Genomic DNA, 40,780 nt, shown 5'->3' with positions numbered 1-40,780 from the left:
ATTGTTGATACACTGATGCCACCACTGTCTGCGGCAGAGATGGTGTTGGGGTATGTGGCTGGTGCGATCGTGCGCGGGCTGATCGTAGCGGTTTGCATTGCCATTGTAGGTCTTGGGTATTTTGGTGTTTGGCCTGCGCATCCGCTTTGGGCTTTGATGTTCGTTGTGCTGGGCGGTGCTTTGATGGGCGGTCTTGGCATTATCGCCGGTACCTTCGCCAACAAATTTGATCAAATGGCAGCAATCACTAATTTCATTGTGACGCCGTTGGCGTTTCTTTCAGGTACATTTTACCCGGTTAGTGAGCTGCCGCGTGTGATGTATGTGGTGAGCCACGCAAACCCATTCTTCTACTTGATCGATGGTGTCCGATACGGTGTGTTGGGTATTTCTGATAGCTCACCTTGGCTTGGTCTGGGCGTGTGTTTGGCAACGACTGCCCTTATTTTAGGTGTCTGTTGGTGGTGGTTTCGTACAGGCTATCGGATCAAAGCTTAGCACGCCCCTCGCGCCATGCTAAAAGAAGTGCGCCAGTAAGAATAGTGATGGCCCCAAGGATAGAGATTGCGTCCGGCATGACGTCGAAAATCACTAAATCGTAAATGGTCGCAAAAACCAGTGTGCTGTAGCTGAAGACAACAATAAAGCTGGCCTCGGCGCGCTTCATTGCGTTCACAAAACATGTCTGGGCGCAGGCCATAAGTGCGCCAAGGGCTGCAAGTGCAATCAATTGCTGGACTGTTGGAGGCTGCCAAAACGCGATGACTGCAACTGATGCTACGATGCACCCGATAAAATTATTGGTCAGTAGAATTTGAAACATCGGCTCGCGTCCCGACAACCGTTTAATGAAAATCAATTCAACACCCAGAAAAAACGCGGCCCCAAGCGCCAAAAGTGCAGCTGGCTGGAAACTATCTGGTCCCGGACGCAACAAGATGAACGCGCCGGTAAGGGCGATTGCTGCCGCACTCCAACGCCATGGCCCAACTTTTTCACCCAGCAATAACGCAGCCAAAGCCATACCAAATACTGGATTGAGGAAGCTAATCGCTGTCGCGTCCGAGAGTGGGATATAGGCGACAGCAGCAAACATCAGGCACACCCCAGTGCCACCAAGGCTTGTGCGGCCAATGTGAAGTCCGATGCTTGGCTTTGTGTTCAAGTGCCGCCAAAACACTGGCAACGTCGTACAAAGTGCCAAGAAAGCAAAAACAAAACGACCGTGGGTAATTTGTACCGGGTGCAGCGGCGTCCCAAGAGAAGTTGCTCCAAGCGCTTTAGCCAGCACGGTAGTTGCTGCTATAAACATTGTGGCCGTTATCATCAAAACAACAGCCAACAAGTTTGAGCCATTCACCTCAGGGAGGCGGGGAGGGATAACCTGATTTGCGCTTGGGGATGTGTTTGATGTCATGCCATGGGGCTTGTCGCTTTTTGCCAGACCTGTCCACAATTTTGTTAGGCCGTCTCGGATTGTTTGCACAGGGCGTCGCAATAGAGAAATCCACAGTGCCTTTTTCCGCGCGTACGTTGGATACAGGCTGGTCTGCGGAGCGGGGCAGTTCACGTGGGTCTGGATCATAAGGGGCGCTTTGATGCAGGGCCGCGCGCATCATGCTGCAGCGGCGCACCCACAAGGCGAAACAAATTCCAACAAAGGTCGCGATGAAATACGTCATGCGTTCCGATAACATGTCATTGATTAAGAAATCGTTTGCCTAAGTCTTACTCAAGTCAGCACAGAGCGGCCTGCATTAATTATGTCTAACTTGACAGGTTCGCGGGCTTAGCCCATCCCTTGGCACTCGCATAATTCAAAAGGACACTATGCTATGATCCCGTCTATCCTTCCCACCTATAATCGTGCCCCTTTGACGTTTGTCAAAGGTGAAGGCTCTTGGTTAGTGGAAGCTGACGGCCGACGCTTTTTGGATATGGCGGCGGGTATTGCGGTGATGTCTTTGGGACACGGCCACCCAGCCGTTGTTTCAGCACTTTGTAATCAGGCTGAAAACCTGTGGCACACATCAAACTTGTATCAGATCGAAGGGCAGCAGACCCTCGCTGATAAGCTTGTTGCGCATACATTCGCGGACACTGTTTTTTTCACGAACTCAGGTACCGAAAGCTGTGAGCTGGCTGTCAAAATGGCTCGTAAGTATTTTCACGCCCGCGGTGAGGATCGGACAGAAATCATTGCGTTCAACGGCTCGTTCCATGGCCGTTCAAGCGCTGGCATCGCGGCAGCGGGGTCTGCGAAAATGACCGAAGGCTTCGGCCCTCTTTTGCCTGGATTTACCCATTTGGACATCGGCGATCACGACGGCTTACGCGAGGCGATCACAGATAAGACATGTGCCGTAATCATTGAGCCTGTTTTGGGTGAGGGCGGAATTATTCCTGTTCCTGAACAATGTCTTAAGGGTCTGCGCGACCTGTGCGATGCCACTGGTACTTTGCTTATCTTGGATGAAGTCCAATGCGGTGTCGGTCGTACAGGTAAGCTTTTTGCGCATGAATGGGCTGGTATTTCACCTGATATCATGATGGTCGCAAAAGGTATCGGTTCCGGATTTCCGCTGGGCTGTGTACTGGCGACGGAAAACGCAGCAAGCGGCATGAGTGCGGGAACCCACGGCAGCACGTACGGTGGCAACCCGCTAGGGTGTGCGGTCGGCAATGCTGTGATGGATATTATTGAGCAAAGCGATTTTCTTGATGAGGTAGAGCGCAAAGGTACCCTTCTGAAAACCTTGCTTGATGATCTTGTGGCAAAACACAGCGCTGTTTTTGAACTAGCGCGCGGGGCAGGCCTTATGGCGGGTCTTAAGTGTCGATTGCCTGTTGGTGATGTGCTTAGCGCCAGCTACGCCCAAGAGCTTTTGGTGGTGCCAGCAGGCGACAACACATTGCGACTTCTTCCGGCGTTAACCGTAAATGACACAGAGCTTAAGGATGCCGTCGAACGCCTTGATCGCGCAGCGGCCAGTTTGTTGGCCTAACTTCTTTTGTTTTCAAATATCCCAGTGGACTGGGGGCAGCGCCCCCGCTTCGCCACTTACAAGGGGAAAACCCATGAACCACTTTCTTGATATCCACAAAACATCCGCTGAAGATCTGCGTGCGATGATTGACAGCGCAAAATCGGTGAAATCGGCGCGCGCTGGGCTGCCCCAAGCCGCACCTGATCAGGATTTGCCCCTCAAGGATCGAATGGTGGCGTTGATTTTTGAAAAGCCATCAACACGGACCCGTGTCAGCTTTGACGTAGGCGTGCGCCAAATGGGTGGTCAAACAATGGTGCTGTCAGGGACGGATATGCAGCTTGGTCACGGTGAAAGCATCGCGGATACCGCGCGTGTTTTGTCCCGTTACGTTGATATGATTATGATCCGCACGTTTGAGGAAACAACCCTTTTGGAGTTGGCCGAGCACGCCAGTGTTCCCGTGATAAATGGGCTGACAAACCGAACACACCCCTGCCAGATCATGGCAGATATCCAAACATTTGAAGAGCATCGCGGCTCCATCAAAGGTAAGAAAGTCGTCTGGTGCGGCGACGGAAATAATGTTTGCGCATCGTTCTTGCACGCGGCGGGGCAATTCGGATTTGACCTTACTTTTACGGGTCCCGAGCCGCTTGATCCTGAGTCTGAGTTTGTTGACCTCGCACGCGCCAAGGGCAGCACTGTTGAGATTATCCGCGACCCGATTGAGGCGGTTCAAGGCGCCGATCTGGTTGTGGCAGACACATGGGTTTCGATGCACGACAGCCAAACCACAAAAGAACGCCGCCACAATCAATTGCGCGGGTATCAGGTTAATGATGCGTTGATGGCACATGCCAAAGACGATGCATTGTTCATGCACTGCTTGCCTGCCCACCGCGAGGAAGAAGCGACATCTTCGGTGATGGACGGAAAGAACTCGGTCATTTTTGACGAGGCTGAAAACCGGCTCCATGCGCAAAAAGCGGTCATGCGCTGGTGCATGCAAGGGTAAGCGGCGTCGCTTACCGTTTACGAGGCTTTGCGCGCAGGGTTGGCTCCGCTTGGGTTGGGTCTTCGGGCCATGGATGTTTGGGATATCTTGCGCGCATGTCTTTGCGGACATCCGCGTAAGAGCCGGCCCAAAACCCCGGAATATCCATTGTGGTTTGCAAAGGTTTTCGCGCAGGTGACAGTACAGTCACTTTTAAAGGCTTGCCGCCAACAGTTGGGTGTTTGGTGACACCGAACAGCTCTTGTAGCCTGACTTCAATTTCTGGATCAGCCTGCGAATAATCGATAGGCTGTCGGTCACCAAGTGGCGTTGTGAAATGCGATGGCACCAGCTGGTCAAGCGCTTGGGTTTGCTCCCAATTCAAACAATTCCGCAACGCTTCAAGCGGGTCAAAGGCCTTCCAATCCGAACTTGTGCGCACGCTTCCAAGGTAAGGCGCAAGCCAGTCATCAAGGGTGCTGAGCAAGGCGCTATCACTCAGGTCTGGAAAAGCGCTCTTGTTGCTTTCGCATGCCAAAATCACGCGGGCTTGAAACCGCTTCGCAGCTGCGGGCAGGTTCAGACCGATCATTCGAATGCCGTCGCACATCGCGCGGTTCATCTGTGCCACATCCGCGTTTTTCCAAGCGCGATCCTCAAGGATACAGGCCCCAAGTCTCAGCTGCTCGCGCGCCATCACGCGGCTTTTTCTGCGGGACCACTCACACACAGTATGCCACACAAATTGCTCGGGCATGATTGCGCGCAGTTCGCTTTCACTGATCGCAATGGCTTGGCGGGTCTTTGCATCACGCGGATTACCATCGGTATCCGTCACCACGATCAGCCGCTGTGTACCGATGGGATCACTGTCAGAAACAACAGCGCCCTTGCCACCAGACAAAACAAACCTGTGGGCTTGTCCCGCGCGCCGCAGGCCGATGCGGTCTGGATAGGCGAGTGCGGCCATTTGCGCCGCTGACAGCCCTTGGTCCGGACCCGCAAGCCGTGCAAGGCGTTTGGCCTCAAGCCGTGCCGTGGCCAGCGCGCTTTGGTTGACAGCGCGGGCGTCTGATCTTTTCGGGCCGCTCAATGCGCGAATGCGTATGGTAAGGTCAGCACCCGCACCATTAAAGCCGTTCATCAATATATCGCGCCCCGACAGCAGTGCAGCAATAGGGGCTGCACCTTTGCCTGCGCGCGCCACCATGTGAGCCAGCCGTGGGTGCACCGGTAAACGCAAGAGCGCGCGGCCATGATCCGTGATCCGTTCGTTTTTCAGGGCGCCAAGCGATGTCAAAAGAGCCTGTGCTTCGGCAAGTGCACCCTGAGGGGGCGACGTGAGAAAAGCCATATCTTCTGGAGATGACCCCCACGCGGCCAACTCAAGAGCAAGGCCAGCAAGATCGGTGGCTTCAATTTCAGCGGGCGGAAACGCAGCAAGCGCGCCGTGCTCCCCTTTGGTCCAAAGTTTGTAGGCCACCCCTTTGGCGACGCGTCCCGCACGGCCGGCTCGTTGGGTGGCTTCGGCCCGGGTCACGCGCTCGGTCACCAATCGCGACATGCCAGACGCGGGATCAAAACGCGCGCGCCTTGAGCGGCCTGCATCAACAACCGTGCGCACATCTTCGATGGTCAGCGACGTTTCTGCAATGGAAGTTGCCAGCACAATCTTGCGCCCTGTTTCGGCGGGCATGATTGCGGCGCGCTGCGCTTTGAAATCCATTGCCCCGTAAAGTTTGTGCACCGCACAGCTTTTGCCCAACCGGCCTTCAAGGGCGCGGGCGACGCGCGTGATCTCTCCCTGACCGGGCAAAAACACCAGCACACCGCCATCAGGTTGCTCGGTCACCGCCTGCACGATTAGATCAGCACAAGCCAGTTCAAGCTTTCTGTCTTTCTTTAGGGGGGTATCAAGCCAACGATCTTCCACGTCAAAAGCGCGCCCTTGCGAGGTGACGATTGGTGCGTCCAGCATTTTTGCAACGGGCTCCGCATCAAGTGTGGCAGACATTACGACCAGTTTCAGGTCTGGCCGTAGTGCAGTGCGGCTTTCGTGCGCAAGGGCCAAGCCAAGGTCCGCGTTGAGAGACCGCTCGTGGAATTCATCGAAGATCAGCGCGCCAACGCCCTCAAGGCCGGGGTCCGTTTGGATCATCCGGGTTAGAATGCCCTCTGTCACCACTTCGATACGGGTGTTCGGGCCTGCTTTCGCCTCGCCGCGCATCCTGTAGCCGACCTGCTCGCCCACAGGTGCGCCAAGGGTGTCTGCCATACGCTCTGCCGCGGCGCGGGCGGCAAGGCGGCGGGGTTCAAGCATGATGAGCTTTCCCTCAAACGCACCGCCTTGCAACAGGGCCAATGGAACCCGCGTGGTCTTACCCGCTCCGGGGGGCGCCTGCAAAACAAGCTGGCCATGCTGTGCGATGGCGGCGATCACATCGCTGATGACGTCTTCGATGGGTAATCTCATGTAGACTGGTTTACGGGGCAGGGCGGTGTGGCCACAACCTCAAACTCGCGTGGGCCGCCGTGTTGGCAGGTGCTAGACATAGGCGGCGCGTCGGGCCATGAACGGCGTATGGATTTGATAGCTGAACTTCCCAAAGGCAATCGGCGCGCGTTGGCGCGGGCGATTACGCTGGTTGAAAGCACACGGGCGCAGGACCGCGATGCGGCTTCGGAGTTGATGGCGCAGCTGCCGCATGACCGCCAAGCGCTGCGCATTGGTTTGTCTGGCACGCCTGGTGTCGGCAAGTCGACCTTCATCGAAAGCTTTGGCTTGCATTTAACAGCGCAGGGTTTGCGTGTGGCGGTGCTTGCGGTGGATCCCAGTTCGGCGCGTTCAGGCGGTTCGATCCTTGGCGACAAGACCCGCATGGAACAATTGTCCCGCGATCCGAACGCCTTTATCCGCCCTTCGCCGAGCCAAACCCAACTGGGTGGTGTTGCGCGGCGCACTCGCGAGGTTGTGCGATTATGCGAGGCTGCGGGCTTTGATGTGGTGTTGATCGAGACAGTGGGCGTCGGGCAATCCGAGACGATGGTCGCGGATATCTCGGATGTTTTTGCGCTTTTGATGGCACCTGCGGGGGGCGATGAATTGCAGGGCGTAAAGCGCGGCATCATGGAAATTGCTGATCTGGTGATTGTGAATAAAGCCGACGGTGATTTGAAGGCGGCAGCAAAGCGCACGTGCGCAGATTATGCCGGCGCGCTTCGGCTGTTGCGCAAGCGAAGTGGCGACCCGGTTGGATTTCCCAAAGCTTCAATGGTTTCAGCACTAACTGCCCATGGATTGGATGAGGTCTGGGCCGATATCAAAGCCCTGCGTGATTTCAGACAGCAGTCGGGATTTTGGCAAACGCGGCGTCAGGACCAAGATCAGCGGTGGTTCGACCAAGAACTGCATTTTGGCCTGCTTGAACTTTTACACTCTGACCCGAAATCTGCCCAAATTGTTGAAGAGGCGCGTGAAGCGATTCACCAAGGAACCAGCACACCGGTGCGGGCCGCTGCACAGATTCTGGCCAGCTTTCGCAAAACCTAGCGTAGCTTGGGTGAAATAAGCCACCACATTCGGGGTGAAGGGTGGATTCAAGTCTTGACGCTTGGGTCGCAGGCTTTTATTGCAAGCCAATCGAATTTGATGGCCCGCTGCCACGCGCGGGTCTTATCCGTTTAAGAAGGGGATATCCCATGTCTCGCGTTTGCGAATTCACAGCTAAAGGCCCGATGACTGGCAACAACGTCAGCCACGCCAAAAACCGTACGCGCCGTCGGTTCCTGCCAAACCTTCAAGACGTGACACTGCGTTCTGAAACACTTGGTCGCGACTTTAAATTCCGGGTCAGCGCCGCTGCCCTGCGCACTGTTGATCACCGCGGTGGTCTGGATGCGTTCATGGCAAAAGCAAAAGATGCTGAGCTTTCTGCAAGCGCGTTGAAGCTCAAAAAAGAAATCATGAAAGCCACAGCAGCAGCCTAAGCTTTTTGATTTTGACGAATTTAGCCTCGCATGGGTTCCATGAGGGGCTTTTCCTTGAGCCATTACTCGAACATGCACGATCTCGATTGTAGTGCCACTGCTCGCGATGCGCGCTTTTGCCCCTTTTGAGGGCTGTCCAACATTGCTATTCACCACCGCATGAAACATATTTCCGCCCTTTTGTTGAGCCTGCTGCTGCTGGTCACTGCCCAAGGTAGCGCGTTTGCCCATGGTCGGATGATTGTCGCGGATCAATTCGTCATTTGCTCGGGTCAGACACTGCGCGTTGCAAATGTGGATGTGCACGGTAATGAAGTAAGCGTTCGCGAAGTATGTCCTGATTGCGTCCAGCTAAGTGCGGCTAGCATACCGGATGCGCCGGAGGTGGGTTTTGACGCTGAAGTTTGGCACGTCAAAGTACTCTCCGTGCGGCCACCATCGGTGTCAAAAGCGGCCCCTAAACGGAACAGAACCCGTGGTCCGCCTTTTGCGGTGTGAATTTTCTAGCAAATTTACATCTATAAGGACGACTGAAATGAAAAAGACACTTTTGACCACAGCTCTGCTGTCTGTGATGACGACCGCCTCGTACGCGCATATGATGATTGAGGATGCCTACGCTCTGGCGGCTTCACCAAATGCCAAGGCGGGCGCTGCGTTCATGGAAATCACGAACCACAGCGAAACAGCGGACCGGTTGGTAGCAGCCAGCAGCGACGTGGCAGCCCGCGTGGAGTTGCACACTCACATCGAAAAAGATGGGGTGATGCGCATGACCGAATTGGAAGACGGCATCCCGTTTGAAGCGGATGAAACGGTCTTGCTAAAACGCGGCGGAATGCACGTGATGTTCATGGGGCTGAACCGCTCGCTGAACGACGGGGACTTGGTTGAGGTCACGCTATCGTTCGAAAATACTGGTGATGTGACAATCGAAGTTCCGGTAGATCTGAACCGTAAACCGGATCCAGATGCCCATGGTGCGGGTCATTCGGGTCATAACCATTAAGCTCATCGCTGTACAATTACTGACCAAATGAAAAAGGCGGGCCTATGCGGTCCGCCTTTTGTCATTATATCAGAGAAGTGCTTTATGAGCAGTACGCCTCAGCCGTTTCGCCAAAGCGCTTGTATTTTTGCCAAAAGCTTTCGTGTATGCCGCGGTCCGATTGGCGTACGTCTTGGGCGCGTTGCGGGTCATCAAAGAACTTGGCCGCCTGCCGTTGGTCGCGCCGTGTCAGCGTGATGTCAGCCGCACTTTGGATGCAGCCACACAGTTGATAGGACACAGCCTCACGGGCTGATTGAAGACATGCGCTCTGGATGGGTTTTGCTATAACCGGTGCGGCCATACTAACAGGCAACGTCGCCGTCAGAGCGCTGATCAGCAATTGGTGTTTCATCTGTCTGCCTCGATCCAAACCGAGCGCCGTGATGTTTCACTATCCGCCCGCCAGGTTAATTTGTAACGTTCAAGTGCCACGTTTTGCACTAATTTTCAAATCACGATTGCACCGCCCCCTGCGGCACGTGGTCAAGGCACATCAATTGCCATTGACCCACATGGCATTCCGGCACATATCCTTTTGCCATGAACACAGATTTGTCACACATCCGCAACTTCTCGATCGTGGCCCACATCGACCACGGTAAATCAACTTTGGCCGACCGTTTGATCCAAGAGACGGGCACGGTACAAGATCGCGATATGAAAGCGCAGCTACTCGACTCAATGGATATTGAGCGCGAGCGCGGCATCACGATCAAGGCCAACACAGTGCGGATTGAGTACAAAGCCAACGATGGTGAAAGTTACGTGCTCAACCTAATCGACACTCCCGGTCACGTTGATTTCGCCTATGAGGTTTCCCGTTCCATGCGCGCCGTTGAAGGCTCGCTTCTTGTTGTGGACAGCACCCAAGGCGTGGAAGCGCAAACCTTGGCCAACGTGTATCACGCGATTGATGCGGACCACGAGTTGGTGCCTGTGTTGAACAAGATTGATCTGCCTGCGTCTGATCTGGACCGCGTTGCAGAACAAATTGAAGACGTGATTGGCATTGATGCCTCTGGCGCCATCGCTGTGTCCGCCAAGACCGGACAGGGCATCCGTGAGACGCTTGAGGCCATTGTGACCCGCCTGCCGTCTCCGAAGGGTAATCCTGATGGCACACTGAAGGCGATGCTGGTGGATTCGTGGTATGATGCATATCTGGGCGTGATCGTGTTGGTTCGCGTCATCGATGGCCGCCTGAAAAAAGGCGACCGTATTAAGTTCCTCTCAAACGGCACCACCCACCACGTCGACCGTGTTGGCGTTTTCCGCCCTGAAATGGAGCCCTTTGACAGCCTCGGTCCGGGCGAGATTGGCTTTTTGACAGCCTCAATCAAGCAAGTCCGCGACACGCGCGTGGGTGATACCATCACCCATGACAAGAAAGAAGTTGAGGCGTTGCCAGGCTTTAAACCTGCACAGCCTGTGGTTTTCTGTGGGCTGTTCCCGGTTGATAACGCGGAATTTGAAGACCTGCGCGATGCGATTGAAAAGCTTGCGCTGAACGATGCCTCTTTCTCGTTTGAGATGGAAACATCTGCCGCGTTGGGCTTTGGTTTCCGCTGTGGGTTCCTTGGCCTGCTGCACCTTGAGGTTATCCGCGACCGCATTGAGCGCGAATATGACATTGAGCTGATCACCACCGCACCGTCGGTTATTTATCATGTGTACGGGCGTGATGGCTCAATGATTGAACTGCATAACCCCGCTGACATGCCCGATCCTGCCACAATCGATCACATCGAAGAGCCGCGTATCAAGGCGACCATTTTGGTGCCGGACGAGTATCTGGGCGATGTGCTGAAGCTGTGCCAAGATCGCCGCGGTGTTCAGCAAGACCTGACCTATGCGGGCTCGCGCGCGATGGTGGTGTACGACTTACCTCTTAACGAAGTGGTGTTTGATTTCTACGATCGCCTTAAGTCAGTGACCAAAGGCTATGCCTCGTTCGATTATCAGATGATCGGGTACCAAACGGACCGTTTGGTGAAAATGTCGGTGCTGGTAAACGACGAACCTGTAGATGCGCTTTCAACCATGGTGCACACGGACCGCGCAGAACAGCGTGGGCGCGCCATGTGCGAAAAGCTCAAGGATCTGATCCCGCGCCATATGTTTAAAATCCCGATCCAAGCAGCGATTGGTGGCCGTGTGATTGCGCGCGAAACCCTGTCTGCGATGCGCAAAGACGTGACTGCCAAATGTTATGGTGGTGACGCAACGCGTAAGAAAAAGCTGCTTGAAAAGCAGAAAGCGGGTAAGAAAAAGATGCGTCAGTTCGGCAAAGTCGACATCCCGCAAGAGGCGTTTATTTCCGCTCTCAAAATGGACAACTAGACGCTGGTGCGGTTTTGCCATGCGGGTAGCACGTCGCCCGCTGCAGGCTTTGCCTCATAAACGGCTCTGGCAATTGCGCGGCTTAAACACAGCGCCGCGGCTTGCCCGATTTCAAAAAGCGCCATGCCATCAAGACTGGCGCTTTTTTCGTGTCCGGTTGAGACACCAAACACCAAGTCCCCATCAAACGGGCTATGCGAGGGCACAATCGCGCGCGCGATCCCATCATGGGCCGCGACAGCCATGCGGTGACATTGTGCTTTGCTTAGTGGTGCATCCGTCGCAACGATGGCGATCGTTGTGTTGGCGCGCGCGTCGGGTGGGCTGAGCTTGTGACTTTGGAAAAGCCCGTGGCCTTGCGTATCGGGTCCCATGCCCAAGCCGCCAAACTCGCTGTCGATCTCGAATAGTGCGGCCCAGAAATGTGGTCCTTCTGGGATGGTAACGGAGCCAACGGGATTTGCTGCGACCAACGCGCCAACGGTGAAGGGCCCACTTGCCCCTTCGATCATCATACTGGCTGAGCCAAGCCCGCCTTTTTCGCGTCCCGTCAGGGCGCCCGTGCCGGCACCAACGCTGCCTAATGCGAAGGAAGTTGATGCATTTGCATAGGCTTCTTTGCCCAATGATCGGTAGGGGTTGTCAGCCCAGTTTTTGTCACCGCCGTTGAGTAAATCAAACAGGATCGCCCCCGGCACGAGAGGGACGCGCGCGTCCCCGACTGCGTATCCGCGACCGTCCGCATAGAGTGCGTCCATCGCTCCCGAACACGCATCCAAACCAAAAGCGGACCCGCCAGACAAAACCAGCGCATCGACCGCAGCCACAGTTTTGTCAGGTGCAAGAAGGTCCGTTTCACGCGTACCAGGTGCACCGCCCATCACATGCACAGATGCGGTGAATGGTGCATCCGCGTAAAGAACTGTGCTTCCTGATTTAAGAATATCATCTTGCGCGTTGCCGACCTTTAGGCCAGCCACATCGGTGATCAGGTTAAGGGGACCGGTCTGCATGTTTCGCCTCATTTGATGTGCGGGACGGAAGGGTGGGCGCGGCGGCAAGTAGCGCGCGGGTATAGGGGTGTTTGGGGGACGTATAGACGTCTTCTGTCATGCCTTGCTCTACAATTTTGCCGTCTTTCATCACCATCACACGGTCCGTAATTGTCCGAACAACCGATAGACCGTGGCTGATGAAAAGATAGGCCAAATCGCGCGTGCGGCATAGATTGGCCAATAGATCGAGCACCTGCGCGCGGACGGACACATCCAGCGCCGAGACGGCCTCATCGAAAATAATCAATTCCGGCTCAATAATTAGCGCACGTGCGATGGCCAAACGCTGTCGTTGCCCGCCTGAAAATTCGTGGATGTATTTCTGCGCATCGTCGGGGACCAGATCCACATCGACGAGGGCTTTGGTAACTGCCGTCTTGCGGGCTTGTCCGGTCGGAGGGTGATCCAGCAGGTGAAACGGCTCGGTGATCAAGCGCTCCACTTTGTGGCGCGGATTAAAGCTGCCGTAGGGGTCTTGAAAGACCACCTGCATTTTCTGCCGGACCTTATGGTTCGGAGACTTGCCCGCAAAAACAGGTTCTCCGTCCAGGGTGATCCGTCCTGACTGCACATCCTCCAAGCCCAATATGGCGCGGGTCAGGGTGGACTTGCCGCACCCGCTTTCGCCAACCAACCCAACTCTTTCGCCGCGGTTCAATTGAAAACTTACATCGCTTACAGCGCGGTGCTTGCCGCGCTTTCCGAACAGTCCTGTGCGGGCGGTAGGATAGTCGCGAACAACGCCTTCGACGGACAAAAGCGGTTGTGTTTTCTGCAAAGCAGGCAGGTTAACCTGGTGGGTAGAAGCTGCAAAAAGTGCTTTGGTGTAGGGGTGCTGCATAAGTTGGAAAATGCGTTGCGTTTCACCCGCCTCAACAACCCGCCCGTCTTGCATGACAACGATCTGGTCAGCCATGTTCGAGACCAAGGCCAGATCATGGGTGATCATCATCAGCCCCATGCCAAACTCATCCACTAAGCCTTTGAGCAGATCTAGAATAGTCGCCTGAGTGGTTACATCAAGCGCGGTGGTAGGCTCGTCCGCGATCAGCAGTTTGGGCCGCAGGGCGATGGCCATAGCGATGACAACACGCTGGCGCTGCCCGCCGGATAGCTCATGCGGGTAGCGTGTCAGCGGAAATTGGTCATTAGGCATGCCGACGCGTTCAAGGGTTTGCGCGGCGCGTCGGTAAGCTTCGTGGCGTGTGGTTTTTTCGTGAATACGGATGGTTTCGCTGACTTGTGCACCGATGGTTTGAACCGGATTAAGGGCCGTCATCGGTTCTTGAAAAACCATGCCAATCTCGTTGCCACGTAGGGTGCAAAGTTCAGTCTCAGACGTCTGTAAAAGGTCACGGTCCCCAAACTTAATCTGACCAGTTGTGTAAGCGCCCTGAGGCAACAGTCCCATGATGGCGAGGCTTGTAAGGGACTTGCCAGAACCACTTTCACCGGTAAGGGCAAGAATTTCACCGGCCTCAATGTCTAAGGCGACGTTGTCCAAGATCGGGGTACCGTTGATCGATAGGTTTAGGCTCTCAATTGCAAGCAGGCTCATGACCGCGCGACCCGAATACGTGGATCGAGCAGGTCGCGCAGGCCGTCCCCCATCAGGTTTAGCCCCAAGACAGTCAGCACAATTGCCCCGCCAGGGATCAGTGCGGTGTGTGGTGCGATGCTGACGAGAGTTTGCGCATCAGCTAACATTCGACCCCAAGAGGCGGTGGGCGGCTGTGCGCCCAGACCGATATAGGACAGGGCTGCTTCAGCAAGAATTCCGAGGCTGAATTGAATGGTGCCTTGTACGATCAGCAAGTTCGCCAAGTTGGGCAGAATATGCTCAACCGAGATATGCGCGGCGGATTTACCACTGATGCGGGCCGTCAGAATGAAGTCACGCTCCCACAGGCTAAGCGCGCCACCGCGGGTGAGGCGGGCAAAAACAGGTATGTTGAAAATACCGATGGCGATGATTGCGTTGACCGCTGATGCGCCAAACACCGCCGTAATCAAAATGGCGATGACAAGGGATGGAAACGCGAAAATTAGGTCGTTTCCGCGCATCATAAACTCATCGATGAAATGACCACGCCGCGCGGCGGCCCACAATCCGAGGGGGATGCCTAAAACCATGCCGATTCCCACTGCCACAAGCGCCACAGCGATGGATGTTCGCGCGCCCATCATGATCATCGATAGGATGTCACGCCCGAAGTGATCCGTGCCGAGCCAGTTTGCCGCGTTTGGGGTTTTGAGTTTGTTGCCCACATCGAGGGCCAGAATATCGTAGGGTGTCCACAGGAACGACAGTGCTGCCGCAACCACAAAAATACCGCTGAGAACGACGCCAATGATTAGCCCCTTCATGATCGCTGCCTTAGGCGCGGATCAACGGCGGCATAGGTCAAATCCACTAAGAAATTTACGATGATAACCGAAAACACCAGCAGCATCACAACGCCTTCCACCACGATCAAATCCCGCGCAGATATGGCTTGGAAAATCAGCCGGCCCAAGCCAGGCAAGAAGAACACTTGTTCGATCACGATGCCACCTGCCAACAAGAAGGAAAACTGAAGCCCCAAGATCGTCAGCACAGGAATTAAGGCGTTGCGAACTGCGTGGCGCCACAGTGCTTGGCGTTTGCTAAGGCCCTTGGCGCGGGCCGTCCGAATGAAATCTTCGCCTAACATATCGAGTAATGACGAGCGCATCACGCGCGCAAGGATCGCTGCTTGGGGTAGGGCCAGTGCGATTGCTGGCAAGGTTAAGGACTTCAGTCCAAGCCAAAACCCCTTGTCCCACCCCACAAAACCGCCTGCGGAAAACCACCGCAAATTGATTGCAAAGATCAAGACGAGGATCATCGCAAACCAGAAATTGGGAATGGCGACGCCAAGTTGTGTTGCACCCATGATTGCCGTGTCGCCTGCACCGCCGCGGCGTGAGGCTGCAAAGATGCCTGCGGGAAATGCGATGAGTGTCGACAGAACCAGCGCGTAAACAGCGAGTGGCAGCGACACCCAAATGCGATCCGCGATCAAATCAGATACGGGTGCGCGGTAGGTGTATGAGGTGCCAAAGTCACCCTGCAACATCCCGCTGACCCACGTTAAATAGCGTTCTGGGGCAGATGCGTTTAGCCCCAACTCGGTGCGCAGTGCCTCCACAGCCTCGGGTTGTGCGTTGAGGCCCAGCATGAATGCAGCAGGGTCGCCGGGCACGATCTCGATGGTCAGAAAGATAACCATGCTGGCCACGATCAAGCTGATCACGAGAGAGGCACAACGGGAGAGGGCATAGCGAAGCATGGTGTAGGCGGGGCCTCAATTCAGGCAGAGAAAGCGGGGCCGCACAGATGTACGCGGCCCCGTTTGAAGTTTAGTTGGCCCAGCTAAGACCTGTCAGGTCAACCGCAGCGGTTGGTTGATTTTCCCACATGCCTTGCAAACCTGCTTTTGCAATCGTCGGATAGGCCAACTCAAAGAGGTAGCCGTTCACATAGTCCTCAGCAATGATGGTCTGTGCCTGCGCCATTAAGGCGGCGCGCTCACCGGGGTCTGTTGCTTTGTTCAGATCATCCATCAACGCTTGGAACGCAGGATTGTCATACTGGAAGTAGTAGTCTGGGTTGGCATAAATACCAATGTCCATCGGCTCGGTATGGCTCACGATTGATAGGCCAAAGTCTTTGCCGCGGAACACTTCTTCAAGCCACTGCGCCCATTCAAGATTGCTGATTTGCGCATCAATACCAACCTCGCGCAATTGTGCCGCGATGATCTCACCGCCGCGCCGCGCGTATGAGGGGGGGGGCAGTTTGAGGGTTGTGGTAAAGCCATCGGCAAAACCTGCTTCAGCCAGCAGTTTCTTGGACAGCTCAGGATCGTATTGCGAGTTGCCAGTCAGATCGACGTAGTTAGGGTTGTGCGGTGCGAAGTGCGTGCCGATTGGCGTACCTAGCCCAAACATTGCCCCGTCAATAATGGCTTGGCGGTCAATCGCGTGCGCAACTGCCTTGCGGACCAGCTTATTGTCAAAGGGCGGCATTTTGTTGTTGGTCGACAAAATTGTCTCGCCTTCGGTGTTGCCCTTTAGGACCTGAAAGCGTGGGTCTGCTTCAAATTGTGGGATGTTTTCGGGCGCGGGGAAACCTGCAAAAGCGTCGACATCTTCTGCCATCACGGCGGCGAATGCGGCGGTTGGGTCAGAAATGAAACGGAACGTTGCGTTTTGAATGGCAGGTGCGTCGCCCCAATAATCAGCGTTGCGGGTCAGCTCAAGGCGGTCACCCTGCACCCAGTCCACAAAGCGGTATGCTCCGGTGCCTACGGGTGCGGTCGCGTTTGTCTCTGCGCTTTCGGGCGCCACGATTACGGCATCACCCCACGCCATGTTGAACAGGAAATTTCCTGTCGGCTGGCTAAGTGTGACTTTGACGGTTGTAGCATCAATCACGTCAACCGCAGCGATATTGGCAAACAGCCCTTTTTGGGCGTTGGTGCTGTCCTCGGCACGGGCGCGGTCAAGGCTGAATTTGACGTCCTCTGCATCCATCGTCGTGCCGTCGTGAAATGTCACACCCGTTTGTAGGTTGAACGTATAGCTGAGCCCGTCTGTGGAAATGTCCCACGATTTGGCAAGGCCGGGTACAACTTCCCCATCTGACATGAACCGTGTCAGCCCTTCAAAAACGTTGGAATACATGACGCTATCAATGGCTTGAGCAGCGGCACCCGTCGGGTCGAGGTTCGGTGGCTCAAGCTGGATCGCTATGGTCACGTTGTCTTGCGCATTGGCCAAACTCACCATCAGCGCAAATGCGCTAACGGTAATCAAGCCCTTATTAAAGATGGTCATGTGTCTCTCCCCATGTTGGTTAATTTGCCCTTTGACGGGGCATAGTCATCTTTTGGCAACAACAGCGCGGCCAAGCTGCGCGCCATCACCTTAATACTATCGATCATATCATCAACGCCCACGTATTCGTCCGGCTTGTGCGCCAGATCCAGAATGCCGGGGCCGTATGCAACACAGTTTTTCAGTTTGCCGATCCGGTCGATGTGCTTCTGGTCGTATGTGCCGGGCGAGGCGACAAACTCGGCGGGTTTACCCATCACATGCGCAATTTCAGCGGCTATTGTCGCCGCTACGGGCGCATCACGGTCTGTCATTGAGGGCAGAACATGGTTCAACTCGCGCATAGCGTAGTCAAAATCTGGCCGGTCGCGGCGCAGCTCTTCCAGCAGTTCTTTCACTTCACCGCGCACCTGATCCAGAGGCTCTTCGACCAAAAAACGGCGGTCAATGACAATACGGCAACTGTCGGGCACGCAGTGGCTGGGCAGGGCGGTGCTATCTTTCAGTGTCTCGGCCTGGCCGCCGTGAATGGAGTTGATGTTCATCGTCGATGATCGGGCACCTTCGGGCACCACGGGCATATCGGTGCGGCGCGCAGCCATGGCGGGAAACAGATTGCTTTCAAATTTGTCGAGCACAGCCCCCATGTGGCGCACCGCACAATCGCCTAAGAACGGCATCGCGCCATGGGCAATCTCGCCAAACGTCTCGATCTCGGCCCACCAGCCGCCGCGATGCCCCAGACATACGCGGTCTTTGTTGAGCGGTTCTGGGATGATGACGTGCTGCACCCGATCGGGGGTGAAGTACCCTTTTTCGGCCAGATATGCGACGCCGCCATAGCCGCCTGATTCCTCGTCGGCAGTGCCAGAGATTTCAATCGCTCCGTGAAAATCTGGAAATACTTCGATGAAAGCTTCCGCCGCGATGATGGAAGCGGCTAGTCCACCTTTCATGTCACACGCGCCTCGTCCGTAGATTTTGCCGTCGATATGCGCGCCGCCAAAGGGGTCTTGCGTCCATCCTTTTCCGACCTCAACCACGTCTGTGTGCGAGTTGAAATGAACGCAGTCGCCTGTGTGCTTTCCATCCCGTCGGGCAATTACATTCCAGCGCGGATAAGCCTCACAATCGCCGGGGGTGTCGTAGGCGCGGGTCAGCTCAACATCAAAACCCGAAGCGCGTAAACGGGTTGCTAAAAACTCACAAATATCGCGGTAGTTTTCACCAGGTGGATTCAGCGTTGGGATGCGGATAAGATTGCCTGTCAGCTGGATCAGATCGTCACGCTTGCCCTCGATAACTTCGGTAAGTTGGGATAGTGATTTGCTTTGCTGATCCATTCTTTGAGTATGACAGCAAAAAACACGGTATCAATACCGTATAAATGCGGGTAGCTAAAAAACATGCAGAGCGCTGACATTCAAATTGCTTTTGACGCGGCTCCCATCGGGCTGGTGCTATCCGAGGGGCGTGTCATTCGTGCCTGCAATGAAGCATTTGCAACACTTGTAGGGTATTCCAAAAATAGCTTGGTGGGCCAGTCTTTTCGTATGTTTTACGGCTCAGACGCTGAGTTTGAGGCGATCCGTGATATTGGTCTTCCTGCGCTGCAAACAAGCGGTACCTACAGCGATGAACGGCTCGTGCTCCATAAAGATGGTCACACGGTTTGGAGCCGTTTTCGCGCCCGCAGCCTGACGCCGGATGATCCGCTTGCGCGGCTGGTGCTGAGTTATGCTGCCATAAGTGAGCGTTCTGATTTGGTTCAACTCACCCCGCGTGAGCGACAGGTTTTGGGTTTCATGGGGCAGGGGATGACGAGCAAGGAGATTGCAAAGACCCTAGGGCTATCGCCGCGCACCATCGAGGATATCCGCGCGCGAATGATCAAACGCCACGGGGTTAAACGTGCCTCTGAATTGGTCGCCCGCATGATGATGCGCGGTAAATAGGGCTGTAATTTTGGGCCTTCTCAAAACACATTTTCGCTAATGTGAAATGAGCCGCTGCAGGGAAGGTTTTGCTTGCGCTTGTGCTGAAACATAACGCCCTATAGCGTCAAATTACGTATTCCCTAAATGCTGAAGGACCCGACAAAAATGGCGCGCGACTATTTGAAAAAAGCCGATAAAACCGCGGAAACTGGGGCGTCTGACGTACGCGATACGGTTCAGGAAATCCTGTCGAATATTGAGGCCGGTGGTGATGCGGCGGCTTTGGAATATGCGGCCAAATTTGACAATTATGATGGCCCGGTTTTGCTTAGCGACGAAGATATTGCGGCAGCCTCCGCGAAGGTTTCTCAAAAGCTGAAAGGTGACATTGCGTTTGCTTATGAGAACGTGCGCCGTTTTGCTGAAACACAGAAAAACACAATGAAAGACGTCGAACTTGAGGTGCGCCCTGGCTTAATCGCGGGTCAAAAGGCTATTCCGGTCAATACTGCTGGCTGCTACGTGCCGGGCGGGCGTTACAGTCACATTGCAAGTGCTATCATGACCGTGACGACGGCAAGCGTGGCTGGATGCAAAAACATCACTGTTTGTTCGCCGCCCCGCCCCAATGAAGGTATCGCACCTGCTATTATTTATGCGGCTCAGCTGTGCGGCGCGACGCGCATTTTGTCGATGGGTGGCGTGCAGGGTGTAGCGGCAATGACGTTTGGCCTTTTTGGTCTGCCAAAAGCTGACATTTTGGTTGGTCCCGGCAATCAGTTCGTGGCTGAAGCCAAGCGCATTTTGTTTGGTCGCGTGGGTATTGATATGATTGCTGGCCCAACAGATAGTCTGATCTTGGCTGATGAAACTGCTGATCCGTTTATCGTGGCGACAGACTTGGTGTCACAGGCCGAACACGGGTATAACTCGCCGGTTTGGTTGGTCACAGACAGTCGCGAATTAGCGCATAAAGTGATGGATTTGGTGCCGGGTCTTATTGAGGACTTACCAGAGCTAAACCGCGATAACGCCTTTGCGGCGTGGCGTGATTATGCCGAAGTGATCGTTTGTAATGATCGCGAAGAAATGGCGGCAACATCCGATGACTACGCGCCCGAACACCTGACGGTGCAGGCTGCTGACATTGATTGGTGGCTTGATCGGCTGACGTGCTACGGGTCGCTCTTTTTGGGCGAGGAGACGACTGTTTCGTTCGGTGACAAAGCATCAGGAACCAACCATGTTTTGCCAACTTCTGGCGCTGCGAAATATACAGGCGGGCTGTCCGTTCATAAGTACATGAAGATCGTCACATGGCAGCGCTCAACCCGTGAGGGAGCCAAGGATGTTGCGATTGCAACGGCACGAATTTCACGGCTTGAGGGTATGGAAGGGCATGCGCGGTCTGCGGATGTACGCCTTCAGAAGTATTTTCCCGAGCAAAACTTTGACCTATCCGCGCAGGATTGAGCGCGCTAGCGTAGCGCCAATACTGGGCATTTAATTGTTCACGACATCGGGTGATCTGGGGGCAGGGGCGATGAAAGCATTGATCTATGAAGGTGTTGAGGCAGTCGCTTTGCATCAGGTCCCCACCCCTGTTGCCACCGCCGGTGATGTCTTGATCAAAGTTGCGGCATGTGGGCTATGTGGATCGGATATGCATGCATATTTGGGCCATGATGCGCGCCGCCCCGCACCGTTGATCCTTGGGCATGAGGTGGCGGGGATCGTTGTTCGCGGTGATATGGATGGGCGTCGCGTGACGGTAAACCCGCTGGTCACATGCGGTGCCTGTGAAGCGTGCCTTAGCGGGCGGACTAATCTATGCGCTGAACGTCAGATCATTTCGATGCCGCCCCGCCAAGGTGGGTTTGCCGAGTGGTTGACGATGCCCGCGCAAAATTTGGTTACAGTACCTGATCATATCAGCCTTCCCGTGGCCTCGCTGGTAGAGCCGCTTGCGTGCGGTTGGCACGGTGTACGGCTCGCGGCCGAGACGTTAGGCCGTAATCTTGCGACAGGTTGCAAGGGGCTGCGTGCGGCTGTGTTGGGCGGCGGTGCGATTGGCGTTGGTGCTGCGCTGGCACTGCACGCGTGGGGCGTTCGCGACATTACCGTGGTTGAGCCGAATGCAATGCGCCGCAGCGTTTTGAAGGATCATTTATCCGACATGACGGTTGTGTCTTCGGCAGATGATGTGAGCGACGTGGATATTGTTCTTGATGCCGTTGGTTTCGCGGCAACGCGCGCCACGGCTTGCGCGATTGCACGGCCCGGTGGTGTCATCATTCACATCGGGTTGGGTGAAGATACCGGTGGTGTTGATGTGCGGCGTCTGACGCTTCAAGAAATCCGCTTTATCGGGACCTACACCTATACGGATGGTGATTTTGAGGCCACGGCCGATGCGCTTTTTGCGGGTCGTTTGGGTGATTGTTCATGGATTGAGACACGGGGCTTAGCCGATGGCGCCAAGGCGTTTGCTGATTTGCGTGCAGGCAAAGTTGCTGCCCCTAAAATTGTGCTTATCCCATGATGGACCGAACTGTTCATAGTTATGAAGACGCGCGCAGGATGGCGCGCAAACGTCTGCCTTGGATGGTTTTTGACTATATTGATGGCGCCGCGGGACATGGTGAGGGCGAGGCGGCTAACCGCCGTGCTATGGCAGATATCCATCTACAGTCACGTGTGCTGCGCGATGTCCGCCACCGTGATTTAAGCACCACTGTATTTGATTGCCGCGCCGAGGTCCCTTTCGGCATCGCCCCGATGGGCATGTGCAATTTATCCGCGCCTAAGGCTGATGTTTTTCTTGCCCGTCAAGCCGCCAAAAGTTGTGTTCCGGTTGGTGTTTCCACTGTTGCTTCAACGGATATGGAGGCAATGCTGGTGCTGTCAGAAGGGCACGCATGGTTTCAGCTGTACTACAGTGGCGATGGATCTGGGACTATGGCGCTGGTCGAGCGGGCGAAGGCAGCGGGATATCGAACTTTGGTGCTGACCCTTGATGTGCCCGAGGTTGGCCGCCGTCCGCGCGAGTTGCGCCGCGGTTTTAAGATGCCTTTCAAAATTGGTGCCTCCCAGTTCATTGATTTCGCGCTGCACCCGCGTTGGTCGATCGCAACGCTAATCCATGGTCGTCCCGAGATGGCTAATTTTCAACGGGACGGGTTTACATTTGATCGCACCGAAAGCCGTGCAGGCGCTGATTGGGAAACACTCAAACAAGTGCGCGACGCGTGGCCGGGTAGGCTGGTGGCCAAAGGTGTTGTCAGTGTCGAGGATGCCGTTGCTTTGAAGGCGGCAGGTGTTGATGCGGTCCAAGTTTCGTCACACGGGGGGCGTCAGTTGGACGGCGGTGTGCCACCCATTTTGGCCCTTAAAGCCATTCGGGACGCTGTGGGGCCGGCGTACCCGCTCTTTTATGATAGCGGCGTTCGATCGGGCGAAGATGTGGCCAAAGCATTGCAGCAGGGCGCTGATTTCGTCTTCTTTGGCCGTGCAATGCAATTTGCAATTGCTGCAAACGGAGAAGCAGGATTGCAACAGTTTTGGGCTGGTGTCAGTAGCGATTTATCCAGCGCAATGGCGCAGATGGGTCACTGTGACATTGCATCCCTCAAGGCCAGATAGCTTGCTTTTGGCGTACGCTCCAACGTGTCAAAATCCACATGAACAAGTCCGAAGCGCTCCGCATATCCAAAGGCCCATTCGTAGTTATCCATCAAAGACCAAAATGTGTAACCGCCAAGAGGAACACCCTCGTCCATTGCTGATTTCGCGGCTAAGACATGCCCGTTTAAGTAAGAAATACGGTCTTGGTCGTTAAGCGTGTGTTCGCCCGCCATGCCATTTTCGGTCACATAAAGCGGTAGATCTTTGGTGTAGGTATCTGCGATCCATTTGAGCAGTTTGGCCAGATGGTCGGGGTGGATTTCCCAGTTCATGTGAGTTGTGTCTGCGCCTGTGCTGACGGCCTCACAAGATGGCCACGGCCCGTCTGTTTCGCGAAATGCTTTGGCTGTGTAATAGTTTACGCCGACCCAATCGAGAGGTTGTTGAATGAGGGCCATATCGTCTTGCCAGCCTGTGGGCAGATGCGACTCAAGACCTTCCAAAACTTCTTCGGGATATGTCCCCTCAAAAATGCCCTGCAGGAAAAACCGGTTGTAAATTGCCTCATAGCGCGCAGCCGCACGGGCACTTTCAACGCTGTCGTCTGCGGGCATTGTACCTTCAAAGTTGCATACAATTCCCACGTCTTTGACGCCGTTTTGTCGTAGCACCTGTACGGATTTACCGTGTGCCTTCAGCACGTGGTGCATGGCGCGCGCGGTTGCTTTTATATCTTGCAAGCCCGGCGCGTGGTGGCCCTCAAAATGTGACAGCCAACTGACGCACCACGGCTCATTGATGGTGGCCGTCGAAAACAACCTATCGCCCATACGCTTTGCGATGACATCGGTGAACTCTGCGAACCAATCCGCGACGTCAGCGTTCTGCCAGCCGCCCAATGCGTCAAGGGCAGCAGGCATTTCCCAATGATAGAGGGTCGCCATGGGTTTGATGCCGCGCTCCAGCATGCCGTCGACCAAGCGGTCATAATAGTCCAAGCCTTCTTGGTTTACTGCACCGCGTCCCTCGGGCATGACGCGCGCCCAACTGGTGGAAAATCGATAGCTGTCAAAGCCCGCAGCTTTGATCAAATCAAGGTCTTCTTGCCAGCGGTTGTAGTGGTCACATGCAACGGCTCCGTCGGTGCCATCGAGGATTTTGCCGGGCTTTGCGGCAAAAGTGTCCCAGTGAGTTGGGCCAGAGCCGCCAAAGCTGTGACCTTCAATTTGATAGGATGAGGTTGCAGTTCCGAAGATGAAATCTTGCGGAAAGTCAGACCGTTTGAATTTCATCATTTTTAAGCCTCGCGGCGGGGCATGCCCGCCAAATTGGGTCCTGTTGATCCGCCGACAACCAGTTCGGCTTCCCATAACTCTGTGACGACTGGTGCATCATCTGCGGCTTCAATCTGGTCGATTAATAGCGCACCGCAGCGCCGTCCCGCATCGCGCACCGACGAACGGATTGAGGTGAACAAAGGCGCACCGCTACCGTTTGGAAAGTATGACAAGGCGTCATCAAAACAAATAACGGAAAGGTCCCGCCCGATCTTGAGGCCCAGCTCATGTGCGGCCCGTTGTATTCCTAAAGCGGGGATCAACGCAGATGCCACAATTGCTGTTGGCGGTGCGTCGAGCGCCATAAGCTGTAGCGTGGTTTCAAAACCGTAAGGTTCGGACATCTCTTTGTTGTGCATAAGCGAAGGATCAATTTCCAGTCCGCGCTGTTCGTGGGCAAGGGTAAAGCCTTCCCGCCGGCGGATCGCGAAATCCATGCTTTCGTCACCGTTCAAAAGCGCAACTCGCGTATGCCCCAAATCAAGCAGCAGGTCCGTCGCGCGCTTAAATGCTCTACGATTGTTCACATCAAGCCAGCTGTAGGGCTGATCACAATTGCTCGACCGTCCATGCACGACAAACGGCACGTTGAGGTCATTCAATAGTTTAATGCGTTTGTCATCGTGCGAGGGGCCGTGCAGCACAAAGCCATCCACAGCGCCAGTGTTAGCCAGCCGTTCGTACGTGCTAAATTCGTCCGCGTCGTTAACGGTGACCATGCGAAGGTCATAGCCTCGCGCTGAGTATGTTTCACTGGCACCAGCGATAAAATCGGCAAAAATTGTATTTACCAATTCGTGCTGCGCGGTGCGTGGAAAAACGTGCCCAATGGACATGGCGCGGCCTGTTGCAAGTGCTTTGGCCCGCGAGTTGGGCAGGTAATTGTGCTCTTTGGCGGCTGCGACAACGCGTACACGGGTCGATGCTTTTACATCCGAGTATCCGTTCAATGCTCGGCTTACAGTTGTTTGTGAGAGGCCTAGGTGGGCCGAGAGTTCTTTAAGATTCATGGGCTATATATTTATGAAAGCGCTTTGAGATATATTATGTTGGCTCTTTCAGCGAAGTCAAAGATAATAACTGAATTTGAAATAGTTGATTTGTTTGCTTGACTCATGTTTGATGTTTTGCCAAGGATGAAACATCCAAAGCGCTTTGAAGTTTAGCGAGAGTGCGTTATGGTTGGTTCATCGAAGAAGCGTTTGACTTGAAGCAAGTTGGTCGCGAGGTCGTTGGGCCTTTTTGAATGGATGCTTCACTTGGCGTCGTGACTGATAGTGCTGGGCGTGAGAGAAAATATAATCAACCTAGCGAGTGTACGTTTGTGCATCCCATGCTAACATAAATGACAAGACAATTCTGGGAGGAAAAAAATGTCTTTTACTAAATCACTTTTGAGTGCGACAGCAATAGTGTCGGCTTCGGTTGCGTTCGCAGGCGCAGCTGCCGCCGGGTCACATTCTGACGTTTGTGCAACACCATCCGCGATGGGCAATTTGGGCAGCTTCGAGGGTGAAGTAGTCACGATGATGGGCTCTATGCAGGGAAAGGATGAGGAAAATTTACTTGCAATGGCAAGTTGTTTTGAAAAAGCGACTGGAGCGCAGGTTAAATATTCAGGATCTCAAGACTTTGCAGCTTTGATCGTTGCGGATCTTCGGTCCAACAACGCTCCAAACATTGCGATTTTCCCGCAACCTGGATTAGCAGGTGATATGGCGGCTGATGGACACTTGACACCGTTGGGTGCGGACGCTGCAGCATGGATGGCTGAAAACTATGGCGCCGGACAATCCTGGGTTGACCTGGGAACGTACGCTGATCCCGACGGCAACGATCAGTTCTATGGCTTTGCATTCAAGCAGGACTTGAAATCATTGGTTTGGTACTCACCAGAGCAATTCGAAGATAATGGCTATGACATTCCAGCTACCATGGAAGATTTGATAGCCCTGTCCGATCAAATGGTCGCGGATGGCAACACTCCATGGTGTATTGGTGTCGAATCAGGCAATGCGACTGGATGGACTGCGACAGATTGGATGGAAGACATCATGTTGCGCACGACGTCACCTGAAAACTATGATCGCTGGGTGTCAAATGATCTGCCATTCAACTCTCCAGAAGTAATCAACGCGATGGACGTTTATGGTTCATTCTCTCGTAATGATGACTATGTGGCCGGTGGCGCGTCATCAGTTGCAACAACGTTTTTTGGTGACGCACCAAAGGGTTTGTTCTCCTCACCTGCGTCTTGCATGATGCACCGCCAGGCGTCTTTTATCCCGGCATTCTTTCCTAAAAAGGGTGAAGAAGTAGCAAATGGTGAAGCTGATTTCTTCTACTTCCCGCCCTTCGCTTCTTTGGATTTAGGCAACCCGGTGTTGGGTGCTGGTACACTGTATACCATGACCAAGGATAGCCCAGCAACACGAGCGTTTTTTGAGTACCTGCAAGAAGCTCGCGCGCATGAAGTGTGGATGTCACAAGGCTCATTCTTAACAGCACACAAAGGTGCAAGTTTAGATGCGTATGCATCTGATGCACAGCGCAAGCAGGGTAAAATTCTGACAAATGCGACGACGTTCCGTTTCGATGCTTCTGACCTGATGCCGGGCGCGATTGGCGCCGGTGCGTTCTGGTCAGAGATGACTGCTTTTGCGAATGGTCAAGATTCCAAAACAACGGCTGATAACATTCAGGCCGCTTGGGACGCGATTAAGTAAGTTTTCTGTTCGCTTTAAAATAAAGTTGCACGGCATTTGTCGTGCAACTTAGTAGAAAACTCTTTTCAAATTTAGGCATTGCTATGAGTTCTATGAGAACGGTTATCGCCAGCAACGGGCTTGCGATTGCACTGACGGTTATAGTCATTTTGCCAGTCACTGGCATCCTCGCTTTCGCTATTAGTGCACCTCTAGACGCATTAATGGCAAATTTTGGAACTTGGCTTCACCAAGTCGGTCAATGGTCGCTTCCATTGGTGGATACCGAAGAACGTTTCGCTAAAATTGGATTTGCACTGCGATCAATCGTGATCGCTGTGGGGCTTTCGTTTTTGTATTTTGGTATCACTAATTGGCTGAATGCTGGCTTGGCTCGGGTGCGGACTGGTCGCGACGTCGGTCGCCGAGCGGCAGTAATTGAAGCGATACAGCCTTGGGTCTTTGTGGGGCCTGCATTAGTCTTACTACTTCTATTCCTCCTTATTCCTGCAGTTTCGACTGTTAGCCTCTCGCTTCAAGACAGTGATGGGGCGGCTACCCTTAGCAACTATGCATTTTTGTGGGACAGAAGTGCGCTTGGCTATGAACAGATACGTTACGCATTGCGCAATTCCATTATGTGGTTGGTCCTTGTACCGACGGTATGTATTTCACTTGGTCTGTTGATTGCAGTTTTGGCAGACTCAACTCGCTGGGGCATTGTCGCTAAGACATTGATTTTTGTTCCGATGGCTATTTCGTTTGTTGGGGCTGCAGTCATTTGGCGTAACATTTTTGCTGGTGGTGGTATCGAGGCGCAGCAGACCATAAACGGGCTGACTCCGTCTTACCAAATAGGCCTATTAAAAAATCTCTTGGGTCATTCGCCGTCCTACAACGAACCGCTTTATGCAATTGAATTCTGGGGTAATTTTTTCCTCATGTGGATTCTAGTTTGGGTTCAAACGGGCTTTGCTATGATAATTTTTTCTGCTGCTCTTCGTGGCGTTCCAGAGGATACCATCGAGGCAGCTAAAATTGATGGCGCCAACCCAATCCAAATGTTTTTTCGGATTAAACTTCCTCAAATCTTCTCAACTGTGGTTGTGGTTTGGACGACGCTTGTGATTCTCGTCCTTAAGATGTTCGACATCCCATACGCACTTTCCTCAAACGACGATGATAAATTATTGCTAGCAACAATGATGGAAAATGCGCGTAATAATTGGTCCGTGGGTAACGATAACGTGGAAAACCTTTTTGCATCGATTGCGGTACTATTGATGGCAACTGTGGTGCCGAACATGATTTTTAACGCACGTCGTATTCGCCGTGAACAAAAAGAAATGGGGCACTAACTATGTTGACGCGTTCTTTAAAGCACATAACGCTTGCCTTGATTGTATTCATATGGGTGGTGCCCTTTATAGCTCTTCTGACCACATCGATGCGCTCTGAAGTGGCGTCTAAGACTTCTGGCTTTTGGCAGGCTTACACTCCAACAGAATTGGGTCATCGTTTTAGTACGCATAATAAGGGTAGCGACGCTTTCATGGTGTTAGAAGGCAACATCCTTGAGCGATTAAACAAAGACCGTGAAAGTTATCAGTTGTCGGGATCGATTACGTCGATCTTATTCAAAGGCCGTGTTCCAGACCCTGAAAACCCGGGAAAAACTATTTTGTTACGTCGATTGGTACCTCCAGGTGAGGTGATGGACGTACGCGGCGGTGAATTTATTTTTGATGAAGCAGGTGATTTTACGTGGACGTTTCCTGAAGCAACAGCACCTAAGCCCAAGAATTTAGAAGTGTTTTTGAACCAAGATCCCGTGTTTGGCGCAGATGCATTTGTGGAGGTCTTGTTTGAAAATAAAAATGTTACTAACGCGCTGATTTCATCATTTATTGTTACCATTCCAGCGACGATTATTCCGATTACAATTGCGGCTTTTGCCGCCTACGCGTTTGCATGGATGCGGTTCCCGGGCAGAGATTGGTTGTTTGTGGTTGTTGTGTCCTTGATGGTAGTTCCAACTCAATTGGCGTTCCTACCAGTGCTTCAGGGTTTCAGCGGAATTGCATCTTGGGCGACCCAGTTGAATTCATGGATGACAGATTGTGAACTTGATGGAACATGTCAGGTTGCTTCGAAAACCTTTGCTAGCCTTTGGATTACCCACACTGCTTTTGGTTTGCCGTTAGCGATATATCTGCTGCGAAACTATATCGTTGGTTTGCCACGCGAATTGTTGGAAAGTGCTCGGATAGATGGCGCAAACCACTTGCAAATATTTACCAAACTTATTGTTCCGCTCTCTGTACCTGCGTTAGCATCTTTTAGTATCTTCCAGTTTTTGTGGGTATGGAACGACTTGATCGTCGCCTTATACATTGGTCCTGCAGATGCTTCTGACCTAGTGTTTCCGATCCGTCTCCAAAAACAACTAGGGACGTTCCAAGATCAGCTGCACCTACTAAACGCGTCCGCAGTAATCTCAATGATTGTACCTGTTATCGTTTTTTTGTCGATGCAACGTTATTTTATCCGTGGCCTGTTAGCTGGTTCGGTCAAAGGGGGCTGAGCAGATGTCGGAACTAGCATGGTGGGAAACTGCCGTAATCTACCAAATTTATCCAAGATCTTTTCAAGATTCCAATAGCGATGGTATTGGCGATTTACCGGGCATAACCTCCCGTCTAAGTTACATAGCTGGTTTAGGTGTTGATGCGATTTGGATCAGTCCATTTTTCAAGTCTCCCCAAAAGGATTTTGGGTATGATGTGTCTGATTATTGTGACGTTAACCCGGAATATGGAACGCTGGAAGATTTCGATGAATTGATTGAACGCGCACATGAACTTGGCCTCAAGGTTATGATCGATATCGTACCTGCGCATTGTTCTGATCAACACGTCTGGTTCCAAGAAAGCCGTCAGTCGCGCGATAACGATAAATCAGATTGGTTTCATTGGGTTGATCCGAAACCTGATGGGTCCGCTCCAACAAACTGGTTGTCTTTTTTTGGTGGGCGTGCGTGGACATGGGAACCTCGCAGGCAGCAATATTATCTGCACAACTTTTTGCCCAGTCAGCCAAATTTAAATCACGCCAATACCGCAGTCCGCGAAGCATTGACAGATGTGGCTCGGTTCTGGTTTGGTCGGGGTGTCGATGGCTTTCGATTAGACGCCGTGCATACGATTAATGCTGACACTGCACCGTATCAAGACAATGAACCAAACCTCAGCTTTTCTCCCGGCGACCTGCCTCAACAGCAGCAACCATTTTTTCGTCAATTGCACGATAGCGCACAATTAAATCAGCCGTCCATACAGCGATTTTCTGAAGCCTTTCGTACAGTTGCCGACGAATACGGCGACAAGTTTTTGATGGGTGAATTGCACGGCGACGATCCTGTTCTTGCCAGTCAAAATTTCACCGCGCCCGGGCGTTTGCATGCGACATATAACTTCAACCTGCTAGCCTGGGCTGGGCTGAACGTTGCCGGCATAAAAAGCGCTATTTCTGATGCGATTGATGCGTTTAACGGCACGGGACGTTTGACCTTTGCCTTTTCAAATCACGATGTTCCACGGTCTGGGACGCGTCAACTTGCGCCACTGGGCTTGGGGGCTGACTGCCAAGAGGCGTTGCAACTACTACTTATGAAGCTGGAAACCTGTCTAATTGGATCAACGTGTATTTATCAGGGTGAAGAGCTCGCCTATGACGACGTTCAAGACATTCCAGTTGATCTTATGCAGGATCCCTGGGGCATCGAATTTGCTCCCGTTTTTCAGGGACGCGATACTTGTCGCACACCAATGGTGTGGCAAGCGACAGCGCCGAATGGCGGGTTTTCGGCTGGGAATTGTACTTGGTTGCCAATTGCAGAGGCACATCTGAAGCGGGCGGGGCTGGACGAAGCCGCTCGGTCAGCGTCAGTCTACAATAGATTTGCAGAATTTTTACGTTGGCGAAAGAGACAGCCAGCAATGATGACTGCCAATAAAATGACAGTGCTTTCAGGTGATGAGACTCAAATTATTTTTGACCGAGTTTCTGATGATCAGACACTTCGCTGTACGTTCGACTTTGAAAATTTGACCGCGGCTTTCGAGGAAATTTAAATGGCTCAGGTAGCATTAAAAAACGTAAATAAATCTTTCGGCACTATCCATGTTATTCGGGATGTCGATTTGGAAGTTAATAAAGGCGAATTTGTAGTTTTTGTTGGCCCCTCAGGCTGCGGTAAGTCCACACTTCTACGCCTCATTGCTGGCCTGGAAACAATTAGTGATGGACAAATTGTTATTGCAGATCGTCCAGTCATGGACCTTCCGCCGTCCGAACGCGGCATTGCAATGGTGTTCCAGTCGTACGCGCTGTACCCACACATGACTGTCTTTAATAACATGGCGTTTTCACTGGATTTACAAGGCATTCCAAAGAAGGAGATTGAAGAGCGGGTCACTGCCGCAGCTACAATTCTTCAGATGGAGCATTTGCTAGATCGTCGTCCTGCAGCATTGTCGGGCGGTCAGCGTCAGCGTGTAGCAATTGGTCGTGCCATCGTTCGTAATCCTGAAGTGTTTTTGTTTGATGAACCATTGTCTAATCTTGATGCAGCACTGCGCCATGAAACCCGGGTCGAGATCGCTAAACTTCATGCCCAGTTAGGGGCTACAACCATTTATGTGACCCATGACCAGGTTGAAGCCATGACCCTGGCGGATAAAATTGTAGTTCTTAAGGATGGCGAGGTGATGCAAGTAGGATCTCCAATGGAATTGTTTAATTATCCGGCTAATGAGTTTGTCGCGAGTTTTCTTGGGTCACCTACGATGAATTTCTTCGACGGTATTCTGGGGCCAATCGCCAAGGGTGGTGATACTGCTGGTTTTATAGGCGCCGGAATTAATGTCAGAAAAGGAATACGGCTTGTTTCAAAAGAAAAAGCCGAAGGGGCTGAGGTGCGAATTGGCATCCGTCCACAGCATTTAACAATTGACCCAAAGGGAACAATTGAAGGTACGGTCTCTTTGATTGAACGCTTAGGTACTGAAACGGTAGTGGAACTGGTTTCGCCAGATGGGAAGCCTTTCCGCTTTGCGTCTCCGAAAAACTTGGATTTGAATGTGGGAGATACTGCGAACTTTAGCTTCTTGGTTTCGAAAGTGCATTTATTTTAACAGGTAATGCTATATCACAACCAATAACAGACAGTGAGATTTGCATGGTTAGGCCGTAGGGTCTATGCCGAGTGCAATTAGGTTTAGCCAACAACCATGGTGATCTTTGGGTTAGTTCTTGAGTGCAATGATCTTTGGTAGGTAGTGCACGCTTCCAGGAACCAGGTTGTGGCGTGTTTCATCGGCTCATGTGCTATGAACCTTTTTTCTTGGCAAAATCACCAAGACTGGAACCTAAGTGAGGTATCACTCGACGTCCGTGGTGCGGCTCTAAGTGAGGTCATAACTACCGACGCGCAGGCAGGTCTGAGTGCAAACTTAGGTGCGCCCAACAAGGATATGGTCTTTATCGAAATTGACACAGCTTTAATTTGAGCCGATTGCAAGGGATGCCTCACCGACCATCACCAAATGGCAGGCATTTATCAAGCGTTGCGCGATCAGTCTTTGCGCCTCACGGCGCCTGCTGCAAAGACACATTTGTTCGTTTAGGGCGGTTCGCGTTTATATTCAGCATAGGGTGGGATGATGCAGTTTAGGGTGTTTGATACTGGTTGGCGGTAACTCGTCATAGATTACTGGTCAAATACTTATGACCTGTTAGGGATAGAGGGGTGTGCAGCATTGTTGTTGCGCGCCCTTTTTGCATTTTATTGGATGTCGCAAATTGATGGCTTTTTGGGTGTAATTATGAAGCGTTCTTTGTTGGTTGCCGCAGTCGCATCTGTGTTTTGTGCGCCCGCGATCTGGGCGTTTGATCTTTCGGTCAGCGTTGAAGGTGGCGATGATGATCTGACCAAATCAGTGCGCGCGGCAACGCTTTTGCGTGACCTGCGCAATCGTGATGAAAACAGTGCCCAAGATATTTTAGGGGCAGCGCGGGCTGATTACGCACGTGTTGTGTCCGCCCTTTATGAAAACGGATTTTACGGGGCAGAGGTGTCGATCAAACTTGATGGTGCAGAGGCTGCAAGCATTCCTGCCGCTGTTGCTCCGCCCCAGATTTCTGAAGTGCAAATTACGGTAAACCCAGGGCCAAGTTTCGTGTTGGGAAAGGCTGACATATCCCCAATTGCGCCCAAAACTGAAGCGTTGGTTGGTTTCGAGACTGGCGCACTTGCGTCTCTTTCAAGTATCCGAACTGCCACGGAGCAAACCATCGAAGGTTGGCGCGCAAGGGGGCACGCCAAAGCTGATGTGGCGCGCCAGTCAATTACCGCGCGGCACAGTGAGGCCGTTCTAGATGTGGCTATTGTTATCAACAAAGGCCCCTACCTCACGTTTGGGGACCTGTTACTTTCGGGTGTGTCCGCTGTGCGCGCGGAACGGATCAGGGCGATCGCGGGTCTTCCAACTGGTACGGGTTTTGACCCAATTGAGGTGGCGTTGGTGACGGCACGTCTGCGCCGCGCAGGTGCTTTTGACACCATCGCACTAGTTGAGACGGATGACGCAAATGCAGACGACAGCCTTGATTTTGCCCTGCAAGTAAACGACCGCGCCCCGCGCCGGTTTGGTTTTGGTGTGGAACTGTCCAGCCAAGCGGGTGCTGAACTAAGCACTTTTTGGCTACACCGCAATCTTTTTGGTGGTGCAGAACGTCTGCGCCTTGGCGCGCGCGTGTCGGGCATTGGTGATACAGGCAGCGGCGAGGATTATGCACTCAGCGGTGAATATAACCGTCCCGCCACTTTTAACGAAGACACGGATTTCTTTGCAAATAGCGCACTCGAAGCGCTTGATACGGCGACGGTAAATGTCGACCGCTTTGCGCTTGAGGCAGGCATTCGTCGTTACGCGACGCCGAAACGAACTTATACTTTTGGATTGGGACTTGAGCGCGCCAGCACCACTGATGCGCGCGGCTCCGAAACCTACACACTTCTCACTGTGCCTTTGTCCGTGACTTTCGATTACCGCGATGAAAAACTTGATCCTCGTGACGGATATTTTGCAGATGTTGGGCTGATGCCTTATCTTGGGTTGGACGATACCACCGATGGGGCGCAGTTCTCATTTGATGGGCGGGCTTACAAAACAGTTGGGTCAGAGCGGCCTGTGACTTTCGCACTGCGCGCCCAGATTGGAGCGTTGATCGGACCCTCCATAGGGGAGGCCCCCGCCGATTTTCTCTACACATCGGGTGGGGGCGGAACTGTGCGCGGCCAAGATTTTCAATCATTGGGGGTGCCTGTGGGCGGTGGCTCAACGGCGGAAACGGGGGGCAAATCTTTCTTAGGTCTGTCGGCCGAAGCGCGTTTTCGGGCCACGGATACCTTGGGGGTTGTTGGGTTTCTCGACACGGGCATTATCAGTGAAGAAAGCACGCCTGGATCAAAGGGTGAAAGCCACAGCGGTGCGGGTATTGGTCTTCGCTATGACACAGGTATCGGCCCTATTCGCGTGGATTTTGCGGTCCCATTTGATCGGCCACGCCCAACGTCTGATTTCCAAATCTACATCGGTATTGGACAGTCGTTTTGAAGGGCTGGGGTTTAAGGAAGTGGGGCTTAAGCGGCTGGCTAATCGCATCTTGTTTGGCAATTATGGTCGCATGTAGCGCGCCGCTACATGCCCAAACGTCTGATGGAGATCGCGGATATCTGGCTGGATTGTTGGAAAGCAGTTTGGTTGGCGAGGGCCGCGAGGTCACGATCCGCGGCTTCAAAGGGGCGCTATCAAGTGAGGCCACGATTGATGAAATCGAGATCGCGGATTTTGATGGCACGTGGCTGCGGATTTCAAATGCAACGCTAGTATGGAACCGAGCTGTGCTTTTGTCAGGTCGCATCGATGTGGACACATTGGCCGCCGAGAAGATCGAATTATTCCGCTTGCCAAATGCTGAAGAAAGCGGATTGCCGGCTGCTGAGGCCACGCCGTTCCGCTTGCCCGAACTACCCGTTTCCATTGAAATTGGCAGTCTTACAGCCCGTGAAATCACTCTGGGTGAGAGTGTTTTGGGTGCGCCTGCGCGTCTTTCTTTGTCGGCTCGCGCTTCCTTAATCGATGGTGCAATCGATGTGACATTCAACGCCGATCGTACAGATGGGGAGAGCGGTTCATTCGAGGGGGCCGTTACATATGCCAACGAAAATGCGATGTTAGGTATAGATTTGCAGTTGGCTGAGGGGGAAGGCGGTTTGGCGGCCAAGGCATTGAACCTGCCCGAAAGCCCATCGGTCGATCTAACGATTCAAGGTGCAGGACCACTGGATGCGTTCGGCGCAAGTTTGGCTTTGGCCACAAATGGCACTGAGCGTCTTCGTGGTAGCATTACCTTAAATGCTGTTGGACATACACAAAGCTCTGAAGGTCTTGAGGTGGCGGACAGCGCATCTGATTTGGCTTTTGTGGCGCATGTTGCAGGTGATGTCGCGCCTCTATTTCTGCCGGAGTATCGGACGTTTTTTGGTGATGACGTTTCTCTTAAAGTTCGCGGAACGCGACGTGCAAGTGGCGCGGTTGAACTTGATACTTTGAACGCGAAAACCTCGGCCCTTGATCTAAATGGATCATTGCGCTTGAATACGGCTTTGTGGCCAGAATTCATTGATATAAATGGTGTCATTGAGACGTCAAATGGTGCTCGAATTTTGCTTCCAATCGGAGGCGTTCCCACAACTGTTGGTAGGGTGTCTTTGGACGTTGATTACGACAGTTCCAAAGCAGACACTTGGCGGGCGCGTATTGGGGTTGGACGTTTTGCGCGCGATACAGTTTTTGCGCGGCGTTTGGGCATCGAAGGCGGTGGTACACTTGTCCCCGCAGGTGCATCGATCGGCAGCATCGCCGGTGTCTTTGCGCTCGAAGCGCTAGACTTGGACGTTGGTGATGCTGGCCTTAACGAAGCCTTGGGCGAGACCGTTCGCGCATCCTTTTTTTCCGAATATACCCAAGGGCGACCTTTTGAGTTGAGCAATTTGACTGTGGGCGGTGACGAGTACGGACTGCGCGGAACTGCGCGTATCAGCGGTCTTGATGATGCGTTTGAGACCGTCTTTGACGTAAGTGCACGCGCAGATAATTTGGCGCGATTCAGCGCCGTCGCCGGTATGCCCCTTTCGGGTACTGCGGCATTTTCAATGACTGGGAATGCGGACGCAGGTGGTCGATTTTCTGTAGTAGCACAAGGTACTGGCAAGTCTTTGCGTATCGGTGAACCGATGGCAGATGCGTTGTTGCGCGGGACTAGCGAGGTCAGTGCAAACTTGCGCCGTGATGAGGCGGGAACCCGACTTGAGACGTTTTCCCTGCGAAACCCGCAGCTCTCGGCCGAGGCTACGGCATCGCTTTCAAGCATAGTCTCTTCTGCTAATTTTGATGTAACGCTTGCGGACCTTGGCCTTATCATTGCGAACGTCTCTGGCCCGCTTAGCGTTACTGGTTCGGCAGATAGTGCTGGTGGCGATTGGGAGGTTACCACCGCGCTTTTGGGACCTGCTGGAGCCCGCGCAAACACCCAAGGATCGGTCAGCCGAAACGGTATCGCTGATCTGGTAATCGACGGGATAATTCCGCTGCAATTGGCCAATCCGTTTATTGAACCACGCACTATTCAGGGACGCGCCGACGTGGCCGCGCGGCTGCAAGGACCATTGGGGCTTGCAGCTTTGAGCGGTGTGATCGACCTGAATGATCTACGTGTTTCCGCACCAAGCGTTGGTATCGCGCTGACACAAGGTATGGGTCAAATTCGGATCTCTCAAAGTACTGCACAAGTTGAGCTGCGCGCGCAGGCCTCTACGGGTGGCGCGGCGCAGGTGGACGGCAGTATCGCACTTTCAAAAGGGCTGGGGGCGCAGCTGGATATTCGCCTTGAGGATGTTGGTGTTCTGGACCCAGACCTTTACCGTACACAGGTTTCTGGTGATCTTGATGTGTCGGGACTGTTGGCGGCGGGCCCGCGTATGTCGGGTAAATTGATGTTGGGGGAAACCGACGTCACGATCCCGTCTACCGGCCTTGCGCCTTTCGGGATTGTCCCTGAGATTGTTCACCGCGGTGCTTCTGCAGGTGCGGTGGCTACCCAGCGTCGCGCAGGCCTTACCCGTGCGGATGCGGTTGCCAAAAGTAACTCACCATTGCAACTCGACATCAGCATTGATGCATCGCAACAGATTTTTGTTCGGGGACGGGGTCTGGATGCGGAACTTGGGGGGCAATTGCGCATTCAAGGCTCGCCTAATGCGCTGGTCTCTGTGGGTCGTTTTGATTTGTTGCGTGGACGCCTTGATTTGCTGACTAAGCGGTTCGTCCTTGATGAGGGGTCGGTGCAACTTATTGGTGATTTTGACCCGTTCATTCGATTTGTCGCCTCAACAGAAACCGGAGCGGGCACGGCAAGCGTGATCCTATCGGGCCGTGCAAGCGATCCTGAAGTGACCTTTGAGGCGACCCCCGCAGCAGCTCCAGACGAGGTGCTTGCACAGATATTTTTCGAAAAGGGCGTGGATCAGTTGTCCGTGTTCCAAGCGCTGCAGCTTGCCACGGCAGTGCGCCGTTTGCAGGGACGCGGCGGGGAAGAAGTGGTCGCCAAACTACGGCGTGGCCTTGAGTTAGATGACCTTGATGTGTCCACTGACGAAGATGGCAGCGTCGCGGTGCGTGCGGGCAAATATGTCTCTCAGAACGTCTATACCGAAGTGGAAGTGAGTGATGAATCCGCAGTTTCTTTGAATATCGATCTGACGCGTAATCTGGTTGGTCGGGGCAGCGTGAGTAGTGACGGCAGGAGCGGCATCGGTCTGTTCTTTGAAAAAGACTACTAGGCTGACCACCCTAAATCTGGGTCGCAGCTACACATTTTTGTCATTTCTTCGTGCCAAGAGTTGCATCTTTAAGGGGTTAGGGGCACTGAAACGCCAGTCTTTTGAAAAGGGTGCCCATGCTTGATGCGCGCATACGTCTGCTGATTGACCCTACCCTGAACGCGGTGGGGCGTACACTTTCTGCGCACGGTGTTACGGCCAATACGGTGACGTTGGTGGGGCTTGGGATTGGCGCCTTGGCAGCAGCTGCAATCGCTCTGGGGGCTTTCTGGACAGGTCTTATCTTGCTGTTAGCGTCGCGCATCGCGGATGGTTTGGACGGCGCTGTTGCGCGAGCGAGTGTTAAGACCGACTTTGGTGGGTATCTCGATATTGCCTGCGATTTTCTCTTTTACGGCCTCATTCCAATGGCCTTTGTTTGGCACGATCCGTTGGCTAACGGTGCTGCGGGTGCGTGGTTGCTGACGAGTTTCTATTTCAATGGCGCCAGTTTTCTTGGCTATGCGATGTTGGCAGGCCGGCATGGCAGGACCACATCGGCGCAGGGGCAAAAATCACTTTATTATTCTAACGGCATTCTTGAGGGGACCGAGACGATTGTGTTCTTCGTCCTTCTTTGTCTGTTTCCAACTTATTTTACGATCGGCGCGTGGCTATTCGGCGGGCTGTGTTTTCTGACAGCAAGCTTGCGTCTTAGGGCTGCGTCACTGATATTCCTGTCACATACAAAGGACTAATTGATGAATATACTCCGTACCGCTGCGTTGGCATTTTGCGCGTTGAGCACCACAGCCACTGCACAAACTGACCCCAATAACTGGGATGCTGTGACGGCCGCAGCCAAGGGCCAAACGGTTTATTGGAACGCTTGGGGCGGCTCAACGCAGACCAATGATTTTGTTGCATGGGTCGGGGAACGCGTATCCGAAGATTACGGCGTTACACTTGAGCACGTAAAACTGTCCGACACTGCGGATGCGGTTTCGCGTGTCCTTGCCGAGAAATCAGCGGGCCAGAATGAGGACGGCGCGATTGATATGATTTGGATCAATGGTGCCAATTTTGCAGCGATGAAAGATGCGGATTTGTTGTTCGGGCCCTTTGCAGAAAGCCTGCCAAATTGGGCACTTGTAGATGCGCAAGGCAAATCTGTTCAGTCTGACTTTACGGTTCCTACCGATGGTATGGAGAGCCCGTGGGCAATGGCGCAGGTAGTTTTCATCCATGACACAGCAGACTTAGCTGCGCCTCTTGGATCACTGGAGGCTATTCTGGAGTGGTCATCTGCCAACCCTGGCCGCTTTACGTTTCCGCAACCGCCGGATTTCTTGGGCACGACATTCCTCAAACAAGCGCTGATTGATTTGTTGGACGACACAACCGTGTTAAGCGCGCCAGTTGGCGATAATTATGATGAGGTCACCGCACCGCTTTGGGACTTTATGGACGCGCTTACGCCGACTTTGTGGCGCCAAGGCAAAGCGTACCCCCAAACAGGACCGCGCCAATTACAATTGATCGCTGACAACGAAGTTGATCTGGCAATTTCGTTTTCGCCCGGTGAAGCCTCTGCGGCGATTGCAAACTTTCAACTACCAGACACTGCGCGTACGTTCGTGTTGGACAAAGGTACGTTGGGCAATGCGTCTTTTGTGGCCATTCCCTACAACTCAAGCAGCTCTGAGGGCGCAATGGTAGTGGCGAACTTCTTGATGTCCGCCGAAGCACAGACCCGTGCACAAAACCCTGATATCTTGGGCTATGGCACGGTATTGAATATGGATGCGCTTAGCACCGATGAACGCGCTGCATTCGACGCACTTGACCTTGGCGTGGCCACTTTGTCGCCAGCGGAACTGGGCACAGCCCTGCCGGAACCACACCCAAGCTGGGCTACACGTTTGGCTGATGATTGGACCGCGCGTTACGGTGTCGCGCAATAAGTATGGGTTTTGTGACCTCTCTTAAAACGCCCCTTTGTGGGGCGTTTTTTGCGCCAAGCTACGCAGGCAGAATGTTCTAAACATGCGTGGCGAGATCAGCATAAGATGGCTGCCCTTCATGACGGTGCTAGCCATGCTTGGCCCCGTTGTGGCCGGATTGCTTGGCACCATAGCGCCTGCTTTTGGGTATTTGCCAGCGGCCAATATGACCGAATGGACAGTTGCGCCATTTATGGGCTTGTTTCGCTGGGGCGGCTTTCCACATGCAGTGATGCTCAGTGTGACAACGGGATTTTTGGCAACGTCCGTGTCGCTTTTGATCACAGTTTTGATCATTGCAGGGTGGCACGGCACGCGGGCGTTTAGCCTGATCCGGCGTTTACTGTCGCCGTTACTTTCGGTCCCACACGCGGCCGCGGCGTTTGGTATTGCGTTTCTAATCACCCCATCGGGATGGGTGGCGCGCGCCTTTTCACCATGGCTGACAGGTTGGGACCGCCCGCCAGATGTGCTCATCGTTCAAGACCACTGGGGCCTTGCGATGGTCGTTGGCCTCGTTGCCAAAGAGGTGCCATTTTTACTGCTGATGAGCTTAGCAGCCTTGGGGCAAGTCAACGCAAAATCAAGCGCCACAGTTGCCGCCGCGTTGGGGTATGGGCGTGTAACCGGCTGGCTCAAAACAGTTTTCCCACGAGTCTACGCACAGATCAGGTTACCGGTTTATGTTGTTCTGGCCTATTCGATGTCGACCGTTGACGTGGCCATCGTGTTGGGTCCGAACACGCCGCCGATTTTGTCTGTTCAAATTGTTAAATGGATGTCTGATCCGGATTTGGCGATGCGACTTGAGGCGGCCGCAGCAGCATTGGTTCAGCTTCTACTGGTTATTGGCAGCCTGATCCTGTGGCGCGGCGGCGAGATTGTGATTGGCATGTTGGGGGCCAAGTGGGTGCTGCGCGGAACACGCAGTTATGGTGATAATGCTTTGCGG

General features: G+C 53.4%; 34 protein-coding genes. 23 read left to right on the top strand and 11 right to left on the bottom strand.

Going from position 1 to position 40,780, the window contains the following annotated elements:
* A partial coding sequence (locus ACTF5M_RS07360; RefSeq protein WP_438960387.1) for an ABC transporter permease occupies nt 1-498 on the top strand: 498 nt, incomplete at its 5' end.
* Here the strand turns inward: ACTF5M_RS07360 and ACTF5M_RS07355 are convergent.
* Nucleotides 488-1,417 (bottom strand): DMT family transporter, encoded by a 930-nt coding sequence (locus tag ACTF5M_RS07355; protein ID WP_438960386.1) that lies wholly within the window; start codon nt 1,415-1,417, stop codon nt 488-490. The two genes, ACTF5M_RS07360 and ACTF5M_RS07355, sit on opposite strands and share 11 nt — an antisense overlap.
* A gap of 418 nt (nt 1,418-1,835) precedes the next feature.
* Between ACTF5M_RS07355 and ACTF5M_RS07350 the strand changes: the two genes are divergently transcribed.
* Nucleotides 1,836-3,005 (top strand): aspartate aminotransferase family protein, encoded by a 1,170-nt coding sequence (locus ACTF5M_RS07350; RefSeq protein ID WP_438960385.1) that lies wholly within the window; start codon nt 1,836-1,838, stop codon nt 3,003-3,005.
* A gap of 73 nt (nt 3,006-3,078) precedes the next feature.
* Entirely contained in the window at nt 3,079-4,005 is a 927-nt protein-coding gene (argF, locus tag ACTF5M_RS07345; RefSeq protein WP_438960384.1) for an ornithine carbamoyltransferase, read from the top strand.
* Between the two features lie 10 nt (nt 4,006-4,015).
* Here the strand turns inward: argF and hrpB are convergent, their stop codons facing one another.
* Nucleotides 4,016-6,457 (bottom strand): ATP-dependent helicase HrpB, encoded by a 2,442-nt coding sequence (gene hrpB / locus ACTF5M_RS07340; RefSeq protein WP_438960383.1) that lies wholly within the window; start codon nt 6,455-6,457, stop codon nt 4,016-4,018.
* Between the two features lie 108 nt (nt 6,458-6,565).
* Between hrpB and meaB the strand changes: the two genes are divergently transcribed.
* The 4 genes from meaB (at nt 6,566) to ACTF5M_RS07320 (ending at nt 8,980) form a co-directional block, all read left to right on the top strand.
* On the top strand, nt 6,566-7,534 hold the full coding sequence (gene meaB, locus ACTF5M_RS07335) for a methylmalonyl Co-A mutase-associated GTPase MeaB (protein ID WP_438960382.1): 969 nt from the start codon (nt 6,566-6,568) through the stop codon (nt 7,532-7,534).
* 149 nt (nt 7,535-7,683) lie between these two features.
* Complete coding sequence (rpmB, locus tag ACTF5M_RS07330) at nt 7,684-7,971, top strand: 50S ribosomal protein L28 (protein ID WP_048599477.1); 288 nt, start codon at nt 7,684-7,686, stop codon at nt 7,969-7,971.
* A 159-nt stretch (nt 7,972-8,130) separates the two neighbouring features.
* Nucleotides 8,131-8,469 carry a hypothetical protein gene (locus ACTF5M_RS07325; RefSeq protein WP_438960381.1) on the top strand — a complete coding sequence of 113 codons (339 nt, stop codon included), beginning with the start codon at nt 8,131-8,133 and terminating at the stop codon, nt 8,467-8,469.
* Nucleotides 8,470-8,506: 37 nt separating this feature from the next.
* Nucleotides 8,507-8,980: a copper chaperone PCu(A)C gene (locus ACTF5M_RS07320; RefSeq protein WP_438960380.1), complete on the top strand. Its 474-nt coding sequence runs from the start codon at nt 8,507-8,509 to the stop codon at nt 8,978-8,980.
* Nucleotides 8,981-9,062: 82 nt separating this feature from the next.
* On the opposite strand, the gene ACTF5M_RS07315 is transcribed toward ACTF5M_RS07320, so the two are convergent.
* On the bottom strand, nt 9,063-9,374 hold the full coding sequence (locus tag ACTF5M_RS07315) for a hypothetical protein (RefSeq protein WP_438960379.1): 312 nt from the start codon (nt 9,372-9,374) through the stop codon (nt 9,063-9,065).
* 188 nt (nt 9,375-9,562) lie between these two features.
* Here ACTF5M_RS07315 and lepA point away from each other — a divergent pair, with 188 nt between their 5' ends.
* On the top strand, nt 9,563-11,362 hold the full coding sequence (gene lepA / locus ACTF5M_RS07310; RefSeq protein WP_438960378.1) for a translation elongation factor 4: 1,800 nt from the start codon (nt 9,563-9,565) through the stop codon (nt 11,360-11,362).
* Here lepA and ACTF5M_RS07305 read toward each other — a convergent pair.
* The 6 genes from ACTF5M_RS07305 to ACTF5M_RS07280 all read right to left on the bottom strand — a co-directional run bounded on the left by ACTF5M_RS07305 (nt 11,359) and on the right by ACTF5M_RS07280 (nt 18,620).
* Nucleotides 11,359-12,375, bottom strand: a complete 1,017-nt coding sequence (locus ACTF5M_RS07305; protein ID WP_438960377.1) for a P1 family peptidase — start codon at nt 12,373-12,375, stop codon at nt 11,359-11,361. The two genes, lepA and ACTF5M_RS07305, sit on opposite strands and share 4 nt — an antisense overlap.
* Nucleotides 12,356-13,975 (bottom strand): ABC transporter ATP-binding protein, encoded by a 1,620-nt coding sequence (locus ACTF5M_RS07300; protein WP_438960376.1) that lies wholly within the window; start codon nt 13,973-13,975, stop codon nt 12,356-12,358. The genes ACTF5M_RS07305 and ACTF5M_RS07300 overlap by 20 nt, the downstream gene beginning before the upstream one ends.
* Entirely contained in the window at nt 13,972-14,784 is an 813-nt protein-coding gene (locus tag ACTF5M_RS07295) for an ABC transporter permease (RefSeq protein WP_438960375.1), read from the bottom strand. Before ACTF5M_RS07295 ends, ACTF5M_RS07300 begins: the two co-directional genes overlap by 4 nt.
* Nucleotides 14,781-15,728 carry an ABC transporter permease gene (locus tag ACTF5M_RS07290; RefSeq protein ID WP_438960374.1) on the bottom strand — a complete coding sequence of 316 codons (948 nt, stop codon included), beginning with the start codon at nt 15,726-15,728 and terminating at the stop codon, nt 14,781-14,783. Before ACTF5M_RS07290 ends, ACTF5M_RS07295 begins: the two co-directional genes overlap by 4 nt.
* Before the next feature lie 70 nt (nt 15,729-15,798).
* Complete coding sequence (locus ACTF5M_RS07285; RefSeq protein WP_438960373.1) at nt 15,799-17,277, bottom strand: ABC transporter substrate-binding protein; 1,479 nt, start codon at nt 17,275-17,277, stop codon at nt 15,799-15,801.
* Entirely contained in the window at nt 17,274-18,620 is a 1,347-nt protein-coding gene (locus ACTF5M_RS07280; RefSeq protein WP_438960372.1) for an acetylornithine deacetylase/succinyl-diaminopimelate desuccinylase family protein, read from the bottom strand. The genes ACTF5M_RS07285 and ACTF5M_RS07280 overlap by 4 nt, the downstream gene beginning before the upstream one ends.
* Nucleotides 18,621-18,683: 63 nt before the next feature.
* On the opposite strand from ACTF5M_RS07280, the gene ACTF5M_RS07275 reads away from it, so the two are divergent.
* The 4 genes from ACTF5M_RS07275 (at nt 18,684) to ACTF5M_RS07260 (ending at nt 22,856) form a co-directional block, all read left to right on the top strand.
* A complete protein-coding gene (locus ACTF5M_RS07275; RefSeq protein ID WP_438960371.1) occupies nt 18,684-19,232 on the top strand; it encodes a LuxR C-terminal-related transcriptional regulator in 549 nt (182 codons plus the stop codon).
* Nucleotides 19,233-19,379: 147 nt separating this feature from the next.
* Nucleotides 19,380-20,687: a histidinol dehydrogenase gene (hisD, locus tag ACTF5M_RS07270; protein WP_438960370.1), complete on the top strand. Its 1,308-nt coding sequence runs from the start codon at nt 19,380-19,382 to the stop codon at nt 20,685-20,687.
* 70 nt (nt 20,688-20,757) lie between these two features.
* Complete coding sequence (locus ACTF5M_RS07265) at nt 20,758-21,756, top strand: alcohol dehydrogenase catalytic domain-containing protein (RefSeq protein WP_438960369.1); 999 nt, start codon at nt 20,758-20,760, stop codon at nt 21,754-21,756.
* Nucleotides 21,756-22,856, top strand: a complete 1,101-nt coding sequence (locus ACTF5M_RS07260; protein WP_438960389.1) for an alpha-hydroxy acid oxidase — start codon at nt 21,756-21,758, stop codon at nt 22,854-22,856. Before ACTF5M_RS07265 ends, ACTF5M_RS07260 begins: the two co-directional genes overlap by 1 nt.
* Here the strand turns inward: ACTF5M_RS07260 and ACTF5M_RS07255 are convergent.
* Together ACTF5M_RS07255 and ACTF5M_RS07250 are read right to left on the bottom strand one after the other, a co-directional pair.
* The gene (locus ACTF5M_RS07255; protein WP_438960388.1) at nt 22,823-24,130 is read right to left on the bottom strand and encodes a GH1 family beta-glucosidase; all 1,308 of its coding nucleotides are present in this window, start codon (nt 24,128-24,130) and stop codon (nt 22,823-22,825) included. The genes ACTF5M_RS07260 and ACTF5M_RS07255 overlap by 34 nt on opposite strands.
* 5 nt (nt 24,131-24,135) lie before the next feature.
* Nucleotides 24,136-25,185 (bottom strand): substrate-binding domain-containing protein, encoded by a 1,050-nt coding sequence (locus ACTF5M_RS07250; protein ID WP_438960368.1) that lies wholly within the window; start codon nt 25,183-25,185, stop codon nt 24,136-24,138.
* 363 nt (nt 25,186-25,548) lie between these two features.
* Here ACTF5M_RS07250 and ACTF5M_RS07245 point away from each other — a divergent pair, with 363 nt between their 5' ends.
* From ACTF5M_RS07245 to ACTF5M_RS07195, 11 genes are all read left to right on the top strand, one after another.
* Nucleotides 25,549-26,901, top strand: a complete 1,353-nt coding sequence (locus tag ACTF5M_RS07245; protein ID WP_438960367.1) for an ABC transporter substrate-binding protein — start codon at nt 25,549-25,551, stop codon at nt 26,899-26,901.
* Between the two features lie 92 nt (nt 26,902-26,993).
* Nucleotides 26,994-28,238 carry a carbohydrate ABC transporter permease gene (locus ACTF5M_RS07240; RefSeq protein ID WP_438960366.1) on the top strand — a complete coding sequence of 415 codons (1,245 nt, stop codon included), beginning with the start codon at nt 26,994-26,996 and terminating at the stop codon, nt 28,236-28,238.
* 2 nt (nt 28,239-28,240) lie between these two features.
* Nucleotides 28,241-29,464 carry a carbohydrate ABC transporter permease gene (locus tag ACTF5M_RS07235; RefSeq protein ID WP_438960365.1) on the top strand — a complete coding sequence of 408 codons (1,224 nt, stop codon included), beginning with the start codon at nt 28,241-28,243 and terminating at the stop codon, nt 29,462-29,464.
* A gap of 4 nt (nt 29,465-29,468) precedes the next feature.
* A complete protein-coding gene (locus tag ACTF5M_RS07230; protein ID WP_438960364.1) occupies nt 29,469-31,013 on the top strand; it encodes an alpha-amylase family glycosyl hydrolase in 1,545 nt (514 codons plus the stop codon).
* Nucleotides 31,014-32,075, top strand: coding sequence for an ABC transporter ATP-binding protein (locus ACTF5M_RS07225; RefSeq protein ID WP_438960363.1), 1,062 nt, complete (start codon nt 31,014-31,016; stop codon nt 32,073-32,075).
* 195 nt (nt 32,076-32,270) lie between these two features.
* Nucleotides 32,271-32,450 carry a hypothetical protein gene (locus ACTF5M_RS07220; protein ID WP_438960362.1) on the top strand — a complete coding sequence of 60 codons (180 nt, stop codon included), beginning with the start codon at nt 32,271-32,273 and terminating at the stop codon, nt 32,448-32,450.
* Nucleotides 32,451-32,732: 282 nt separating this feature from the next.
* On the top strand, nt 32,733-34,559 hold the full coding sequence (locus ACTF5M_RS07215; protein ID WP_438960361.1) for an autotransporter assembly complex protein TamA: 1,827 nt from the start codon (nt 32,733-32,735) through the stop codon (nt 34,557-34,559).
* 62 nt (nt 34,560-34,621) lie between these two features.
* The gene (locus ACTF5M_RS07210; protein WP_438960360.1) at nt 34,622-37,846 is read left to right on the top strand and encodes a translocation/assembly module TamB domain-containing protein; all 3,225 of its coding nucleotides are present in this window, start codon (nt 34,622-34,624) and stop codon (nt 37,844-37,846) included.
* Nucleotides 37,847-37,962: 116 nt separating this feature from the next.
* Nucleotides 37,963-38,583 (top strand): CDP-alcohol phosphatidyltransferase family protein, encoded by a 621-nt coding sequence (locus ACTF5M_RS07205; RefSeq protein WP_438960359.1) that lies wholly within the window; start codon nt 37,963-37,965, stop codon nt 38,581-38,583.
* Between the two features lie 3 nt (nt 38,584-38,586).
* Nucleotides 38,587-39,789: an ABC transporter substrate-binding protein gene (locus ACTF5M_RS07200; RefSeq protein ID WP_438960358.1), complete on the top strand. Its 1,203-nt coding sequence runs from the start codon at nt 38,587-38,589 to the stop codon at nt 39,787-39,789.
* Between the two features lie 82 nt (nt 39,790-39,871).
* A partial coding sequence (locus tag ACTF5M_RS07195; protein WP_438960357.1) for an ABC transporter permease occupies nt 39,872-40,780 on the top strand: 909 nt, incomplete at its 3' end.

The sequence above is a fragment of the Nereida sp. genome, from assembly GCF_965655635.1.
Taxonomy (GTDB): Bacteria; Pseudomonadota; Alphaproteobacteria; order Rhodobacterales; family Rhodobacteraceae; genus Nereida.
This window is presented reverse-complemented; position numbering and strand designations above follow the sequence as displayed.

Coding starts and splice junctions, on each gene's coding strand:
- ACTF5M_RS07300 (WP_438960376.1), bottom strand. CDS start 13,975: ATGAGCCTGCTTGCAATTGAGAGCCTAAACCTATCGATCAACGGTACC.
- hisD (WP_438960370.1), top strand. CDS start 19,380: ATGGCGCGCGACTATTTGAAAAAAGCCGATAAAACCGCGGAAACTGGG.
- ACTF5M_RS07255 (WP_438960388.1), bottom strand. CDS start 24,130: ATGAAATTCAAACGGTCTGACTTTCCGCAAGATTTCATCTTCGGAACT.
- ACTF5M_RS07215 (WP_438960361.1), top strand. CDS start 32,733: ATGTCGCAAATTGATGGCTTTTTGGGTGTAATTATGAAGCGTTCTTTG.
- lepA (WP_438960378.1), top strand. CDS start 9,563: ATGAACACAGATTTGTCACACATCCGCAACTTCTCGATCGTGGCCCAC.
- ACTF5M_RS07250 (WP_438960368.1), bottom strand. CDS start 25,185: ATGAATCTTAAAGAACTCTCGGCCCACCTAGGCCTCTCACAAACAACT.
- ACTF5M_RS07225 (WP_438960363.1), top strand. CDS start 31,014: ATGGCTCAGGTAGCATTAAAAAACGTAAATAAATCTTTCGGCACTATC.
- ACTF5M_RS07235 (WP_438960365.1), top strand. CDS start 28,241: ATGTTGACGCGTTCTTTAAAGCACATAACGCTTGCCTTGATTGTATTC.
- ACTF5M_RS07245 (WP_438960367.1), top strand. CDS start 25,549: ATGTCTTTTACTAAATCACTTTTGAGTGCGACAGCAATAGTGTCGGCT.
- ACTF5M_RS07200 (WP_438960358.1), top strand. CDS start 38,587: ATGAATATACTCCGTACCGCTGCGTTGGCATTTTGCGCGTTGAGCACC.
- argF (WP_438960384.1), top strand. CDS start 3,079: ATGAACCACTTTCTTGATATCCACAAAACATCCGCTGAAGATCTGCGT.
- meaB (WP_438960382.1), top strand. CDS start 6,566: ATGGATTTGATAGCTGAACTTCCCAAAGGCAATCGGCGCGCGTTGGCG.
- ACTF5M_RS07260 (WP_438960389.1), top strand. CDS start 21,756: ATGGACCGAACTGTTCATAGTTATGAAGACGCGCGCAGGATGGCGCGC.
- hrpB (WP_438960383.1), bottom strand. CDS start 6,457: ATGAGATTACCCATCGAAGACGTCATCAGCGATGTGATCGCCGCCATC.
- ACTF5M_RS07320 (WP_438960380.1), top strand. CDS start 8,507: ATGAAAAAGACACTTTTGACCACAGCTCTGCTGTCTGTGATGACGACC.
- ACTF5M_RS07230 (WP_438960364.1), top strand. CDS start 29,469: ATGTCGGAACTAGCATGGTGGGAAACTGCCGTAATCTACCAAATTTAT.
- ACTF5M_RS07265 (WP_438960369.1), top strand. CDS start 20,758: ATGAAAGCATTGATCTATGAAGGTGTTGAGGCAGTCGCTTTGCATCAG.
- ACTF5M_RS07240 (WP_438960366.1), top strand. CDS start 26,994: ATGAGAACGGTTATCGCCAGCAACGGGCTTGCGATTGCACTGACGGTT.
- ACTF5M_RS07220 (WP_438960362.1), top strand. CDS start 32,271: ATGAACCTTTTTTCTTGGCAAAATCACCAAGACTGGAACCTAAGTGAG.
- ACTF5M_RS07295 (WP_438960375.1), bottom strand. CDS start 14,784: ATGAAGGGGCTAATCATTGGCGTCGTTCTCAGCGGTATTTTTGTGGTT.
- ACTF5M_RS07355 (WP_438960386.1), bottom strand. CDS start 1,417: ATGACATCAAACACATCCCCAAGCGCAAATCAGGTTATCCCTCCCCGC.
- rpmB (WP_048599477.1), top strand. CDS start 7,684: ATGTCTCGCGTTTGCGAATTCACAGCTAAAGGCCCGATGACTGGCAAC.
- ACTF5M_RS07285 (WP_438960373.1), bottom strand. CDS start 17,277: ATGACCATCTTTAATAAGGGCTTGATTACCGTTAGCGCATTTGCGCTG.
- ACTF5M_RS07350 (WP_438960385.1), top strand. CDS start 1,836: ATGATCCCGTCTATCCTTCCCACCTATAATCGTGCCCCTTTGACGTTT.
- ACTF5M_RS07210 (WP_438960360.1), top strand. CDS start 34,622: ATGGTCGCATGTAGCGCGCCGCTACATGCCCAAACGTCTGATGGAGAT.
- ACTF5M_RS07205 (WP_438960359.1), top strand. CDS start 37,963: ATGCTTGATGCGCGCATACGTCTGCTGATTGACCCTACCCTGAACGCG.
- ACTF5M_RS07315 (WP_438960379.1), bottom strand. CDS start 9,374: ATGAAACACCAATTGCTGATCAGCGCTCTGACGGCGACGTTGCCTGTT.
- ACTF5M_RS07325 (WP_438960381.1), top strand. CDS start 8,131: ATGAAACATATTTCCGCCCTTTTGTTGAGCCTGCTGCTGCTGGTCACT.
- ACTF5M_RS07280 (WP_438960372.1), bottom strand. CDS start 18,620: ATGGATCAGCAAAGCAAATCACTATCCCAACTTACCGAAGTTATCGAG.
- ACTF5M_RS07305 (WP_438960377.1), bottom strand. CDS start 12,375: ATGCAGACCGGTCCCCTTAACCTGATCACCGATGTGGCTGGCCTAAAG.
- ACTF5M_RS07290 (WP_438960374.1), bottom strand. CDS start 15,728: ATGCTTCGCTATGCCCTCTCCCGTTGTGCCTCTCTCGTGATCAGCTTG.
- ACTF5M_RS07275 (WP_438960371.1), top strand. CDS start 18,684: ATGCAGAGCGCTGACATTCAAATTGCTTTTGACGCGGCTCCCATCGGG.